The following is a 57,240-nucleotide window of genomic DNA, read 5'->3' on the forward strand; positions in this document are numbered from 1 at the left end:
CGAACCGATGGTAAATCAGGGAAGCAGTAAAATAAAAACCAAAAAAGACGGCTGGACAGTGGTCACCCGGGATAAAAAACTCTCGGCCCAGTGGGAACACACGGTCGCTGTGACCAATGACGGTTTTGAAGTTTTAACACTTCGTAAAGATGAAATCATTCCAGAAAACATGGTTTGACTCCGGTGATTACTCAGCAAAAAAAAGCTTTCACGCATCTTCAACTGTGTGCTTGATTCCCGTATCCAGCCTGGCATCTTTTACAGGGGACGTCCGCTTATCGCTCACAGCGGACCTTCTGCTCCGTTAGTTTGGTCGCTTTGTGCCAGGAGCGGACGTTGCAAATATCACGGTTTTAATCGATGGGGAGCAGATCAACGATGAACAATAACCCTGAATCAGCTCATTTTAACGGCAAATATATATCCGTGAGTAATTCATGTTCTGCTACCTCATGCACAAAGTTGTGGTAATGAAAGAAAAGCGGGAAGTCGCGAAGTTCCTCTCCGCTCTCTGGCAACCAGTCACGATACAGAGACTTAGCCAACCCGGTTAACGCATCATGCGATCCCTGATGACGTAACACCGCACAGCGACCAGCCGGAATGTCACTATTTATCACCCCGAAGCGATTGTCTTCAATAATGGGTGACGTGACGGTTCCGCAAATATGGAACTCAAATTCATCCGGCGGCGTTAAGGTTGGATCGTGTGGTGCAATACCGTATGTCTGGCTACTGGCAACCGGTGAAAAACCCGTGGTTTTTCGCCATTCAATAAAGCGAGCCGCCGTTTCGTTTATTCGCTCCGGTTGTCCATAATGTGTCAGCATTGCGACTGACGTCGCGGGGAAAGTAATGATCCTGACCTGGCTTTGCATGGTTTGTCTCCTGGCTTTGTAAGGTTCGGATATGCGCTTATGCCAATCCACCCAGGGGGGCTGCTGGCGGAATTGCGTCGGTGATAGACCGAACATTTGTCTGAAAGCACGGCTAAATGATTCAGAATGCTGGAAACCGGCGTCGTACGCGATATCAGTGATTTTCTCTAACGGATTAAAAGCCAGTCGATAAGATGCGCGTTTTAAGCGCATCATCTGGATGTAACGGCCAGGTGGCATCCCACAATAACTACAAAACTGACGATGGAAATGAAATGGCGAGAAGTGAGCCACTTCACTCAGTTTTTCCAGTAATAAAGCGTCATCGAGATGGTGGTCAATATAATCAAAGACCTGTTTAAAGCGTCTGGCGTAACTATCAGTTTTATTATCACACATGACTTCCTCCGTGCTGCTTAATATGCTCGAAGGCGATTCAGTTTGCCTGACCGATCTTGCTCAATGACGTACAAAGGAGAGCATTTCCAGGTGGCTATCTTTCGAACCTTTGACTTGCTCCCCATTGCTCAAGACTCTCGATGTCAATATGCATGCAGAACTTCCACTGTTCGCTCATTGCGGACCTTAGGGGACTTCAGGAAGTCCGCTCCATGCCGGGAGCTTACATTGTTGATATGGTAATCGCCGCGGATAATCTCAACCGCCTATGTGGTTACGTTCCATCGCTCTTAAAACCTTCTCTGCAGAATCAAATATATCCATTCTCTGCATATCATGCGGGTATTTGGTGTATTCATAACTTTCTAAGGCGAGATCCCATGTACTTTTCTTAAATTCACACTGATATAACTGCACTGTCTTGTTCAAAATCAATGCTTCTAATGTACTGTTATTTCTAATTATTTCATCAACCTTCTTGTTGTTTATCCCAATATAGATACCTGTTATTGATTTTAGATCAATTATTTTATCAATTAAAACCGTGCCTTGTTTTTGTAATGCGTCTGTCTTTTTTATTATTCTGATTTCTTCTTCATATTTCCAATGCAGTGATTTAGTAAGCAATAATTTACTAATTATATCAGTATTATAGATATTTTCTTGACTGATTTTTAGTTTGCTTTTCATTCGGCTCTCTAAATAAAAAATTTCACCTTTCGGAGCTGTAATCAGGCATTTTGCTTCATCATCAAATCCTGCTTTCTCAGTGTCGATTGCTACAACAAAGCCCTGATGCTTATCAGCATAATGTGACCACATCAATACGTTGAGTGGATTTTTAGAAAGGCATAAACAGGCAAGGTTTTGATTGATCTCATACCTCATAGTCAATGATTCAATTGATTCATCATCAAGTGCATATCCATAACTTTCGAACGGATCATTAAACTCACTGTGAGGGGTGAATTTTATAGAAATGTAGCCATCTTTGAAGAATCGATCTAATGATGCATTGTCTATGTATTTGTACAAAATCATAAAATACTCAGAATTATCTATAGGTGTTATCAGTGTACAGCCTTTCGACAGGGTAGGGGTAAGTATCCCGCTTAACCAGCAAGTGCATACCCTGGATCACCTAATAGCATAACTTTCAGGGTATGAAAGTCTATACCTCGCTCAAAACGGACCTTCCCACAACCCGCAACACCGCGCGTAAAACGCAATTCCCCTGATCCCTCCGCATCACACTACACTTATCCCTTAAAGCCAAACCTGACACAGGGAGTCATGTATGTCTGCGGAGAATTTATCCCAAATGGGTGCGGCAAAAGTGCAGCGCTTGGTGGATCAATATGGTCAGCAAGTCATAGATAAATGCCCTGTTAGCCCTGTGGAATACGCTTTCTACGAGCATGCGGCGGAAGAGCTCAACAGCAGGGGGATCAAAACGCCGACGCTGTTGTCTGCCGATCCACATCTACGCCGGTTAAGGCTGGAATATATCCCTGGAAAAGTGTCTCAGGATGAGGTGTCGGGGGATGACATATTGAAATGCCTTTCTCATCTTCATCGCACTCCACCGGACCCAACCTGGGTGTATCACCCTCATTCCTGGTCCGAGAAAGCGCTTGAAAAATCATTGGCGCTTTTGAAATTACCGGACCGCGCGGCCCACCAGATGTGCTGTTTTCAGCAAGCGGGCAGCATTTTGTTTCGGCAGAAATGTTTAATCTCAGGGGATACCAATGCCGGTAACTGGGGGAGGAGAGAAAACGGAGAGTGGGTTCTCTTTGACTGGGAAAGGTTTGGCACGGGCAGTCCGGCTATCGACCTCGCCCCGCTGATAAAGGGGATGGGCTCCAGGCAAAGCATTTTACAGCTTGCGGAGCGTTACAGCGTGCATTATCCGCATATGCCTGCCCGACACTTAGCGATGGAAATAACCCTTGCTAAAGCATGGATTGTGTCAGAGGTGGTGTCCCTGCTCTATGACCGGAACAAAACAGATTTTGAGCTGTACCTGAACTGGTACAGAGAAACGCTTCCCGGCTGGCTGGACGAGGCTATCTCAGTACTTTAACCCTTCGTCTGCATGGGTTTTTTATATTATTAAGGCCGAAATTCTGGCTCACAGACCAGCTGGATTTCGGCCCTTACGCACTGGCCTTAGTGTGCCGTGATATACGGCTCTTTCACGAACTCCGCCAGCAGCCAGACCATATCATGTAGCAGACCGGTCAGCTCTTTTGCCACGTTTGCAGGCAATGTTCCGCCCATTACCGCCTGCGTTAACGCCAGCGCATAGTCCACCTGGAGCGACGTATCCTGCCAGCAGTCCGGAACGCAGGAGACAATCTTCTCTCCTGCAATCAGCTGTTCGACCAGATAAGGCGGGAGGGCAGAATCACAACGCGCGCGAAGGCGTTTAAGGACTGCCAGCAAACGCGTGCACAGTGTTGCATGGGTGACCGCATCGTCGGTTTCTACCAGCACGCTTACATACGCGGTGCAGGCATCGGCCAGTTCGAAGAGATCTGCAGATTCAGGCAGTTGTAGATGAATCAGATGGTGAATAGCGCTTTCTTCAGAGAGCGCGTAAGACAGGGAAGGGATAGTAGCCATATGGCATCCTCTTTATGCAAAAATTATTAACCGCCCGGTGAGTTCCTACGCTCTTGGGGGGTAGCGCTGACGGAGGTAGGAATACCGTGCATAAAGAAAAACGGCCAGCCTTTCGGCTGCTCCGCCAGCGCCACCGTGATTTTAACGGTATATGCGCTGTCGCGACAAAAAAAATCGCTTTATGCCAACGGGTTCCTACGCCCGGTTGCGGATGTGCCGCAACGAAGGCACTTTACGGCCAGGAGGAGAGTAAGAAAAGCAGTAACCCTGAATTACACAAGGTTACTTGCAGGTTTGCGAGGCGGCTTCCAGAAAGGCCTTAGCGGGCGCAAGCAGCGCCGCGCCATTACCCTTCACTCAGCATCGCCAGAAACCGTTTCACCGTCCGCGAACGTTCAAAACGCCGCCAGCACAGCGCGATATCGGTATAAAGCTCCGGTGATGTCAGCGCGTGGTAGGTCACATTGGGGGGCGAAATGGCGGCCATCGACTTCGGCACCAGGGCGAACCCGCCGCCAGCGGACACCATGCTCAGGGAAGAGGAAAGTTGCGAAGACTGCAGCGTGTGCTGCACGTCAATTCCGGCCCGCTCGCAGCAGCCGTAAACGCGATCGTACAGCCCTGGCGCGACCTCCTGCGGGAACAAAACGACCGGCGTATCCCGAAGTTGCTCCAGCGCCAGCGATCCACACTTCGCCAGTGGATGGTCGCGATGCAGCGCCACAACCATCGGCTCACGGTCGAGAATTTTTAGCTCAAACGCTTTGCTGCTCTCACACGGCAGACGCACAAACGCGATATCCAGCTCACCCTCCGCCAGCATCGCCGTCAGCGAAGACATATTGGCTTCCACCTGGTGCACTCTCACCGCCATGTTCTGCAGCTGATACTGGCGAATAAGGGTGAAGATTTTGGGGTGAAAGGCGTCTGAACTGGTGATCCCAATCGACAGACTGCCGTTCAGCCCGCGGGCAATGCCCCGGGCTTTCTCCAGCGCGGCGTCGCTCAGCGCCAGGATCTTACAGGCGTCCTCATAGAAGGCTTCTCCCGCTTCAGTCAGCTCCACGCCTCGCGTCAGGCGTCTGAATAACGGCGTGCCCACTTCTTCCTCGAGCCGTTTAATCTGCTGACTCAGAGGAGGCTGTGAAATACCCAGCGCTTTGGCCGCTTTGGTGAAGTGTCGCTCACGTGCAACGGCGACAAAATACCGCAGATAACGAAGTTCCATATCAAAAACGTCTCAAACCAGCATGGATTCTATATTGGAACTCTATGCTGAATCGGGTCAACATTTATTTAACCTTTCTAAATAAAGTTGAAGAGGACGAGCATGATGGTGCATTCATCTGCATGCGACTGTGAGGCCAGTTTGTGCGAGACCCTGCGTGGGTTTTCTGCCCAGCATCCTGACAGCGTGATCTATCAGACATCGCTAATGAGCGCCCTGTTAAGCGGCGTGTACGAGGGGGATACCACTATCGCCGATCTGCTTGCGCACGGCGATTTTGGTCTGGGTACGTTCAACGAGCTGGATGGCGAAATGATTGCCTTCAGCAGCCAGGTGTATCAGCTGCGCGCCGACGGGAGTGCCCGTGCCGCGAAGCCGGAGCAAAAAACACCGTTTGCGGTGATGACCTGGTTCCAGCCGCAGTATCGCAAAACCTTCGATACGCCGGTCAGCCGTCAGCAGATCCACGACGTGATCGACCAGCAAATCCCCTCCGATAACCTGTTCTGTGCGTTACGCATCGACGGTAATTTCCGCCACGCCCACACCCGTACCGTTCCGCGTCAAAAGCCGCCATACCGTGCCATGACCGACGTGCTGGACGACCAGCCGGTGTTCCGCTTTAACCAGCGAGAAGGGGTACTGGTCGGGTTCCGCACGCCGCAGCATATGCAGGGCATTAACGTCGCGGGATATCACGAACATTTTATCACCGACGATCGTCAGGGCGGCGGGCATCTGCTCGACTACCAGCTGGAGAGCGGCGTGCTGACCTTCGGTGAAATTCACAAACTGATGATCGACCTGCCTGCCGACAGCGCATTTTTACAGGCCAACCTTCACCCCAGCAACCTTGATGCTGCAATCCGTTCCGTCGAAAACTAACAGGAGAACCACCGTGAACAGTGATAAACAGGCACGTCAGTGGGCGCATGGCGCCGATATGGTCGTAGGCCAGCTGGAAGCGCAGGGCGTGAAGCAGGTTTTCGGTATTCCGGGTGCAAAAATCGACAAAGTGTTTGATTCCTTGCTCGATTCCTCCATCGAAATCATTCCCGTGCGCCACGAAGCGAACGCGGCGTTTATGGCCGCAGCGGTAGGGCGCCTCACCGGCAAGGCCGGTGTTGCGCTGGTCACCTCCGGACCGGGCTGCTCGAACCTGATCACCGGGATTGCCACCGCCAACAGTGAGGGCGACCCGGTGGTCGCGCTGGGCGGTGCCGTGAAGCGGGCAGATAAAGCGAAGCTGGTGCATCAGAGCATGGACACAGTCGCCATGTTCAGCCCGGTGACGAAGTACGCCGTGGAGGTAAGTTCACCGGATGCGATTGCGGAAGTGGTCTCGAACGCGTTTCGCGCTGCCGAGCACGGCAGGCCTGGAGGCGCGTTCGTCAGCCTGCCGCAGGATATTGTCGACCAGCCCGCCACGGGCGCGATTTTGCCGGGCAGCAGTACTGCCAAAATGGGGCCGGCACCGGAGTCCGCCATTAACGATGTGGCGAAGCTTATCGAAAAAGCCAAGAATCCGGTCATTTTACTGGGCCTGATGGCCAGCCAGCCTGCCAACAGCGCCGCGCTGCGTAAGCTGCTGGAGAAAAGCCGCATCCCGGTCACCAGTACCTATCAGGCGGCCGGGGCGGTGAATCAGGAACATTTCACCCGCTTTGCCGGACGTGTCGGCCTCTTTAACAACCAGGCAGGCGACAGATTGCTGCATCTGGCGGATCTGATTATCTGCATCGGTTACAGCCCAGTGGAATACGAACCGTCCATGTGGAACAGCGGCGACGCCACGCTGGTGCATATCGATGTGCTGCCCGCCTATGAAGAACGCAATTATGTGCCTGACCTCGAGCTGGTGGGGGACATCGCCGAAACGCTGAACCTGCTCGCCAGCCGGATCGCCCACAAGCTGGAGCTCAGCCCGCGCGCGTCAGAAATCCTGGTCGATCGTCAGCATCAACGGGATCTGCTCGATCGCCGTGGCGCCTCGCTCAATCAGTTTGCCCTGCATCCGCTGCGCATCGTGCGGGCCATGCAGGACATCGTCAATAATGACGTTACGCTCACCGTTGATATGGGGAGCTTCCACATCTGGATCGCCCGCTATCTCTATAGCTTCCGCGCACGTCAGGTCATGATCTCTAACGGTCAGCAGACCATGGGCGTTGCACTGCCGTGGGCGATTGGTGCGTGGCTGGTCAATCCTGGACGCAAGGTGGTCTCGGTGTCCGGTGACGGCGGCTTCCTGCAGTCGAGCATGGAGCTGGAAACCGCCGTGCGTCTTAACGCCAATGTGCTGCACATCATCTGGGTAGACAACGCCTACAACATGGTGGCGATCCAGGAAGAGAAAAAATACCAGCGCCTTTCCGGCGTAGAGTTCGGCCCGGTCGATTTCAAAGTCTATGCCGATGCCTTCGGGGCGAAAGGCTTTGCCGTCGAGAGCGCGGATGCGCTGGAGCCTACGCTGCGTGCTGCAATGGATGTCGATGGCCCGGCCGTGGTCGCCATTCCCGTCGACTATAGCGATAACCCGCTGCTGATGGGCCAGCTCCATCTCAGCCAGATTTTGTGAATCAATATAAGGACAGAGAAATGCAAAAAGTTGCTCTCGTAACAGGCTCAGGCCAGGGGATTGGTAAAGCGATTGCGCTTCGCCTGGTGAAAGACGGCTTTGCCGTCGCCATCGCGGATTACAACGAAGAGACGGCAAAAGCCGTTGCCGATGAGATCACTCGCAATGGGGGGAAGGCCGTCGCCGTGAAGGTGGATGTCTCCAGCCGCGAGCAGGTGTTTGCAGCGGTGGAAAAAGCCCGCACTGCGCTGGGCGGTTTCAACGTGATCGTCAACAATGCCGGGGTCGCGCCTTCCACGCCAATTGAGTCGATCACCCCGGAAATTGTCGACAAAGTTTACAACATCAACGTGAAAGGGGTTATCTGGGGTATCCAGGCCGCCATTGACGCCTTCCGTAAAGAAGGGCACGGCGGCAAGATCATCAACGCCTGTTCCCAGGCAGGCCATACCGGGAACCCTGAACTGGCGGTCTACAGTTCCAGTAAGTTTGCGGTACGCGGGTTAACCCAGACGGCGGCACGTGACCTTGCGCCATTAGGGATCACCGTTAACGCTTACTGCCCGGGCATCGTCAAAACGCCGATGTGGGCGGAAATTGACCGCCAGGTCTCCGAAGCGGCGGGTAAACCGCTCGGCTACGGCACTGAAACGTTTGCCAAACGCATTACGCTTGGCAGATTGTCCGAACCCGAAGATGTGGCCGCCTGCGTCTCTTATCTCGCCGGGCCAGATTCCGACTACATGACCGGTCAGTCCCTGTTGATTGACGGTGGTATGGTGTTCAACTAAATACTAATAAGCTCTGACATGAGTTTTCCCCTGCCCCCGTGCAGGGGCTTTTTTTTGTCTCCTCAGCCATTGTGGATTACACTGCGCGCTGCAAAACTTTAGTCTTAGAGATCTGACAGGCGGTAACAGCGATGAACGGTACAATCACAACGTGGTTTAAAGATAAAGGCTTTGGATTTATCAAAGATGAAAACGGTGACAACCGCTATTTTCATGTGATTAAGGTCGCCAACCCTGATCTGATTAAGAAAGACGCAGCGGTGACCTTCGAGCCCACAACCAACAACAAAGGCCTTTCCGCCTATGCGGTGAAGGTGATCCCGGAAAGCAAACACCTCTATATCGCAGGCGAGCGCGTGAAGCTCACTTCGATCAAATCGTTTGTGGTGTTTAGCGAAGAAGAGCCAGCAGATACCGGTATCGATAAAGAGAACGCGGTACTGTCCGTGGGGCTGCTGATGAACAACATCAAACCCAAGTCTGACAAAAAACCGGGTGAAATGCGCACGGTGAAGAAGCTGGCTATCACCACCTTCCAGAATACGACGATGATCTTCACGGAAGATGAGATCGACATCGACGCTACGGTGAAGCTGCTGAAATAATGTTTTGTCGGGTAGGGCGACGTCTTACCCGGCGTACCGCTGTCATCCTGGCGTGCAAACGCCACTCCCTCCCGTTTTCCCCAGCAGGCAATACGCCGCGTCTCTTTTCGTCCGCTTTTTAACCTGCTATAACAAAACCCTTATCCTTCCGGGAGTCAACGCCGTGCCCGAGCTTAATCAACATGGTCAAACTGTTAACGATATCGTCCCCGACTGGAAATGCGCCCGTGCGTTAACCCGCACTCCGCTCGTCGGTCAGTATTGTCGTCTGGAGCCGCTGGATGCCGAACGCCACGCCGCGGATTTGTATGAGGCCTATGCGCTGGGGGACGACAGCGACTGGACGTGGCTTGTCAGCACCCAGCCCGTGAGCGTTGAAGACACCGCGGAATGGGTCCTTGGCAAAGTACTGGATGATGAACTGGTGCCGTACGCCGTCATCGATTTACGTACCGGGCAAGCGGTGGGGCTGGTGAGCTATATGGCAATAGAGCGCATGCAAGGGTCGGTGGAGATCGGCCACGTCACCTGGTCACGCAAGATGAAAGGCTCCCGCCTCGGCACGGAAACCGTATGGCTGTTGCTCAGGAATGCATTCGAGCATGGCTATCGTCGGCTGGAGTGGAAGTGCGATTCAATGAACACTGCCTCGCGTAATGCGGCGGAAAGGCTGGGGTTTGTCTGGGAAGGCCGGCTGCGTCAGAAGCTGGTGCGCAAAGGGCGCAACCGCGACAGCGACATGCTGTCAATCATTGATGGCGAATGGCCACAGCGGGATGCCGAACTCCGCGCCTGGCTGGCTGAAGCGAATTTTGACGGGGAAGGGCGGCAGCGTAAAAAGCTGGAGGCGTTTCGTCTGTAAAATATGCCCCTCACCCGTTGGGAGAGGGGCTGCTTTGCAAACTGCGTTACAGGCGAACCGGTGCACCGTTGGCGACATAATATGCCGCGGTACTCTTCGCCAGCGGCTCGCGCCCGCGAATGGCATCGGCAATTTTCTCGCCAATCATGATGGTGGTGGCGTTCAGGTTGCCGGTGATGATCTGCGGCATAATGGACGCATCCACCACGCGCAATCCTTCCAGCCCATGAACGCGACCTTCGCCGTCGACCACGGCCATTTCGTCATACCCCATCTTACAGGTGCCGCACGGGTGGAAGGCGGTTTCAGCGTGGTTACGCACAAACTCGTCCAGCTGTTCGTCGGTCTGGCACTCAATGCCCGGGCTGATTTCCCGTCCACGGTATTTATCCAGCGCCGGCTGGTGCATGATCTCACGGGTGATGCGGATCGCATCGCGAAACTCCTGCCAGTCCTGTTCGTGGGACATATAGTTGAACAGGATTGCCGGATGCTGATGCGGATCGCGTGATTTAATCCGTACATGCCCGCGGCTTGGTGAGCGCATGGAGCCAACGTGACACTGGAAACCGTGCTCTTTGACCGCGTTCGACCCGTTGTAGTTAATGGCGACCGGCAGGAAGTGGTACTGAATATTCGGCCATTCAAACTCTTCGCGGCTGCGGATAAACCCGCCCGCTTCGAAGTGGTTGCTCGCTCCCACGCCGGTGCCGCCAAACAGCCACTCCGCGCCAATCTTCGGCTGGTTCCACCACTGCAGGGCAGGGTAGAGAGAGACCGGCTCTTTGCACTCGTACTGCAGGTACATCTCTAAGTGATCCTGCAGGTTTTCACCCACACCCGGGAGGTCATGTACCAGCGGGATGTCAAACTGCTTCAGCAGTTCCGCGTTACCCACGCCGGAGCGCTGCAGGATCTGCGGAGAGGCAATCGCCCCGGCGCACAGCAGCACCTCTTTGCTGGCCGTCGCTTTTGACGGAATCGTGCTCTCGCCTTCCAGCCACTCGACGCCTGTCGCGCGTTTGCCGTCAAAAATAATGTGATCGGTCATGGCATGGGTGCGAATGGTCAGATTCGGGCGTGATTTCGCCTGATCCAGATAGCCGCGTGCGGTACTGGCGCGACGGCCCTGCGGCGTCACGGTTCTGTCCATCGGGCCGAAGCCTTCCTGCTGATAGCCGTTAAGATCGTCAGTACGCGGGTAGCCCGCCTGCACACCGGCTTCTACCATCGCTTCAAACAGCGGGTTTACGCCGGGTTTAGAGGTGGTCACGCTCACCGGGCCGTCGCCGCCGTGGTAGTCGTTTGGCCCCACGTCACGGGTCTCAGCCTTACGGTAGTAGGGCAGGCAGTTGAGATAGCTCCAGTGTTCCAGACCCGGCTCAGTTGCCCAGTTGTCCAGATCCATCGCGTTACCGCGGATGTAGCACATGCCGTTGATCAGGGATGAGCCGCCCAGCCCTTTGCCGCGACCGCACTCCATACGGCGGTTGTTCATGTGCGGCTCGGGCTCGGTTTCATACGCCCAGTTGTAACGCTTGCCCTGCAAGGGAAACGCCAGCGCGGCAGGCATCTGGGTGCGGAAGTCAAAACGGTAATCCGGGCCGCCCGCTTCTAGCAGCAGAACGGTGGTATTGGGATCTTCCGTCAGTCGTGTTGCCAGTACGTTGCCGGCAGAGCCGGCACCAATAATGATGTAGTCAAATTGCAAAAAAACCTCCCGGTTAAAATATGGACTGGAATTTACCCATCTCAACCTGGATGGACTTCACCTGGGTATAACTCTGGAGCGTCATTACGCCATTCTCGCGGCCAATGCCGGAGTGTTTGTAGCCACCAACCGGCATCTCTGCCGCGGATTCACCCCAGGTGTTGATCCAGCAGATACCCGCTTCAAGCTGGTGGATCGCGCTGTGCGCGCGGTTCAGGTCGGCAGTCACGATGCCCGCCGCCAGACCGTAATCGGTGTCGTTGGCGCGACGAATCACCTCTTCGTCGGTTTCGTACGTGAGGATGGACATCACCGGCCCGAAGATCTCTTCGCGCACGATGGTCATCTCATCGGTGCAGTCGGTGAACACGGTGGGAGCCACCCACGCGCCGTTGTCAAAGCCTTCGCCTTTCAGCACGTCGCCACCGCACAGTACACGCGCGCCTTCTTCTTTGCCTTTGGCGATATAGCGCAGCACGTTTTCGCGGTGCGGGAAGCTAACCAGTGGGCCAAAGTTGGTGCGTTCATCGAACAGATCGCCCGCGCGAATACGTGCCACGCGGTCAACAATTTTCTGCTCAAACGCTGCTTTGAATTTCGCCGGCACGAACACGCGGGTGCCGTTGGTGCATACCTGGCCGGAACTGAAGAAGTTGGCCATCATGGCGATGTCCGCCGCGAGATCCAGGTCGGCATCGTCGAAAATAACCAGCGGGGATTTCCCGCCCAACTCCATCGTCACCTCTTTCAGGGACGAGGCCGCCGAATTGGCCATCACTTTTTTGCCGCTGGCAACGCCGCCGGTGAAGGAGACTTTGGCGATGCCCGGGTGCTCGGTCAGGAACTGACCGGTTTCTGCGCCCACGCCCGGCAGAACGTTAAACACGCCGTCCGGCAGACCCGCTTCGGTGTAGATTTCGGCAAGCTTCAGGGCGGTGAGGGGCGTCACTTCGCTCGGTTTGAAGATCATCGCGTTACCTGCGGCCAGCGCTGGCGCGGATTTCCACAGGGCGATCTGGATCGGGTAGTTCCACGCGCCAATGCCCGCGACCACGCCCAGCGGTTCACGACGGGTGTAGACAAATGAGGTATCGCGCAGGGGGATCTGGCTGCCTTCCAGCGCCGGGATCAGCCCTGCGTAGTACTCCAGCACGTCCGCGCCGGTGACGATATCAACGGTGCTGGTTTCTGAGTACGCTTTGCCGGTGTCGAGGGTTTCCAGCTTCGCCAGCTCGTCGTTACGCTCACGAAGAATGTCTACCGCACGGCGCAGAATGCGCGAGCGCTCCATGGCGGTCATCGCCGCCCAGATTTTTTGCCCGCGCTGCGCGCTTTCTACGGCGCGATCGACATCCTCGCGTCCGGCGGCCTGAACGGTCGCCAGGACTTCACCGTTGGCCGGGTTGATGGTCTCGAAGGTGCGACCGCTGGTGGCCGATGTATAACCACCATTGATATAAAGCTGCTGTTCTGCCATTCGGGACATAAATTCTCCTCGGTTAATCGGTCGGTAAATGCTGGCTAATAAAGTGGCTGGTGAGCGACTGGGCCAGGGTTTTATCCAGCGGTTTGCCACTCAGCGCGGCGCGCAGCCACAGCCCGTCAATCAGCGCCGCGAGCCCGTAACCCGCCTCCTGCGCCTGTTCGCGCGGCAGCTCGCGGCGGAACTCATACACCAGGTTCGACAGCAGACGGCGGCTGCTCACCTGCTGCAGACGGTAGAGCATTGGCTGATGCATGCTGCTCGCCCAGAAGGCCAGCCAGGCTTTCATTGCCGCGCCGCTGATCTGGGTTTCATCAAAATTGCCGCCGACAATCGCCTGCAGACGCTGCTCTGCGCAGCCGTGCGGTAAGGCATGCAAGCGGTTCAATACCGCGTCGCGCAGCTGGCCGGTGATGTCGCGCATGGTCGCTTCCAGCAGGCCATTTTTGTCCTTGAAATAGTGACTGATGATCCCCGTGGAAACGCCCGCCCGACGGGCGATCTGCGCGATGGTCGCGTCATGCATTCCCACTTCATTTATTGCTTCCAGCGTGGCGTCGATAAGTTGCCTGCGCCGGATTGGCTGCATCCCCACTTTGGGCATTTTTGCCACTCCATTCATCAGCGTTGGTTAACCATTAAAGCGGTTTTTGATTGGACGTTCAATATAAAATGTGTCTTAATTGTTGCGGTTTTGGATTTCAATAGTTACAAAAACAGTGGGGATACTGGATGACAGATCTTTCGCAAGACAGAGAAAAGGACAAAATCAATCCGGTTGTTTTTTATACATCCGCAGGACTGATTTTGTTGTTTTCCCTGATGACGATCTTCTTTAGCGATTTTTCTGCCGAGTGGATTGGGCGCACCCTGAACTGGGTGTCGAAGACCTTCGGCTGGTACTACTTGCTGGCGGCGACGCTCTATATCGTCTTCGTCGTCTGCATCGCCTGCTCGCGCTTTGGCTCGGTAAAGCTCGGGCCGGAACAGTCAAAACCCGAGTTCAGCCTGCTGAGCTGGGCCGCGATGCTGTTTGCCGCGGGCATTGGTATTGACCTGATGTTCTTCTCCGTGGCGGAACCGGTCACGCAATATATGCAGCCACCGGAAGGGGCGGGGCAGACGATGGAGGCCGCGCGACAGGCAATGGTCTGGACATTGTTCCACTACGGCTTAACCGGCTGGTCGATGTATGCCCTGATGGGTATGGCGCTTGGATACTTTAGCTATCGTTATAATTTACCCCTCACGATCCGCTCCGCGCTCTATCCGATTTTCGGTAAAAAAATTAACGGACCGATTGGACACACCGTGGATATCGCGGCGGTGATTGGCACCATCTTTGGGATCGCCACCACGCTCGGTATCGGCGTGGTGCAGCTCAACTACGGTCTGAGCGTGCTGTTTGATATCCCGGATTCCATGGCGGCCAAAGCGGCGCTGATCGCGCTGTCGGTGATTATCGCCACCATTTCGGTTACCTCCGGCGTGGACAAGGGCATTCGCGTGCTTTCTGAGCTGAACGTCGCGCTGGCGCTGGGGCTGATCCTGTTCGTGCTGTTTATGGGCGATACGTCATTCCTGCTCAATGCGTTAGTACTGAACGTGGGTGATTACGTGAACCGCTTTATGGGTATGACGCTGAACAGCTTCGCCTTTGACCGCCCGGTCGAGTGGATGAACAACTGGACGCTGTTCTTCTGGGCGTGGTGGGTCGCGTGGTCGCCGTTTGTTGGCCTGTTCCTGGCGCGTATTTCGCGTGGACGCACCATTCGTCAGTTTGTGATGGGCACGCTGATTATCCCGTTCACCTTTACGCTGCTGTGGCTGTCGGTGTTCGGCAACAGCGCGCTGCACGAGATCATTCACGGCAATGCGACGTTTGCGCAGGAAGCGATGGTGCATCCGGAGCGGGGGTTCTACAGCCTGCTGGCACAGTATCCGGCGTTTACCTTTAGCGCCTCTGTTGCGACCATTACCGGCCTGCTGTTTTACGTCACCTCGGCGGATTCCGGCGCGCTGGTGCTGGGGAACTTCACCTCGAAGCTCAAGGACATCAACAGCGATGCTCCCAACTGGCTGCGCATCTTCTGGTCTGTCGCCATTGGCCTGCTGACCCTGGGCATGCTGATGACCAACGGTATTTCTGCCCTGCAGAACACCACGGTGATCATGGGTCTGCCGTTCAGTTTCGTGATCTTCTTCGTGATGGCCGGGCTGTATAAATCTCTCAAGGTGGAAGATTACCGCCGCGTCAGCGCCAGCCGCGACACCGCGCCACGCCCGATGGGTGCGCAGGACAGACTGAGCTGGAAAAAGCGGTTGTCACGCCTGATGAACTATCCGGGCACGCGCTACACCAAACAGATGATGGAAACGGTCTGCTTCCCGGCGATGGAAGAGGTGGCGCAGGAGCTGAAGCTGCGTGGTGCGTATGTTGAACTGAAAAACCTGCCGCCGGATGACGGTGAGACTCTGGGACACCTGGACCTGCTGGTGCATATGGGCGATGAACAAAACTTTGTCTACCAGATTTGGCCACAGCAGTATTCGGTGCCCGGGTTTACCTATCGCGCACGCAGTGGGAAATCAACGTATTACCGCCTTGAGACGTTCCTGCTGGAAGGGAGCCAGGGGAATGACCTGATGGATTACAGTAAGGAACAGGTAATTACGGACATACTGGATCAGTATGAGCGACACCTGAACTTTATTCACCTCCATCGCGAGGCGCCGGGGAATAGCGTGATGTTCCCGGATGTTTGAGCACTGAATTGAATAAAACCGCGGGGCCAGTTCTGGCCCCGTTCTACGACTGCTTATCCTTTACGACTCAGTAGCACTGCTATTTGCCCATTCTTTTTTTATATTTATCTGCCTTATCTGTTTTTATCAGTCTTTCCTTAAGCACAAATGCATTAATTCAAAAAGCGATTTACGATCATACTGCTGGTTTTTATAAGGAGATAAAAATGGCGATTCCAGCTTACTTGTGGCTTAAAGATGATGGCGGTGCGGATATTAACGGCTCTGTAGATATAATGAACCGAGAAGGTAGTATTGAAATCCTCAGTTTTTGGACATGGGTTACATATCCCTACTGATGGCAATACTGGGAAATTGACAGGTACACGTATTCATTCTCCATTAACCATTGAAAAAGAATTTGATTCTTCATCTCCCTATCTTTACCGCGCGGTAGCGACGGGACAAACGTTAAAATCGGCAGAAATAAAGTGGTATCGCATTAATGATGCAGGAATGGAGGTGGAATACTTTAACATGTTACTGGAAAGCGTAAAGGTTGTAGGTATTACGCCTGTAATGCATAACATAAAAAATCCATCGATGGAGAAGCATAATCATCTTGAATCAGTTGAGCTCCGCTACGAAAAAATTACGTGGAAATATTGTGACGGGAATATTCAATTTTCAGACGGCTGGAATATGAGGGTTACTGCGTGATAATCGCCAGATATGCTCTCAATGGTTTGCCGACATCTATACTTACCGTGGCGGGGATAGGGAATTTCCCAGCATTCTCAGGCCAGATGTATGGGCGCAATAATGTGACAATGTCCAGCCGAAAAGATATCGGTCCAATCCCTCCCGGGCGATATTTTATCGTCAATCGTCAAAGTGGAGGCAGACTAGGTGCTATAACAGATTTCGGATTAAAGAATTTCTATGGCACCGATCGTTCCGTTTGGTTTGCCTTGTATAAAGAAGATTGGCAAATAGACGATTCTGTTTTCGTTGAAGGTGTTAAGCGTGGCGCGTTTCGATTGCATCCTGTCGGCCCGCGCGGCTTGAGTGAAGGGTGCATAACCCTTTGTCAGCAGTCTGATTTCGACTATTTAAAAGAGGCGTTGATGAATACAACGATGATGCCTGTGCCATGTTCAAGTTTCAAAGCCTTCGGAACAATAACGGTGACCTGATGAGAATTTTCACCGGTTTTTTCCTGTTTTGCATACAAATTGTATTTTGGTTTTTTGTTTGCGGCCTGGTATGGGCAGCCTTTTTTCCACTGGACAACATTCAACGTCTGGCAAACGTGTTTAGTATTTACGGCATAGAGGGTGTGCATGATTTTGCTTCGATTCTTGCTCTGTCCGTCTCGGCCATCGGTGCCACTGGGATAACAGTCATTTGCATGAGGCTTTTATTCAGTAAGACGTAACACCCTGCCTTATCTACGCTGCACCTGGGGCAAGGATTGAAAAGACTGCAGTCTGGCGTATTGTTCAACGCCGTGATGATGACTTGCGCGAAGCGGCGGGAAAAGGCGGAAGCAGTGTGATCTGCGTGTTGCCGTCACGCAGCCAAAACAGCGTGAAGGCATCATCTTGCGAAAACCCCGCCAGCGGGCGGGTCAGCGCCAGCGTCAGGGTATTCTCGTCGAGCGCCGTGACGCGGGCACAATCAAAGCCCATCATCGCGTTAACCAGTGAAAACAGCGCCTTAAAGAGGCTCTCTTTGGCGCTAAACGTCAGCGTCAGCGCCTGCGCAAATGGCAGGCCGGTGTGGCGCAACAGCGTGTCCTCTGCGGGGCCAATAATCCCGTCTTTGATCTCCACAGCTTCGTCATCAGCGAGGATAATTTCCCCGTCGATACCCGTTAGCCCGTGCGGCGTTACAACGGCCAGCGCACGACTGGCCGTATGGCTGATGCTGCCCGTCATGCCGTCAGGCCACAGCGGCTCGCCGCTGCTGCCGATAGCCGGTATGGCCGTAGAGCCATATTCCTGCAGGGCGTGGGCGGCGGCGAGGCGTCCGGCCAGGTGTTCAGCTTTACGTTTGGGGGCAGCGTGAGCAAGCGCGTTGTGGTGAGGAAGCCAGAGGAGGTCGCCGTCGGTAAAGGTAGTGGGATCGAAGGTAATTTGATGGACCGTGGTTCCGGCAAGACGAAATGTGGAGTGGGTGGTGCGCATGTTTTCTCGTCCTGACGTTGAGGAATAGTGCGGCCTGATGCCTTCACCCCGATCCTCTCCTGCCGGGAGAGGAAGACATTCAGCCCCTCTCCCGGCAGGAGAGGGGAGACACAGCCTGTCTTAGAAGTGCGTGTTCACGCTCATAAACCAGGTTCGGCCCGGCTCATTATAGGTGTATGCACCCGCGCCGTACATATACGCACCGGTTGTGGCGTTGCCGGTGGTCTGGGCATTACCCGCGCGCCACTGGCGTTTATCAAAGACGTTATCCACGCCGCCGGTCAGGCTGACGTTTTTGGTCACGTCCCAGGTCGCACTCAGACCAACGATGCTGTACGGGCTGACTTCGTCTTTCTCAGACCCAGTCACCGGCTGGCCTTTGTAGTTGTACTTCTTCGGCTGCTGCTTGCCGTACCAGGTGAAGGTCGACTGCAGCGACACATCCTGATGTACCTGCCAGCTCAGGGTTGAGTTCAGCGTGTACTCCGGGATGATCGACAGACGGTCGCCGGTCTCCTTGTTCTTACTTTGCAGCATATAGGTGATGTTGTTGGTCCAGTTGATCGTGTCGCTGACCGGCACGTTCAGGGAGCCTTCCAGACCTTCAATCACCGCTTTAGGCACGTTTTCCCACTGGTAAATATCGGTGGTCACTTTACTGGTGGAGGTCTGGCCGACTGGCGCATACCCCGCTTCAATCTTGTTGCGGTAGTCGTTACGGAACCAGGTCACGCCCGCCAGCCAGCCGTCGTGTTTCCACTCCAGACCAATCTCTTTGTTAATGCTGGTTTCGGCTTTCAGGTCGTCGTTACCCATCATGTAGCAACCCACGCCGTCGGAGCTGGCGTAGCAGCCCTGGCCTTTGCTGTACAACAGATAGTTCGGGTTGGTCTGGTACAGGCTCGGCGCTTTATAGGCGCGAGCGATACCCATCTTCAGCGTAAAGTCGTCACCCAGGCCTTGCGACAGGTTCAGGGACGGGCTCCAGTTGTTACCGACGATCGTATGGTGATCGAAGCGCAGCGCCGGGGTCAGCATGGTGCTGTCCGTCAGCTCCATGTTGTTTTCAGCGAACAGGGAGAAGATCTCCGCCGAGGTATACGGGCTACGATCGTTGCTGAGCCCCGGAATGGTCCCGCCCTGCTGGGTTTGCGAGAAGGAGGTCGAGTCCTTCATGCGCTGCTGGTTCCACTCGGTGCCCAGCGTCAGGTTCTGGTTGACGAGGAAATCAATCGGCAGGTTGATTTCGCTGTGCAGCATCACATCAGCCAGGTCGGTGTCGGTGAATTTATTGCTGTTGAACAATCCTTCCGTACCGCCTGCCAGGCCTTCGCCGAGACGCGAATTGCGGGTGTGCTCGTACTGCGCCCAGTTGCTGGTGGTAATCCCATTATCCCAGCCGCCATTCCAGGTCACCGCAAAGTTCTGGCGATAGATACGGTTAGTCTCTTTACCGTAGTTTTTCTTCACCAGACCGCTGGAGCTGTTGTCGTTGTTGGTGTTCTGGGTATCACCCGCGTAGAGGTTGTTCTGGCGGCTGTAACCCGCTTCAAACTCCAGGGACTGCATGGGCGCGAAGTCCCAGCGGACCACGCCGTTAATGTCTTTGTTCTCGACACCTTCACGGCCTGCAGGCAGGGTGTCGGCATAGGTACCGGTACGATCGGACTGGTGGCCCTGGTTGATGTCCCACGCATCGGCCTGGGTTTTGTCCAGGTTACCAAACATGCGGAAGCTGAAGTCGCCGCCCAGCGGGCCGCTCAGGCTGAAGTTGGTGCGCTTAGTGGAACCCTCATCCTTATGTTCTGGAGCATTCAGATAGGTGTTCCAGGAGCCATGCCACTGGTTGTCGAATTTTTTGGTGATGATGTTCACCACGCCGCCTGCCGCACCGTTACCATAGCGAGCTGCGGCCGGGCCACGAATGACCTCAATGCGTTCAATCATCTCTGGCGGTACCCAGCCGGTGTCACCGCGGGTATCGCGCTCGCCGCGCCAGCCCAGACGGATGGAGTTGCGGCTGGTGACCGGCTTGCCGTCGATCAGGATCAGGGTGTTTTCCGGACCCATACCACGAATATCAATCTGACGGTTATTGCCGCGCTGTCCGCTGGTGGAGTTCCCGGTCAGGTTAACGCCAGGCATGGTGCGAATGATTTCGGCCACGTCACGTGCGGGCGGGTTTTTACGGATTTCATCGGCGGTGATGGTCGATACCCCTGGTGCCTGCAGGTTCTGCTCTGCGGCGGTGATCACCATGGTGTCTTCGTGCTGCGCGTCGGCGGTGTTGTCGTCTGCCAGCGCTGGCATCGCAACGCCGTAAATCCCTAAGTTGACCAGCAAGGCCAGGGAGTGAATCTTCTTATTCATTGTACGTCCTGCTTTTCGCGCCGCATCCCCGGGCTCCATTCCCGAAAGGGAGAGGAGGCGGCATGGTGTCACCCGCAGTTTGCGTAAGCAGCCCCGTCCTCGAGCGCACACAACGCGTGGCATGGTTGTTTTATGAGCGCGCTTCCCACAGCGCGGCCACTACGCTATTGCAAATGCAAATAGTTATCAATAATATTATCAATAAAATTTGTCCTGAAACAAAAAAGACTGATAAACATGAGGTTATACGGGTGACGGGGTTAAAAACGGGAAGTGAAGCCTGGTGGCAGTCGAAAAATGGACCCGAATGGACCCGCGAGAATGGGCACTATCGCGTCACTTTCTGGTGGCGTGACCCGGCAGGAACGCAAAAAACCTCGCCGCTAAAACGCGTCTGGCTCTACATCACCGGCGTGACCGATCACCATCAAAATGCCCGTCCGCAATCCCTCGAGCGTATTCCTGATACTGACGTCTGGCAGTGGCAGGGTGCGTTCACCCCGCAATGGCGTGGCAGCTACTGTTTTATCCCTTCAGTGAACGAAGATGATTTTGCCGACGCGGTCTTCCACGGCGAGCAACCCGATCGTTTGGCGCTGCGTGAAGGCTGGCGAAAGTTGCTCCCCGCGGCAATGGCCGATCCGTTAAATCCGCAAAGCTGGCGCGGCGGACGCGGGCATCCCGTCTCGGCGCTCGAAATGCCCGAGGCCCCGGTTCAGCCCGGCTGGAACACGCCCGCAACGCCCGGCAACGCGCCCGTCTGCTTTGAATGGGAAAGCGTGCGTCTGAATAACCGCCGCCGGGTGTGGGTTTTCACCACCGGTGAAGACAGCCCGGAGCGGCCGCTTGCCGTACTGCTCGACGGCCAGTTCTGGGCCGAAAGCATGCCCGTGTGGTCTCCGCTAACCGCGCTGACAAACGCGGGCAAACTGCCGCCTGCCGTCTACGTCTTAATCGATGTGATCGACATGGCGCATCGCAATCACGAGTTACCCTGCAACCCGGATTTCTGGCAGGCGGTGCAGGAGGAACTTCTCCCGCGGGTGAACAGCCGCACTCCGTTCAGCGACCGCGCCGACCGAACGGTAGTCGCGGGTCAAAGCTTTGGCGGCCTCTCTTCACTTTATGCCGGGCTTAACTGGCCCGAGCGCTTTGGCTGCGTATTAAGCCAGTCCGGCTCCTACTGGTGGCCGCACCGTGGCGGTCACCAGGACGGGTTGCTCATCGAACAACTTAAAGCGGGCGACCTCACCGCGCGCGGGCTGCGTATCGTTCTTGAAGCCGGGCGCAATGAGCCGCTCATCTTCCGCGCGAATCAGGCGATCTACGCCGAACTGCACCCGCAGCAACCGGTTATCTGGCGTCAGGTTGACGGCGGACACGACGCGCTTTGCTGGCGCGGTGGGCTGACGCAGGGGCTGATGACCCTCTGGCAGCCGCTTATTCACTAACGGAGTCTGTATGGAATTCAGCAACCCTTTCGATAATCCGCAGGGTCAGTTTGCGATTTTGCGTAACGACCAGGGACAGTACAGTCTGTGGCCGCAGCAGTGCCAGCTGCCGGCGGGCTGGCGCGTGGTCTGTGAAGCGCAGTCTCAGGAAGCCTGTCAGCAGTGGCTCGCCGACCACTGGCAAACCCTGCAACCGTCTTATTTTGCGGGAGAGAAAGCATGAACCGTCTTCCCCTTGTCGCCGCCCAGCCGGGTATCTGGATGGCGGAGCAGCTTTCCTCCCTGCCAAACGCCTGGAGCGTGGCGCACTACACCGAGCTGAAGGGCAATATTGACGCACCGCTGCTGGCAAAAGCCATTGTTGAAGGGATGCGGCAGGCCGACACCCTGCGCATGCGTTTTGTGCAAGAGAATGGCGAGGTGTGGCAGTGGGTGGATGACGCTATGTCACTGCCTGAACCGTCCGTGGTTCGCGCCGAATCCCATGACGCGGCGATGGCCCTGATGGAGGCGGATTTAAACCAGAACCTGCGCGTGGACAGCGGTCAGCCGCTGGCGTTCCATCAGCTGATTCAGGTAGGCGAAGGGCACTGGTACTGGTATCAGCGATATCATCATCTGGTGGTGGATGGCTTCAGTTTTCCGGCGATTACCCGCCAGATCGCAGCCATTTATCGCGCATGGCAAAACGGCGAGCCCACGCCCGCGTCGCCGTTTACCCCTTTCGCCGAGGTGGTGGAGGAGTACCAGCGCTATCGCGATAGCGAAGCGTATCAGCGCGACGGGGCGTTCTGGGCGGAGCAGCGTAAGCAGCTTCCTTCCCCGGTCTCGCTGTCGTCGGCACCGCTGCCGGGCCGTGCGGCGACCACCGATATTCTGCGTCTGAAGGTGACGGCTGACCGCCGCGCCTTTACCCGGCTTGCTCAGGCGGCGGGGCCGGTTCAGCGTACCGATCTGGCGCTTGCGCTGGTGGCGCTGTGGATCGGGCGTCTGACCGGACGGCTGGACTACGCCGCCGGGTTTATCTTTATGCGCCGAATGGGGTCGGTGGCCTTAACGGCAACCGGTCCGGTGCTGAACGTGCTGCCGCTGGCGGTGAACATCGCCCCGCACGAAAGCCTGCCTGCGCTGGCGCATCGTCTGGCAAATCAGCTGAAAAAAATGCGTCGACATCAGCGTTATGACGCCGAGCAGATCGTGCGCGACAGCGGACGTGCCGCGGGCGATGACGCGCTGTTTGGCCCGGTTCTGAACGTCAAGGTGTTTGATTATCAGCTGGATATGGATGGCGTGGACGTCATCACCCATACGCTGGCCACTGGCCCGGTCAATGACCTTGAACTGGCGCTGTTCCCGGACGAGCAGGGCGGCCTGAGTATTGAAATCCTTGCCAATAAGCAGCGCTACGATGAAGCGACGCTAACTCGCCACGTTGCACGCCTGAACGCCATGCTGATGCAGTTTGCTGCTAACCCGGATTTGCGCTGCGGCGAAGCAGAAATCGTCTCAGAGCAGGAATACCAGCAGCTGGCGCGTATCAATGATACCGGGCTGGCGCTACCGTCAACCACGCTGGCTCAGCTGGTGGCAGACCAGGCGGGCAAAACGCCGGATGCCCCCGCGCTTGCTGATGCGCACATCGAACTGAATTACCGCCAGATGCGCGAGCAGGTGGTGGCTCTTGCGACATTACTGCGGGAACGCGGCGTTAAGCCTGGCGACAGCGTGGCGGTAGCCCTGCCGCGCTCGGTGTTTCTTACCCTGGCGCTGCACGGCATCGTGGAGGCGGGCGCCGCGTGGTTGCCGCTGGATACCGGTTACCCGGACGATCGTCTGCGCATGATGCTGGAGGACGCGAAACCGTCCCTGCTGATCGCCTCTGACGATCAGCTTTCGCGCTTTAGCGATCTGCCGGTCCCTGTATTTAGTTACAACACACTATTACCCCCAGCGGGCAGTGAACCGCTGCGGCTGGCAAAGCCGGCGCACACGGCGTACATCATCTTTACCTCAGGCTCAACGGGGCGGCCAAAAGGCGTGATGGTAGGGCATACCGCCATCGTTAATCGCCTGATGTGGATGCAGGATCACTATCCGCTGGACGCGCATGACGTGGTGGCGCAGAAGACGCCGTGCAGTTTTGACGTCTCGGTCTGGGAGTTCTGGTGGCCCTTTATCGCCGGCGCGAAGCTGGTGATGGCCGAGCCGGACGCGCACCGCGATCCGCAGGCGATGCAGAACTTCTTCGCGCATTATGGCGTGACCACGACACACTTTGTGCCGTCGATGCTGGCGGCGTTCGTTGCCTCGCTGACGCCGGAAAATGCCGACTGCTGTCAGACACTGAAGCAGGTGTTCTGCAGCGGGGAAGCGCTGCCGACAGAACTGTGTCGGGAGTGGGAGCACCTTACTCATGTCCCGTTGCATAACCTTTATGGTCCAACGGAAGCGGCGGTGGACGTGAGCTGGTATCCGGCGTCGGGTCCGGAACTGGCGGCGGTGGCGGGCAACAGCGTGCCGATTGGCTTCCCGGTGTGGAATACGGGGCTGCGCATTCTGGATGCGATGATGCGTCCGGTGCCGTTCGGCGTGGCCGGTGACCTCTATCTTACCGGGATCCAGCTTGCGCAGGGGTATCTCGGTCGTCCGGACCTGACCGCCAGCCGCTTCATTGCCGATCCCTTTGCACCTGGCGAGCGGATGTACCGCACCGGGGACGTGGCGCGCTGGCTGGATAACGGCGCGGTGGAATATCTGGGCCGCAGTGACGATCAGCTGAAAATTCGTGGTCAGCGTATCGAGCTCGGCGAAATCGATCGTGCGATGCTTTCGCTGCCTGACGTGGCGCAGGCCGTAGCGCACGCGTGCGTGTTTAATCAGGCGGCGGCAACCGGGGGCGATGCCCGACAGCTGGTAGGGTATGTCGTCTCCGGGTCCGGCTTGCCGCTGGACCGCGATGCGCTGCTGCACTCGCTTAAAGCTCAATTGCCGCCCCATATGGTGCCGGTGGTGCTGCTGCAAATCAGCGCGCTGCCGCTCTCTGCCAACGGAAAGCTTGACCGCAAGGCGCTTCCGTTGCCGGAATTGACCCGCAAGACGTCCGGGCGGGCGCCAGAAACAGACGCTGAAGTGGCCGTCGCGCAGGCATTTTCTGCCCTGCTCGGCTGTGAGGTGAACGACATCGAGGCCGATTTCTTCGCCCTCGGCGGTCATTCCCTGCTGGCGATGCGCCTGGCCGCGCAGCTCAGCCGTACGTTTGCCCGCAGGGTCACGCCGGGACAGATTATGGTGGCCTCGACGGTCAGCATGCTCAGCGCGCTGCTGGATTCATCGATGAATGACGAGCAGGCGCAGCGTCTGGGCTACGAGACCCTTCTGCCGCTGCGTGAAAGCAACGGTCCGACGCTGTTCTGTTTCCATCCGGCATCCGGCTTTGCCTGGCAGTTTAGCGTGCTGGCGCGCTATCTCAGCCCGCGCTGGTCAATCACCGGCATTCAGTCGCCGCGTCCGGAAGGGCCGATGCAGCAGTGCGCTACGCTGGACGAGGTGATCGAACAGCATCTGCAGACGCTGCGCGCGCAACAGCCGCAGGGGCCGTATTATCTGTTCGGCTACTCGCTTGGCGGCACGCTGGCGCAGGGCATTGCGGCCCGTCTGCGCGAGCAGGGGGATGCGGTGGCGTTTCTCGGCTTGCTGGATACCTGGCCGCCAGAAACCCAGAACTGGGCAGAGAAAGAGGCCCATGGTCTCGATCCGGACGTACTGGCAGAAATTGAACGCGAGCGTCAGGCGTTTATCGCCGCGCAGCAGGGGCAAGGCTCTGGCGAGCTCTTTAACGCCATCGAAGGGAATTACGCCGATGCCGTCCGCCTGCTGACAACGGCGCACAGTTCACGGTTCGACGGTAAAGCGACGTTGTTTGTTGCCGGGCGCACGCAAACGCTGGATCCGCAGCAGGCCTGGGCGCCGTGGGTGGGGGAACTGGAGGTCTACAGCCAGGATTGCGCCCACGTGGATATCATTTCACCGCAGGCGTTTGAGACGATAGGACCGGTGCTGAAGGCGATATTGGGGTAGCGGTTTCCCCTACTCTCACCCTCTCTTCCAGGAGAGGGTGAGGGCATCAGACTGCACGCTTGCCCAACGGCACCACCAGCGGCGTACCGGCCACGGGATCGTCGATAATCATGCAGCGCATGCCGTAGATCTGCGCGATCAGATCCGGCGTCACAATCTCTTTTGGCGCACCCTGCGCCACAATTTCGCCGTCGCGCAACGCAATCAAATGTGTGGCATAGCGGCATGCCTGATTTAAATCATGCAGCACGGCCGCCAGCGTATAGCCCTGCGTGCGGTTCAGCTCGCTCAACAACTCCAGCAGATCGATCTGATGGCTGATATCCAGCCACGTGGTAGGCTCGTCCAGCAGCATGATGGCGGTTTCCTGCGCCAGCACCATCGCAATCCACGCCCGCTGGCGCTGCCCGCCGGAGAGCGTATCCACGCTTTGCCGGGCAAGATCGGTAATGCCCGTCGCCTGCATCGCCCGCTTCACCGCCTCATCATCCTCTTTACGCCAGCGAGTAAACAGCGGCTGATGCGGATAGCGCCCGCGTGAGACCAGTTCCTGCACCGTGATATCCCCAGGCGTGGTGGCGTTTTGCGCCAGCAGGCCGATACGGCGCGCCACCTCTTTGCTGGCAAAGCGCTGGATCTGCTCGCCGTCGAGATACACGCAGCCCTCAACCGGCGTCATCAGGCGGCTGAGGGTGCGCAGCAGGGTCGATTTACCGCAGCCGTTCGGGCCGATAATCGCCGTAAAATGGCCGTCCGGGATAGCCACCGTCAGGTCACGGGCAATGATTTTTTTGCCATAGCCGAGGGTTAAGTGTTCGCCGCGCAAGCGGGTTGTGCTGTTTGTCATTTCTTGCGTGACTCCTGAACTAACAAGACGATGAGGTAAATCCCGCCGAGGCTGACGGTCACGACGCCTACCGGAAGTTGATAAGGCATAAATAACCGCTGGGCGCAGAGGTCAGCGGCCAGCAGTAACGCTGCGCCACACAGCGCCGCCTGGGTTAATCCCCAGCGCGCTGTGCCGCTGATGCGCCGGGCAATGTGCGGTGCAACCAGCGCGATAAACGAGATCGGCCCGGCGATGGCGGTGGCGGCAGCGGTCAGTAACACTGCCACCAGCATCAGCATCAGGCGCGAGCGCTCAACGCCCACACCCAGCGCGCAGGCGCTGTCATCACCCATCTCCAGCAGGCGCATCCGGCGTACCAGCAACACCGCGCCAAGAAACATCACCAGGATCAGCGGGGCAGCGGGCCAGGTTTTGCCCCACGTCAGGCCATTGAGTGAACCGGCATACCACAGACCGGCAGAGAGCGCGGTGTCGAGCGAAGCCTGCAGCAATAGCCAGGTGTTGAAAGCCATTAACATGGCGCGAATGCCGATACCGATAATGATCAGGCGGAAGGTGTCGATACCGTTGCGCCAGGCCAGCGCCCAGATAATGAGCGCGGTGACTATCCCGCCGGTCATCGCGGTGAACGTGATGGCCGTCAGGTGCTGACCAAACAGCACCATCGCCACCAGCACGCCGCTCCAGGCGCCGGTGTTCAGCCCCATTACGTCCGGGCTGCCAAGCGGGTTGCGCATCAACGACTGAAAAATGGCACCGCTGACGCCGAGCGCCGCGCCCACCAGAATCGCCATCGCCACGCGCGGCAGTCGCCACTCGGTGACCACCAGGGTGACATTGCGCGGCGCACTGCCAAGCAGCGCGTTAAAAACCTGCGCGAAATCGAGCGTGACCGTGCCGCTGCGCAGGCTCCAGACCGCCAGCATCAGAATGACGACGGCCAGTAACGACACGCTGGTGACTAAACGTCGGGACGGGGCCATCATGCGCCACCTCCGCGTTTACGTCGCACGAGGAAGATCAGCACCGGTGCACCGATAAACGCGCTTACCACCGAGACGCGCAGTTCACCAGGCACCAGCAGGCGACCCACAACATCCGCGAACAGCAGCAGGGCAGGGGTAGCAAGCAGCGTGACCGGCAGCGACCAGCGGTGATCGGCACCCACCAGCCAGCGTGCCATGTGGGGCATCATCAGGCCGATAAAAGCAATGGGGCCGACTACCGCAGTTGCGCTGCCGCACAGTACGGTGATCGCGACAAGACCCGTTAGCTGCGTGCGCGCCACGCGGTTGCCGAGCGCGGTTGCGGTGTCGCTCCCGAGGCTCAGGCTGTTGAGCGCCCGGCTTAAACACAGCGCGACGGCGGCGGCGATGACGACCGGGATCACCACCACTTTTAAGGTTGCCAGGGTGCGGATATCCAGCGAACCGGCCTGCCAGAAGCGCAGCTGGTCGTAAACATCCGGGTTAAGCAGGGCGATGCCGTTGGATAACCCTTCCAGCACGGCGGCAAGCGCCACGCCCGCCAGCGTCAGGCGTACCGGACTCAGCTGTCCGCCACCCTGGCTACCGGTAAACGCCACCACCAGCGACGCCGCCAGCGCGCCGCAGAAGGCCATCACCAGTTGTTCAGACGGAGAGGTAAAACCGAAGAGCGCCGCGCCAAGCACAATCGCAAAGCTGGCACCGCTGTTTACCCCAAGAATACCGGGGTCGGCCAGCGGGTTACGGGTGAGCGTTTGCATTAAGGCACCGGCAAGACCCAGCGCACCCCCGGCCAGCAGTCCGGCAAGGGTACGGGGAAGGCGGGCATCGAGCACGATGGTGCAGTCGGCGCTCTGACAGCTGCCAGTGAGCGCATCGACAATAACGGACGCGGGCAGCGGCTTCGCGCCGACCAGCAAACTGAGTGCAATCGCAAGGATTAACAGTAGCAATAACACGGGCACGGCAACGGCGCGCACCGCGGAAGAGGAAAACGACATAGCAACATCCATGATTTGATAATGATAGTGATTATCGTTATCTATCTTATTTGGCTATGTTAGCATGTGCGCCAATGGAATTGGTAGAAATACACTCAAGGCCTTGTCATGAATCAAAAATCCTGGCTGCTCAACCTCAGCCTGCTGAAGACGCACCCCGCATACCGCGCTGTCTTTATCGCCCGTTTTATCTCCATCCTCTCCCTCGGCCTGCTTGGCGTTGCCGTGCCGGTGCAGATCCAGTCCATGACCCACTCCAGCTGGCTGGTGGGGCTTTCGGTCACCTTAACCGGTGGGGCGATGTTTATCGGCCTGATGGTGGGCGGCGTGCTGGCGGACCGGTATGAGCGTAAAAAACTGATCCTGCTGGCACGCGGCACGTGCGGCGTAGGCTTTATCGGGCTGTGTCTGAACGCCATGCTGCCGGAGCCGTCACTGATTGCCATTTACGCCCTCGGTCTGTGGGACGGTTTTTTTGCGTCACTCGGCGTCACGGCGCTGCTGGCAGCCACGCCCGCGCTGGTCGGGCGCGAAAACCTGATGCAGGCGGGGGCAATCACCATGCTGACCGTGCGCCTTGGGTCGGTAATTTCACCGATGGTCGGTGGCCTGCTGCTGGCGACCGGCAACGTGGCGTGGAACTACGGGCTGGCGGCGGCGGGCACCTTTATCACTACGCTCACGCTCCTGCGTTTGCCGCGCCTGCCGCCTCCGCCACAGCCGCGCGAACATCCGCTGACATCACTGATGGCCGCGATCCGTTTTCTGTTCAGTAATCCGTTGATAGGTGGTATTGCGCTGCTCGGCGGTCTGCTGACGATGGCCAGCGCCGTACGCGTGCTTTACCCGGCGCTGGCGGGCGTGTGGCAGATGAGCGCGTCGGAAATCGGCGTGCTGTACGCGGCTATTCCGCTCGGCGCGGCATGCGGCGCGCTGACCAGCGGTAACCTGGCGCAGAGTGCGCGTCCCGGGCTGATCATGCTGCTGGCTACCCTGGCGTCGTTTATTGCGATTGGTTTCTTCAGCCTGATGCCGGTATGGGCGCTGGGCGTAATGTGCCTGGTGATTTTTGGCTGGCTAAGCGCCATCAGTTCATTGCTGCAGTACACCCTGATCCAGACCCAGACGCCGGAAGGGATGCTGGGGCGTATCAACGGTCTGTGGACCGCGCAGAACGTGACGGGCGATGCCATTGGCGCGGCTATCCTCGGCGGGCTGGGGGCGATAATGACCCCGGTGGCTTCAGCGAGCAGCAGCGGCTTTGTCCTGGCTATGCTGGGAGTGATATTGCTGGTGGTCCTGGTTGAGCTGCGTCGGTTCAGGCAGGAGGTTGTGTTGAACGACAGTGCGGCCTGACGCGTTCACACCGGCCCTCTCACCAAGAGGGCCGGGTTAGCCTCTTACCTGAACAGTGCGTCTAAACGCTGCAGTACCCGCATTGCACTGTAATAATCCAGGCGGAACGTCTCTGTTCCCAGTGCCCAGACGCGCTTGTTCTGCACGGCAGGAAGGTGCGCCAGCAGCGGATTGGCGTAAATCGCATCCACATCTTTCTGATCACCGGCAAACAGGAACAGCCCTTCGCCGTTCAGCCCGGTTGCCAGATTTTCCCCGCCTAACTGAATAATATCGTGACGCTGACCCTGGCTTTTGGAGGTGTGCAATCCGGCAGGCAGTTCAGCCAGCGTAAAGCCCAACTGCTGTAATAACTGGCCCTGAGCGGATTCCGTCGTCCACAGGTTTGCCGAGTGTGCGGCGGCGGTGTAGACGATGGCGTTCACCGGCTGCGGCGGTAATGTCATCTGCTGTTTCACCTGGGCAAGCTGCTTATCAAACGCGGCGATGCGCTCGGCGGCCTGTTTTTCCTGACCCGTGATTGTGCCGAGCTGTTTTAGCAGCGCCTGCCAGCTTTTGTCGTCGTAGTTAATAACAAGCGTCGGCGCGATAGCTGAAAGCTGGTCATACAACGCCAGCGCCGAATCCCCGCCGGTGGCACTGATCAAAATCAGGTCCGGCATCTGGGCGGCCACCGCTTCGGCGCTCGGCTCGCCAATGTACAGACGCGCAAGCTGACGCTGTTTCGCAATATCGCCCCACTGGCGCAGGAATCCCTGCGCATCCGCCACGCGATTGTTGGGCGTGGTGGCGCCGCTGGCAATGACCGGCGCGTCAATCGCCAGCAGGGAGCCGGTCAGGGTCACGCTGGTGGAGACGATGCGCGTCGGTTTGTGCTCAAGCGTATGCACGCCGCGGCTGTCTGTCACCTGACGCGGCCAGTCGGCGGCAAGCGCTGAGGTAAGTCCTAAAACAAAAAGTCCGATGAAAAGCAGGGGATTACGGCAGACGGCAAGACATTTCACAACGTGGCATCCTGTTTCTGTTGAAGTTAATGCTTCTCATTTTCATGTCTGCGACGACGGGATGCAAGCGTTACCCGAAGAAGATGTTTGCTCTGCGGTTGACAGCGACGCGATGTGAGATTAGGTTAGCGAGCGTAAATATAAATGATAATCATTATTACTGCCTTTATCATTTTAGGAGGATGAAATGGATACGTCCCTGGCTGAGGAAGTTCAGCACACCGCCAGCACGCTGCAATCAGACAGCTTTTTCTTTATGTCGCCTTACCGCAGTTTTACCACGTCCGGCTGTTTTTCCCGCTTCTCTGAATCCGCCGTCGGGGGTGACGATCCGGCAGGACAGTTTCAGCAGAAATTAGCCCAGGCTTTCCGCAACGCAAAAGCCAGCGGCATTGCCCATCCTGTGATGGTGGGTGCCATTCCGTTTGATACCCGCAAGCCGTCGTCGCTGTTTATTCCGCAACGCTGGCAGACCTTTTCTCGCCCGGCGCGTCAGCAGTCCGCCCGCTATGTTGCTGGCTCACAGGCGCTGAAGGTGGAAAAACGCACCGAGATCCCACCGCAGCCGGTATTTGAAGAGATGGTCGCCCGCGCGGCTGCCCTCACCGCCACGCCGCAGGTGAACAAAGTGGTGCTGTCGCGCCTGATTGATATCGTTACCGACAAACCGATTGATAGCGGTGCGCTCATGGAGCGGCTGATCGCCCAGAACCCGGCCAGCTACAACTTCCACGTACCGCTGGAAGACGGTGGCGTGCTGCTCGGCGCAAGCCCGGAACTGCTGCTGCGTAAAGAAGGGGCGCATTTTAGCTCTCTGCCGCTGGCAGGCTCCGCGCGTCGTCAGCCGGATGACGTGCTGGATCGCGAGGCGGGCAACAAGCTGCTGGCGTCCGAAAAAGATCGTCACGAGCATGACCTGGTGACCCAGGCGATGAAAGCCATTCTCAAACCGCGCAGCCATCACCTCAGCATGCCGTCCTCCCCACAGTTGATCACCACCCCCACGCTCTGGCATCTGGCCACGCCGGTGGAAGGTGAGGCGCGTGAAAACGAAAACGCGCTGACGCTGGCCTGCCTACTGCACCCGACGCCAGCCCTGAGCGGTTTCCCGCATCAGGCTGCTAAGGCGTTGATCGCCGGGCTGGAGCCGTTCGATCGCGAGCTGTTCGGCGGCATCGTCGGCTGGTGTGACAGTGAAGGCAATGGCGAATGGGTGGTCACCATCCGCTGCGCACGTCTGCAGCAGAATACCGTTCGCCTGTTTGCCGGCGCGGGCATTGTCCCGGCCTCTTCACCCGTGGGCGAGTGGCGTGAAACCGGCGTAAAACTCTCCACCATGCTCAATGTTTTTGGTTTGCACTAAGGAACACTCATGACCCTTCCCTTTACCCGTTGGCCCGAGGATTTTGCCCGGCGCTACCGTGAAAAAGGCTACTGGCAGGATCTGCCGCTGACCCACATCCTGACGGATCAGGCGAATAACGATGCGGTGGCGATCGTCGACGGTGACCGTCGCATAACGTACCGCGAGTTTAACCAGGCCGTGAATAACCTGGCATCGCGGCTGCAGGCGTTGGGGCTCCATCGCGGTGAAACGGCGCTGGTGCAGCTTGGCAACGTGTGCGAGTTTTACATGACCTTTTTCGCCCTGCTGCAGGTGGGCGTGGCGCCGGTCAATGCGCTCTTTAGCCATCAGCGCTCGGAGCTGAACGCCTACGCCGCGCAGATCAAACCTGCACTGCTGATAGCCGATCGCGAGCACGCCCTGTTTGCGGGGGATGACTTCCTCAATACTTTTGTCGATGAGCACCGTTCGGTGCGCGTCGTGCTGCTGCGCGGCGACAAGGGTGAACATGCGCTGGACGCGGCGATTGCGCATCCGGCAGAAAATTTCATTCCGAACCCGACCCCTGCCGACGAAGTGGCGTTCTTCCAGCTCTCGGGCGGGAGTACCGGCACGCCGAAGCTGATCCCGCGTACGCATAACGACTATGACTACAGCATCCGTCGCAGCAATGCGATCTGCGGGATTACCGCGGACACGCGTTATCTGAATGCGCTGCCAGCGGCCCATAACTACGCCATGAGCTCGCCCGGCTCGTTAGGCGTCTTTACGGCGGGGGGCTGCGTGGTGCTGGCAAACGATCCGAGCGCCACAATCTGCTTCCCGCTGATAGAAAAACATCAGATCACGGTTACCTCGCTGGTGCCCCCGGCGGTCAGCCTGTGGCTGCAGGCGATTGCCGACGGTGCAGGGAATGCCCCGCTCTCATCGCTGACGCTGCTGCAGGTCGGTGGGGCGCGCCTGTCCGCGACGCTCGCGGCGCGTATTCCGGCAGAAATTGGCTGCCAGCTGCAGCAGGTGTTTGGTATGGCGGAAGGGCTGGTGAACTACACCGCGCTCGATGATACGCCGGAACGCATTATCAATACGCAGGGGCGCCCGATGTGCCCGGATGACGAAGTGTGGGTGGCGGACGAGCACGGTAATCCGCTCCCGCGCGGTGAAGTCGGGCGCCTGATGACCCGCGGGCCGTATACCTTCCGCGGCTATTTCAACAGTCCGGAGCACAACGCCAGCGCCTTTGATGCGGACGGCTTTTACTGCTCCGGGGATCTGATCGCCATTGACGAACAGGGCTACATCACCGTTCAGGGACGGGAGAAAGATCAGATCAACCGTGGCGGCGAAAAGATTGCCGCAGAAGAGATTGAAAACCTGCTGCTGCGCCACGACGCGGTGATCCACGCGGCCCTGGTGAGCATGGAGGACAGCCTGCTGGGTGAAAAGAGCTGCGCGTATCTGGTGGTGAAAGAGCCACTGCGTGCGGTGGAGGTGCGCCGCTTCCTGCGTGAGCAGGGCGTTGCAGAATTTAAACTGCCGGACCGCGTGGAGAGCGTTGATGCGCTTCCGTTAACGCCCGTCGGCAAAGTCGATAAGAAACAGTTGCGCCTGTGGCTAGCTGAACGCGCCCGGGGCTAAGGAACAGAGTATGGCCATTCCACAATTAACCGCTTATGCGCTGCCGACGGCCGCAGACCTGCCAGATAACAAAGTGAACTGGGCGTTTGAGCCAGAACGTGCCGCGCTGTTGATCCATGATATGCAGGAGTATTTCCTGAACTTCTGGGGCGAAAACAGCCCGATGATGGCCCAGGTGGTCGCGAATATCGCCAGACTTCGCGATTACTGCAAGCAACACAATATTCCGGTTTACTACACCGCTCAGCCGAAAGCGCAGAGCGATGAAGACCGCGCCTTGCTGAACGATATGTGGGGACCGGGGCTGACCCGCTCACCAGAGCAGCAGCGCATTGTGTCTCAGCTGACGCCGGATGAAGCCGATACGGTACTGGTGAAGTGGCGCTACAGCGCGTTCCACCGCTCGCCGCTGGAGTTGATGCTGAAAGAGACGGGGCGCAACCAGCTGCTGATCACCGGGGTTTACGCCCATATTGGCTGCATGACGACCGCTACAGACGCCTTTATGCGGGATATCAAACCGTTCTTTATCGCCGATGCGCTGGCCGATTTTACCCGCGATGAGCACCTGATGTCCCTGAACTACGTCGCAGGGCGCGTCGGCCGGGTGGTTATGACGGACGACCTGCTGCCGTCCATTCCGGCCACGAAAGCGGCGCTGCGTGACATCATCCTGCCGCTGCTGGATGAATCAGATGAGCCGATGGATGACGAAAACCTGATCGACTACGGCCTGGACTCGGTGCGCATGATGGCGCTGGCCGCCCGCTGGCGCAAAGTGCACGGCGATATCGACTTCGTGATGCTGGCGAAAAATCCCACCCTCGACGCCTGGTGGGCGCTGCTCTCCCGCGAGGTGAAGTGATGGCCGGGTTCGATTTTACCGGCAAAACCGTCTGGGTAACGGGCGCGGGTAAGGGCATCGGTTACGCGACGGCACGGGCGTTTGTTGAAGCGGGCGCGCAGGTCACCGGATTCGACCTGGCCTTCCCGCAGGAAGCGTATCCCTTTGCCACCGAAACGCTGGACATCGCGGATGCCGCACAGGTCCGCGAGGTGTGCGGGCGCGCGCTGGCGAGGCTTGAGCGTCTGGACGTGCTGGTGAACGCGGCGGGAATTCTGCGTATGGGCGCGACCGACCAGATTGCGCAGGAGGACTGGCAGCAGACCTTTGCGGTTAATGTCGGCGGGGCATTTAACCTGTTCCAGCAGACGATGGGCCAGTTCCGTCGCCAGCAAAGCGGGGCGATTGTCACCGTGGCGTCTGACGCGGCCCACACGCCGCGTATCGGCATGAGCGCCTACGGTGCGTCGAAAGCGGCGCTAAAAAGCCTGGCGCTGACCGTCGGGCTTGAGCTGGCGGGCAGTGGCGTGCGCTGTAATCTGGTGTCGCCCGGGTCAACGGATACCGATATGCAGCGCACTCTGTGGAAAAGCAACGATGCTGAGCAGCAGCGTATTCGCGGCTTTGGCGAGCAGTTCAAGCTCGGTATTCCGCTGGGCAAAATCGCCCGTCCGCAGGAAATTGCCAGCACGGTGCTGTTCCTCGCCTCCGATGCTGCCAGCCATATCACGTTGCAGGATATCGTGGTGGACGGCGGCTCCACGCTGGGGGCGTAGATGATCTGGAAACGTCACTTATCGCGTGAAGAAATGAACGCCACCAGTCTGAACTCCATGGTGGCGCATCTGGGCATCGTCTATACCCGCATCGGTGACGATACGCTTGAGGCCGAAATGCCCGTGGATGCGCGTACCCATCAGCCGTTCGGTCTGCTGCACGGCGGGGCGTCGGCGGCGCTGGCGGAAACGCTGGGGTCGATGGCCGGGTTTCTGATGACCCGCGACGGACAAAGCGTGGTGGGAACGGAACTGAACGCAACGCACCATCGCGCGGTATCGCATGGGAAGGTGCGCGGAGTGTGTCAGCCGTTGCATCTTGGGCGAACCAGCCAGAGCTGGGAGATTGTGGTGTTCGACGAGCAGGGACGGCGGTGCTGTACCTGCCGGTTGAGTACCCAAATTTTGGGCTAGCGTTGCACGGTCAACATCCCTCTCCCCGCTGGGGAGAGGGATAAGGCTTACAGCATCGAAATCACCCGCTTCAACAAGCGTATTCTCGGCGCAATCGACGCTTTATCCAGCCACTCCGCCGGGCTGTGGAACCCGGCACCGATCGGCCCCAGCCCGTCCAGGGTCGGAATGCCCAGCGCGGCGGTGTGGTTGGCATCACTGCCACCACCGACCGCCTGCCAGGTAATGGCTATTCCTTCCGCCTGACCTGCCGCTTCAACCTGCTGCATCAGCGCCTGCGTGGCTTTACTCGCTGCCATCGCCGGTTTGTGGTTCACGCGCGTCAGCGAGGTCGTGACGCCCTCTAAAAAGCCTTTTTCACACAATGCCTCCAGCGCCTGGTTCACCCGGCTGTACTCATCGTTTTCCCAGAAACGCACGTCCAGCTCGGCAACGGCTTTATCGGCCACCACGTTTGCCGCGCTGCCGCCGTGGATCACGCCGACGTTGAGCGTGGTGCCACGTTCCTGGTCGGTCAGGGCATTAATGGCAATAATGCTGTTTGCCAGGGCGGTTATCGCCGAGCGGCCTTTCTCCGGTTCGTTACCCGCGTGTGCCGCCACGCCGCTGAACGTCAGGTGATAGCCCGCCATCCCTTTGCGAGCTTTCACCAGCGAACCGTCGGCGCGCGCGGCTTCGCATACCAGCACGCAGCGGGCGCGTTTTGCCAGTTCGCCAATCCATTCGTGTGAATAGACGGAGCCGGTCTCCTCGTCGGGATTCATGGCGATCGCAATGGCCAGACGATCGTGGTCGGCTGCGTCCAGATCACGCATCGCCCACAAGATATTCAGCAGGCCGCTCTTCATATCCGATACGCCAGGGCCATAAAGACGGGTGGCGTCCTCGCTCAGCGGACGCTCGGCGACGGTGCCGGGGGCAAATACCGTATCAAGATGGCCGACCAGCAGAACGTCGAACTGTGCCGCCTGTGGCTTATTACTGACGAATACGCCCGGGCCGACCTTGTCGCCCAGATTGACCCGTTCGGTGTGCCAGCCTTCGCGTTGCCAGAGCGTTTCAATAATGCCAGCCACGGTTTCGACGCCTTCGACAGTTCGGGTGCCGCAGTCCACGTTCACCAGGGTTTTCAGCTCTTCAATATAATGGTCAAGGTTCATATTAACGTCCTGTTCAGAGAATAATGCGCATCAGCAGCATGGCTAAGAAGGCGTTGATGACCGAAATGGCAATCATCAGCGGAATACGTTTGGCGCGGGTGCCGATCACACCCAGAATGCGGCCGAGATACTGCACCTGTGAGCCCATCAGATAGATAGCAGGTGCCAGAATCGCCAGGTGCTCGCCGGTAATAATGCCTTTATCAAACAGGCCGATCGCCACGCCGATCCCACCGCCCATCGACATCCAGCCGCCAATCAGCACGGCAGCCGCTTCACCCGGCAGGCCAAACAGGCCCATCAGCGGGGAGAAGATCATCCCCAGCCCTTTCAGTGCCCCGGTAATTTCCAGCGCCTTGATGATGATAAAAGCCATGACCACGTTGGGCAGGGTGCTGCCGGTGGCAATACTCCAGCCCTTGCGTGCGCCTTCGACAAACACATCGGTAATCACGGGATGAGATTGTGGGGCACTCATACGGTCTCTCCTTGTGTCGGTTGTTGTTCAGGGGCATCTTTGCCGATGACGGTCAGGATCAGGCGCAGCAGATTCGCGCCGACAATCTTCATGATGAACATCACGGCGATGCAGGCACCAATGGAGGTTGGCACCGCGGCCGTCCCGTCAACGGCGACCAGGGTAAAGAGGATGGCACCAGAGGAGAAAAAGTTGGTGATCATCGCCCCGGCGGAGAACTGGAACATGGCGAAAACGTCTTTCTCTTTTTCGCTAATCTGCCCTTCATCGGACAGGTTGCGGGTGAGGGATGCACCCACATCGGTGCTCTGCAGGCTGCCAATCAACGCCAGCCCGGTGGTGCCCGGAATACCCAGCAGCGGGCGCAGCAGCGGCGTTAACAGCTTACGGGCTGCACGCAGCGCACCATAGTGCTCCAGCACGTTGATCATCCCGAGCGCAAACATCACGGCCGGAATTAAACCGAGCGCAAAGAGAAACCCGTCCATTGCGCCACTGCCGCCGGTACCGCGAAAGGCGCTGGTGGCGGTAGTCAGGGTGCCGTCTTCAAGGCTGGCCTTGCTGACCACCTTGCCAAACGCACCGTTGAGGGTGGTGAAATCAAACACGCCGTACCACTCTTTTCCGCCCAGCAGGCCAGAGAAGAAAACGGCTGCGAATGCCAGCGCAACGTACGCGCCGGGCCCGACCTTGAGATCCTGAGGTACTGAACTGTTCATATCCTTTTCCTTGTATGCACGCGATTGCGCAGGGTCATTCTGGCGAGGTTTTGAGCAAAAAAAATGATACAAATCATTTCGTAAGGCGGTGTCGGGACGAAAAAGGCAAAAGTGTGACCCGTGGCGGCAGGGGTGTTTCAGCGGAAGGTGATCGGCTTAACAATGTGGTGTAAATGTCTGGTTTGACCACGCATTATTGCGTTTCAAAGTTGTTAAATTTTGAGCGTTGTTCTAGAAACAAAATGTAACATCTCACTGTTTCACAACAACGGACAACAACTATGAACAACTCAGGGAAATACCTTACGTGGGCAGGGCTCTCCGTTGTGGGAGCATTTGCCCTGGGCTATATCGCCCTCAACCGGGGGGAACAGATCAACGCGTTGTGGATCGTTGTCGCCTCGGTCTGTATTTATCTGATCGCGTACCGTTTTTATGGCCGCTATATCGCGAAGACGGTGTTAGGGGTCGACGGCACGCGCATGACGCCTGCGGTTCGTCATAACGACGGTCTGGACTATGTGCCTACCGACAAGAAAGTGCTGTTCGGTCACCATTTTGCGGCGATTGCCGGCGCGGGCCCGCTGGTGGGGCCGGTCCTGGCGGCGCAGATGGGTTACCTGCCGGGGATGATCTGGATCCTCGCGGGCGTCGTACTGGCCGGTGCGGTGCAGGACTTTATGGTGCTGTTCGTCTCCACCCGCCGCGACGGACGTTCGCTCGGTGAGCTGGTGAAAGAGGAGATGGGAGCCACGGCCGGGGTGATCGCCCTGATCGCGACTTTTATGATCATGGTGATCATCCTCGCGGTGCTGGCGATGATCGTGGTGAAAGCGCTGACCCACAGTCCGTGGGGAACCTATACCGTGGCCTTTACCATTCCGCTGGCGCTGTTTATGGGGATCTACATTCGCTACCTGCGTCCGGGACGCATTGGTGAAGTGTCGGTCATCGGCCTGGTCTTTCTGGTGTTTGCCATTATCTCCGGCGGCTGGGTGGCTGAGAGCCCGACGTGGGCGCCGTTCTTCGATTTCACCGGCGTGCAGCTGACGTGGATGCTGGTAGGGTACGGATTTGTGGCAGCGGTGCTGCCGGTGTGGCTGCTGCTGGCCCCGCGCGATTACCTCTCTACCTTCCTGAAAATTGGCACGATTGTGGGGCTGGCAATCGGCATTTTAATTATGCGCCCAACGCTGACCATGCCTGCGCTGACCAAATTTATTGATGGCACCGGCCCGGTCTGGACCGGCAACCTGTTCCCGTTCCTGTTTATCACCATCGCCTGTGGCGCGGTGTCTGGCTTCCACGCGCTGATTGCCTCCGGTACCACGCCGAAAATGCTCGCCAATGAGAATCAGGCCTGCCTGATTGGCTACGGCGGCATGCTGATGGAATCGTTCGTGGCGATAATGGCGCTGGTCTCGGCCTGTATTATTGACCCGGGCGTTTACTTCGCGATGAACAGCCCAATGGCGCTGCTGGCACCGGCCGGCACCGTTGACGTGGTGGCCTCTGCCGCGCAGGTGGTAAGCGGCTGGGGCTTTGCCATTACCCCAGACACGTTGACCCATATCGCCAGTGAAGTGGGCGAGCAGTCAATTATTTCCCGTGCGGGGGGCGCGCCAACGCTGGCGGTGGGCATGGCGTATATTCTGCACGGCGCGCTGGGCGGGCTGATGGACGTGTCGTTCTGGTATCACTTCGCCATTCTGTTTGAAGCGCTGTTTATTCTGACGGCGGTGGATGCAGGAACGCGTGCGGCACGCTTTATGCTGCAGGATCTGCTGGGGGTGATCTCACCGAACCTGAAACGTACCGATTCATTACCGGCGAACCTGCTTGCAACGGCGCTGTGCGTACTGGCGTGGGGATATTTCCTCCATCAGGGCGTCGTCGATCCGCTGGGAGGGATTAACACCCTGTGGCCGCTGTTTGGTATTGCCAACCAGATGCTGGCGGGCATGGCGCTGATGCTCTGTGCGGTAGTGCTGTTCAAGATGAAGCGTCAGCGTTATGCGTGGGTGGCGTTACTGCCGACCGCATGGCTGCTGATTTGTACCCTGACGGCAGGCTGGCAGAAAGCCTTCAGCCCGGACAACAAGGTGGGCTTCCTAGCTATCGCCAACAAGTTCCAGGCGATGATCGACAGCGGTAAGATCCCGGCGCAATATACGGAATCACAGCTGTCGCAGCTGGTGTTTAACAACCGTCTGGACGCCGGACTGACCATCTTCTTTATGGTGGTGGTTGTGGTGCTGGCGTTGTATTCTCTGAAGACTGCACTGGCGGCGCTGAAAGAAGACAAGCCGACGGCAAAAGAGACACCGTATGAGCCAATGCCTGAGAACCTGGAAGAGATTGTGACCCAGGCGAAAGGGGCGCATTAATCGCTCAACCTTACCCTCTCCCCGCCGGGGAGAGGGGATAAAAGACGAGATATCCACTATGTTCGACACCCTCTCCAAAGCAGGAAAATACCTGGGCCAGGCCGCCAAAATGATGATCGGCGTTCCGGATTACGACAACTACGTCGAGCATATGCGCGTCAACCACCCTGACCAGACGCCAATGACCTATGAAGCTTTCTTCCGCGACCGCCAGGACGCCCGCTACGGCGGCAAGGGCGGCGCGAAGTGCTGTTAACCCTCTTTCGGTAAACAAAGGCTAATCTGCTTTTGTTTACATTCAACATGCGATCAGGCGTTTAACCCGCCATCGACATCCAGTCCCGTGCCGGATATTTGTCCGGCGGCAGGACTCGCCAGGAAGGTGACCGCGGCGGCGATGTCTTCCGGCTGGCCGTAATGTCCCACCGCAATCATCTGGCGCTGAGATTCAGCCTGTTCTCCATCCTCCGGGTTCATATCGCTGTTTGTCGGGCCAGGATGCACAAGGTTCACGGTAATGCCGCGCGGGCCGAGATCGCGAGCCAGACCCCGGGTAAGGGAGTTGAGCGCAGATTTGGTCATCGAATAGACGGCAATACCGGGCATCGCCACACGGTTTGCCAGACAACTGCCGATGTTGATAATGCGCCCGCCGTCAGACATATGCACCAGCGCTTCCTGAATGGCGATCACCACGCCCCGGATATTGACGTTAATCAGGGCGTCAATATCCGCCAGCGTCATGGACTCCAGCGGACCGCCGCGTGCGATCCCGGCGTTGTTGACCAGAATATCCAGCCCGCCCAGGGAGCGCGCCGCATGGGTAACCGCATCCTGAATGGCCTGTGCGCTGGCGCTGTCGGCCTGGATCGCCTCGCTGTGGCGCCCAAGCGCCTTTATCTCTTCGGTGACCGCCTGGGCTTTGTCGGCGGATTTTTCATACGTAATAACCACATCGGCACCGGCGCGTGCCAGTGAAAGTGCGATGGCACGACCCAACCCACGGCTGGCGCCAGTAACCAGCGCCTTCTTACCTGTTAAATCGATCTGCATGATGACCTCGTTGCGAGAGTGATGAGAATCATCATTAGGTATAGTCGGTCGGAACGATTAACGGCTGAAGGATTCCACTTTCTCAAACGCGGCGCGCAGAACCGCAGGGGTGAGCGCGACCGGCAAATAGTGGATAGATTCCACCGGGCGCAGCGTATGGGCAATGACCTTGTCCAGCTCGTCGCGGTTGTTGATATCCACCTCCAGTTCGCGAAGCGTGGTGGGCAGGGTAAAGCGCTGATAGGCCGCCACCAGCTCGGCCAGCACGTCATCCTGGCCGAGCAGCGCACTTTGCACCAGGATGCCGTAGGCCACTTTGGTACCGTGCAGGTATTTTTCCGTTTGCGGCAAAACGGTTAAACCGTTGTGCACCGCATGCGCGGCCGCCACGCGGGTATAGCGCTCGCCCAGACCGCCCACCATTCCGCCCCCGGCAATAATGGCATCCACAACGTCCCTGAACGCCTGCGTCGCTTCGCCACGCTGCTGGTCGGCCAGCGCCTCTTCGCTACGGGAAAGCAGCACGTCGCGGATCGCCAGCGCGCCGTTGATCCCCAGACGTACGGTCAGAGGCAGGTTTTCGGGTTGTGGGGCCAGGACCACCGCTTCATACCACTTCGCCAGCGTATCGCCGATGCCTGCCAGCAGGTACTCCGCTGGGGCATTGAGGATAATGTGCGGTTCCACCAGCACCAGGAAGTTAGCATCGTCGAACACCTCAAACTGCAGCGCCTGACCGGCATCGTTATACCAGACGGAGAGCGGCGTCCAGGCGGCGCAGGTGGCGGCGATGGTGGGAATAGCCACCACCGGCACGCCGAGACGGCGCGCCACCGCTTTGGCGGTATCAAGCAGTGCGCCACCGCCGACACCAATCACCACGCTGGCGTTATTGCCAGACGCCGTCACCAGATCGGTGACGTCACGTTCGCTGCAGTGCCCTTTAAAGCGCAGATGTTTCGCCCCCGGCGCGTGAAAGCTTTCCGGCAGGAAAGGGCGCGCGCCTTCAATGGCGCGTTCGCCATAAATCCACACCGCGCGGGAGAGCTGTTCCGGCGTAAAGAAATCATTCAGGTGCGCAAGGCTTCCCGGATGCGAGAAATAGTTCGCCGGGCCCGGCACGACGCGGATATCGGTGTTGCTCATGTGTTGTCCTTTTTTTTAGCAAGCGCTAACCCGATGTTATGTCTGGACATCCGGATGGCTAATAATATTTCGCTTTATCTTATGCCTTTTCCGTCGTTGTCAGTCAACCGGAGCTGTGAAAAATTCGATAAATCACAATATGAAAGAAGGATTTAACGCGGATGGTTTCCAGTCGCCTTGAGATGCGCGGTATCAGCCTGGCCTTTTCCGGCTTTCAGGCGTTGTCGCGCGTGGATTTGACGTTAATGGGCGGCTCCGTGCATGCGCTGACCGGCGCAAACGGCGCGGGGAAATCGACGCTGATGGCAGTGCTGTGCGGCACTTACGATCGCTACGAAGGTGAGATCTGCATTAATAACCAGCCGGTGACGATCCGCGAGCCGCTTGATGCCAAACGGCTGGGTATCCACCTGGTGCAGCAGGAAGTGGACGTCGCGCTGATACCAGGGCTGAGCATTGCCGAAAACATCATGCTCGATCAGCTCGCACAGCCGGGGCATCGCTATCGCTGGCGCGCAATCCGCCAGCAGGCGAAACAGGCGCTGGCGCAGCTGGGTATCGCTCTGGATGTGCGACGCATCGTCGACACCTGCACGCTGGCAGAAAAGCAGCAGATTTTGCTGGCGCGGGCGCTCTCACACCACTGCCGTTTTCTGATTCTGGATGAACCGACCGCGCCGCTGGATAGCCATGAAAGCGAACGGCTTTTCGCCGTAGTGAGACGTCTGCAAAAGCAGGGGATTGGCGTGGTGTTTATCTCTCACCGTATTCACGAACTGAACGCTATTTGCGACACCTTAACCGTGCTGCGCGACGGCAAGCTGATTGAATCCGGCCCGATGGCGAACCTCAGTGGTGATGAAATCGTTGAGAAGATGCTTGGTCATGAGCTTAACGATATCTATCCGCCGGCCCGTCCTGCGCACAGTGACGAGACATTACTGCGCGTGGAAGGGCTGCACGATGACGCGCTGTTGAAAGATATCTCCCTGCACCTGCGAAAAGGCGAAATTCTGGGCATTGCCGGGCTGGCGGGAGCGGGCAAAACGGAACTCTGCAAGGCGCTGTTTGGGGCCAGCAAAAGCCGTGTAGCGCGCGGTGAGCTAAATCATCAGCCCTGGCAGCCGCGCGATCCGGCGGATTCGGTATTGCGCGGTCTGGCGCTGGTACCGGAGGAGCGGCGCAAAGAGGGCATTTTTATTGATGAACCGGTGAGCATGAACCTGGCGGTCACCGCGGATAACAGCTTCTCGCGCTGGAGCCTGTTCGGCCACCGTCAGGCGTGGCGCTGGGCGGAAGAGGTGATTGTCCGCGTCGGCGTACGTGCGCGTGGGCCGGGGCAGGTGCTGCGTCGTCTGTCGGGGGGCAACCAGCAGAAGATTGCCATCGGCAAGTGGCTGCGCAACGACGCCAGCGTGTTGATTTTCGATGAGCCGACCAAAGGCGTCGATGTCAAAGCGAAAACCGATCTGTTCCAGTTAATTGACGGCCTGGCGCGCGAGGGCAAAGGGGTGATTTACGCCTCCGGTGAGTTCGCTGAACTGGTGGGGCTGTGCGATCGCATTTGCGTGCTGTGGGACGGACGTATCGTGGCGGAAATCGCCGGGGCTGAGGCCCACGAAGAGACACTACTTTATTATTCAACCGGAGGAACGGCGTCGTGAGCAAGGCCCTTTCAGTAACGGCGGCGGCGTCTGGCCGTCAGCAAATTTTTGATTTTCTCTACAAGTGGGGCATGTTGCTGACCGTGGTGGCGCTGGTGGCCATCTTTGGCCTGGCGTCGGACAACTTCCTCGATCCGAACAACATTATCAATATCCTGCGCTCAATTGCCATCGTGACGGTGATTGCTATCGGGGTGTCAATTTCGCTGACCATCGGCGGGTTTGACCTGTCGGTTGGTTCAACGGCATCGCTGGCTAACGCGCTGGTGGTGTCACTGTTCGTCTGGTACGGCTTCGGCACCACCGAATCGATACTGATTACCCTGGCGCTCTGTACCCTGGTTGGCCTGTTTAACGCGTTTCTGATTGTCATCCTGCGGATCCCGGACATGCTTGCCACGCTTGCCAGCCTGTTTGTTATCCAGGGCGTGGCGATGACCTACAGCTACGGCGGGTCAATTACCGAAAACATGGTGCTGCCGAGCGGCGACATGGCTGAGGGGACCATTCCGGCGGCGTTCAGCCTGCTGGGACAGGTGCCGACTATCGTGATCATCATGCTGGTGGTGACGATCCTCGCACAGCTGGGGCTGTCACTGACCACCCACGGACGACGCATGTATGCCATCGGCGGTAATCCGGAGGCGGCACGTCTCTCCGGTATTCGCACCACGCGCTACAAGGTGGCGGCCTACGTGATTGCCTCTCTGCTCGCCGGATTAGGCGGCATTTTACTGGCCTCGCGGATTGGCTCGTCACAGGTGAATGCGGGCGGCGGCTATCTGATGGATGCGGTTGCGGCGGCGTGGATTGGCTTCTCGCTTGCCGGGTCTGGAAAACCGAACGCGCTGGGTACGCTCGTCGGGGCAGTCATTCTTGGCGTGCTGTCGAACGGTCTGGTGATGCTTTCCGTACCCTATTACGCGATGGACATTATAAAAGGGCTGGTGCTCGCCGTGGCGCTGGCGATTACCTACATACAAAAACGCTAACGATTGATCACAACACAACGGGAAAACAGAATGAAAAAAATCACCCTCTCTCTGGTGGCATTAGGGTTACTGACGTCGCTGCCAGGCCTTGCGGCAACCCCCGCACCGCTTCCGCCCGCCATTGCAAATCATGACGGCCCCATCCGCATTGCGGTGATCCGTAACCTCGGCTCTGACGACAACACCACGCAGTTTGTCGCCGGTGCCATTCAGGAAGGCAAAAAGCTCGGCTTTAAGGTCAGCACCTTTTTGAGCAATGGCGACGACGCTAAATTCCAGGACTTCGTTAATCAGGCGATCAGCCAGAAATATGACGGGATTATCCTCTCTCAGGGGCGCGACCCCTATGCGACCGCGCTGGTGAAAAAAGCCGTCGATGCCGGCATTAAAGTGTCGGTGTTTGATACCGCCGTTCAGGGCGACATTCCCGGGGTGACCGTGACCCAGCAGGATGATGCTTCCCTGACCCATCTCTCTTTCGGCCAGCTGGCGAAAGATTTCAACGGTAAAGCCAACATCGTGAAGCTGTGGGTTGCCGGTTTCCCGCCGATGGAACGTCGTCAGGCAGCCTATAAAGCGCTGCAGAAGCAGTATCCGGACATTAAAGAGCTGGAGTCTATCGGTGCCGTTTCGTCTGACGTGCAGGGAGATACCGCGAATAAAGTGGGCGCTATTCTGGCGAAATACCCGAAAGGCAAAATTGACGCCATCTGGGGAACCTGGGATGCCTTCAGCCAGGGGGCCTACAAAGCTCTGAAAGAGAACGGCCGCACCGAAATCAAACTCTACAGCATCGATATCTCAAACCAGGATCTTCAGCTGATGCGCGAGCCAGGTAGCCCATGGAAAGTGAGCGTGGCGGTGGATCCGAAGCTGATTGGTGCAACCAACGTACGTCTGATTGCCAACAAGATTGCCGGTGAAACCACACCCGCCACGTATGATTTCAAAGCGGCGGCGATCCCGCAGGCGCTGCTGACCGCACAGCCAGGCGCGGTGAACGTGGCGTCGCTGGGGAAAATCATTCCAGGCTGGGGTCAGACCGAAGATTTTATCGCCCCGTGGTTTGCGACGCTTGAAGCGAAACATCAATGAGTGTGCTTCCCACGCCTGAATACAGCCGCAATATGCGGCTGATTGGCCATAGCGACCAGGGCGGTCGCCCGGACGGCGTGCAGCTGATGGTGCATCGCGGTTTCGCGTACATCGGGCATATGGTCTCGCAGGGCTTTTCCATTGTGGACGTGCGCGACCCTAAACATCCCAAACCGGCAGGCTATATGCCCGCGCCGCCCGGCACCTGGAACGTTCATCTCCAGGCGCACGACGATCTCCTGCTGGTCATTAATGCGCGAGACTTGTTCGCGGATGCCCGTTTCGCTGACGAAAAGGTCTACTACACCCGTCAGGTAGGGGAAACCGTACGCGACGTGCAGGACAAAGGCTGGAGCGCCGGGTTGCGGGTGTTTGATATCTCCACCCCTGACAAACCGCGTGAAATCGGCTTTTTATCCCTGAGCGGCATCGGCATTCACCGTATCTGGTACGTCGGCGGGCGCTGGGCGTATGTTTCGGCGCTGATCGACGGCTTTACCGACTATATTTTCCTGACGATCGATCTGGCCGACCCGCAAAAGCCTGAGGTGGCCGGGCGCTGGTGGCTGCCGGGGATGAACCAGGCCGACGGTGAGCAACCCAATTGGCCGGAAGGTAAACGCTACGCGCTGCACCACGCGATTATTGCCGGGGATACCGCTTACGGGAGCTGGCGCGACGGGGGACTGACGCTGCTGGACGTGAAGGATCGCACGCAGCCGAAGCTGATTAGCCATCGCAACTGGAGCCCGCCGTTTGGAGGTGGCACGCACACCGCGCTGCCATTGCCGGATCGTGACCTGCTGGTGGTGCTGGATGAAGCGGTACTGGATAACCAGGAGGACGGTGAGAAGTTCATCTGGCTGTTTGATATTCGCGAGCCGTCGAACCCGGTAAGTATTTCCACATTCCCGCAGCCGCAGGAGCGGGATTATGTGGCGAAAGGGGCGCATTTTGGTCCACACAACCTGCACGAGAACCGGCCGGGAAGCTTTGTCAGCTCTACGCTGATTTTTGCGACCTGGCAGAATGCGGGCGTGCGCGCGTTTGATATTTCCAATCCTTACCGTCCGGTTGAAACCGGTGCGCTGGTGCCGGCGGCGCCTGAGAGGATGATGGATACGCGGCCGAATCGACCGCAGGTGATCCAGTCATGCGATGTGTTTGTCGATGCGCAGGGCATTATCTACAGCACGGATTATAACGGTGGATTGTCGGTGATTGAGTATCTGGGGTAACGGCGCGCTGGTGTCTTTCTGACGGCCCTCTTCATCGGGAGAGGGCCGAGGCGTTTAACTGTACTGACGCACCCGCGCCACCAGATCTTCAGCGGTGTCGATACGGTCGGCAATCACAATCAGCGCCTTGCCAAGCGTAATCGCGTGGCGCAGGCATTCGTGGCGCATTGCTTCATCCTGAATGGTCTCGATATCCGCCACGTGCGACAGACCGACACTGCGGCGAATCAGCTCCGTGCCGCAGAATCCGATCGCGTCTTTCCACACCTTTTTCAGGAATTCAGAGGCGTAGCCCGGGGCAGCAAGTGCCGCATCGCGCGTTTTCTCACTGGCCAGGATCTGGAAGCGCTCCGCGAAGGTGTTCCACAGCGTCTGAATGTCGGTCAGACGCTGTTCACGGGCCGCGGCGGCATCGCGAATACCCAGATGCCCCGGCAGGCCGCAGAAATTGAGCAGCAGGTTGCCGATGGCGGTGCCGACGTCAAAACCGATGGGGCCGAAGTAGCCGAACTCTGCGTCGATGGCTTTCAGACTGCCGTCTGCAACGAAAATCGAGCCGCTGTGAATATCGCCATGCAGCAGGGCTTCAGCGTGTGAGAAGAAGCGGTGCTTCAGCGAGGCCACGGCAATTTTTAACTGAGCGTCATCGCGCAGGGCGGCAACGTCTTTTTCCAGTTCAGCAGGGTAGTTGTTACGTTCGTGGACCTGGTACGGATCGTTGAAGAACAGATCTTCGGTGATCTCGCACATCTCCGGATTAAGGAATTTCGCGACCTGCGCTTTCTTTTCATGCGGGTGCAGGTAAAAGTCGCTGGTATGGAACAGCGTGTGCGCGAGGTATTCACCCAACTGACGCGCCGCCTGCGGGTAGTAGGTATTTTTGATCAGCTCCCCGCGCCAGATGGCATGGCTGGAGAGATCTTCCATCACCATCACCGCCAGTTCAGGGTCGAAGTGGTGGATTTTCACCGTGTGCTGCGGGCTGTGCTGGTAGTGTTCGACCAGCGTTTGCGCCTCCAGGCGGGCGCGATCCAGGGTCAGTGGCCAGGATTCGCCGACGCAGCGCACATACGGCAGCGCCTGCTTAACAACGATGCGGCTCACGCCCTCGGTATCGAAAATTTTGAACACCAGATTGAGGTTACCGTCGCCCACTTCCTGCGCCTCCACCAGCGATGAGGGGTCATCAAGGCCGCCGAACTGCTTTGCATACTCCACGGCATCCTGGGCGGTAAAGGTACGGTATTGCGACATTGCCTGTTCCTCACTGGTTTTGCTAATAAAGACATTTAGACGTCTATACATCTGGATTTCATCCTGACACAATGTGCTACAACAACGCAACAGGGAATTAACGACATGCAGACATTACAGACGACCAGCCTGCGAGTGGCGGAGAATCAGTTATTTATTCTCGATCAGCAGGCGCTTCCTCAGGAGAAACGCTGGCTTGACGCCTCGACGGTAGAGGCGCTGGTCGGCCATATTCACGCCCTGCGCGTACGCGGGGCACCGCTGATTGGTCTCTCTGCAAGCCTGCTGCTGGCCCTTCTGGCGGAAAACGGCAAAAGCCGTGATGAACTGGCTGTGGCCCTGGAGACCCTGCGGGCATCCCGCCCGACGGCGGTGAACCTGATGAACAACCTCGACCGCATGAAGCTGGCTCTCTGGCAGGAGGATTTTGTGCCTGCGCTGGTGGCGGAAGCGCTGCGTCTGATTGATGAAGACAAGCAGCTGTGCGAGGCCATCGCGAACGCCGGCAGTACGCTGGTGAAACCCGGCAGCCGTCTGTTGACCCACTGCAATACCGGCGGGCTGGCGACGGCAGGGGTTGGCACGGCGCTCGGCGTGATTGCCCGCGCGCATCAGGAAGGACGCGTCAGCTCTGTCTGGGTGGATGAAACCCGCCCCCTGTTGCAGGGTGGAAGACTGACGGCATGGGAGCTCGGCGAGCTGGGCGTGCCGTACCAGCTGATCGCCGATTCCATGGCCGCCAGCCTGATGGCAAAAGGGCTGGTTGACGCAGTGTGGGTGGGCGCAGACCGTATTGCGGCTAACGGCGACGTGGCGAATAAAATTGGCACCTATTCTCTGGCGGTTCTGGCAACGTTCCACGGTATTCCGTTCTATGTCGCCGCCCCGCATACCACGCTTGACCCGGCGTGCCCGAACGGTGAGGCAATTCCCATTGAACAACGTGCGGCCAGCGAAGTGACGGGCGTGGCCGGGAGCTTTGGCGCGGTGCAGTGGGCTCCTGAAAACGCGCAGGTCTACAACCCGGCCTTTGACGTCACGCCAGCGGCATTGATAAGCGGTTGGGTGCTGGATACGGGCATCGTCACGCCGGAAGAGGTGGCAAAAGGGAAATTCGCCTGAGGACGACTATCCTTTAAGGGGTTCCCTTTAGGAGGACAGTCACGTGACGCTTGATCCTGATACAGACTTAAAACTGGAACGCGTGGTGGATGCCCCGCGCGATCTGCTGTGGCTTTGCTGGACGACACCCGAGCACATCAAAAACTTCTTCATTCCGGTTCCGCACAAAGTGACCGAGTGTGATCTTGACCTGCGCGTTGGCGGGCGGTTTAACACGGTGTTTGAGGTAGACGGGCAACGGATGGATAACCGGGGTGTGTTTCTCGAAATCGATCCCGGCAGGAAGCTGGTCTTTACCGACGGTTACACGGAAGGCTGGAAGCCCGCAGAAAAGCCGTTTATGACGGCCATTCTACTGCTGGATGATGTGGGGGAGGGCAAAACGCGTTATACCGCCATTGCTCGCCACCCAACGGCGGAAATCCGCGAGCAGCATGAACAGATGGGCTTCCACGAAGGGTGGGGCATTGTGCTGGACCAGCTGGTGGCGTATACGAAGGGATTGAAAAACTGACGTTTTTTCGCCCCCTCTCCCTGGAGGGAGAGGGGAAAAATCATGCCAGACGCGGATACGCATCCGCAATCGCATCGCCGGTGAACTGCGCAATCCACCCCTCGGGGTTATCAAAAATACGAATGGCGGTAAAGTTCGGCTCTGAGCCCATATCAAACCAGTGCGGCGTTCCGGCGGGCACGGAAATCAGGTCGTTTTTCTCACACAATACCTGACACACCTCGTCGCCAATGTGCAGGCAAAACAGCCCCGCACCCTCAACAAAGAAACGCACTTCATCTTCCCCGTGGGTATGCTCGTTCAGGAACTTAGCGCGCAGCGCCTCTTTTTGAGGGTTGTCGGCACGCAGGCTGATGACATCCCAGCTCTGATAACCTTTCTCTGCCACTAACGTGTCGATCGCATGCTGATAAGCCGCGATAACCGCATCGGGGGCAGGATCGCGGCCTAAGTCGCGGTCTGCGGCCCAGCGTTCAAAACGAACCCCTCTGGCGTTGAGCTGTTGGGCGATGTCGGCAGCGTCGGTGCTGTGCCAGCGAGGTTGACTGGGGTCTTTATCGGAATAAATGGTCAATGCGCTCATGAAGGGATCTGCTCCGGGTTAATCTCGTCGAACTGGTGTACCTGATGGTGATGGCTTGCACCGTCATCATCGCCGCGAATCAGCTGCAGGGTGCGAAAACCTGCCTGCTCAGCGGCGTCCAGCTCCTGATGTATATCCGACAGGAACAGGATCTGCGACGGGGGAATACCCGTTTGTGCCGCAATGTTCTGGTAAGACTGGACGTCGCGCTTGGCACCGATGTGGGTATCAAAATAGCCGCTGAACAGATGAGTAATATCACCTTCGTCGCTGTAGCCAAATAACAGTTTCTGCGCCGCGACGGAGCCTGAGGAATAAACATAGAGATCAATACCCTGCGCTTTCCATTTTTCCAGCGCAGGCAGTACGTCCGGGTAGAGGTGGCCGGTAAAATCGCCGTTAACGTAGCCGTCGTGCCAGATGATCCCCTGTAGCGCCTTCAACGCGGTTGACTTGCGGTCTTCATCCATAAACGTAAAAAGTATGTCGATAAGGTCGCTTACGCTGGCGTGCGGGTGGTTAATTTCATCACGCAGGTTGTCCAGAATCGATTTGACCGGCTCGGCGTACTGCTGCGCGGACACAAAGGCCGCCAGACGCTCACGCGCGTAGGGGAACAAAACATCATGGACAAAACGGATATCGCTGGTGGTCCCTTCAATATCCGTCACAATCGCGCGAATCATACTCTCTCCCAGTGTCGTAAACGCATTTCGCATTCAAATAAGAATTCCAGTCCTTCCAGATGACGGCGGGCCTCGGCCACATCGCGTCCCCAGCAGGTTAAGCCATGACCGCGCAGAAGAAAACCATAATTAAACGGGTGCGCCTGAGCGTATTCGGCAATGCGCACGGCGAGTGCGTCGATATCCTGGTCGTTATCAAACACCGGGATGGCGACCGTATCCAGATGCGTGCTCTGCCCGGAGAGGGATTTTTGCATCTCAAAGCCGGTGATCTTCAGTTCGGGCTCTTTGACCCGCCGCGACAAGACCGTGGCATTGACGGTATGGACGTGCAGAACCGCGTTGGCTTCGGGAAACAGACGATAGATGAGCGTGTGAAGCCCGGTTTCAGCCGACGGCGTGCGGCCAGACGGTGCACGGTTGGTCGCAATCTCCACCTGCAGAAAATCGTCGGTGGTCAGGCTGCCTTTATCTTTACCGGATTCACTGAGCCAGCACAGATGCGCATCCTGACGCACGGACATGTTGCCGCCGGTCGCGGGGGCCCAGCCTTTGGCGCCGATCCAGCGGCAGGCGTCGACCAGGTGTGTGAGTTGCAGGTTGTCGGTCATCTTCCTTTTTCCCTCTCGGTCAGGAATATTCATATTGTTTAGACGTCTAAGCGTCTTGATTGCCAAAGACTAACATCGTGTTATAGTGTCAGCAACATAAGTATTACATGTAGGCACAACACAATGAGCAATAAAGCATTGATTCCTCAGAGTAAACTTCCAAGTCTTGGCACCACCATCTTTACGCAAATGAGCGCACTGGCCCAGCAGCACAACGCCATTAATCTCTCGCAAGGGTTCCCTGATTTTGATGGCCCGCGTTATTTGCAGGAACGTCTGGCGTACCACGTTGCGCAGGGGGCGAACCAGTATGCACCGATGACGGGCGTGCAGGCTCTGCGGGACGCCATTGCAGACAAAACGGCTGAGCTGTATGGCTATAAGCCAGACGCTACCAGCGACATCACGGTGACGGCAGGGGCGACCGAAGCGTTGTATGCCGCAATTACCGCGCTGGTGCGCACGGGTGATGAGGTGATCTGCTTTGACCCGAGTTATGACAGCTACGCGCCGGCGGTTGAACTCTCCGGCGGCGTGGTGAAACGTATCGCGCTACAGCCACCGCATTTCCGTCCGGACTGGCAGGCGTTTGCTGCCTTGCTGAGCGACAAAACCCGTCTGGTTATTATCAATACTCCGCACAACCCGTCGGCGACCACATGGCAGAAAGCCGATTTCGCAAAGCTTTGGCAGGCGATTGCCGGGCGTGAAATTTACGTGCTGAGCGATGAAGTGTATGAGCACATCTGTTTTGCGCAGGAAGGGCATGCCAGCGTGCTGGCCCATCCGCAGCTTCGCGAGCGTGCCGTGGCGGTATCGTCATTTGGTAAAACCTATCACATGACCGGCTGGAAGGTGGGGTACTGCGTGGCTCCTGCGGCCATCAGCGCTGAGTTGCGTAAAGTGCATCAGTACCTGACGTTTGCCGTAAACACGCCAGCCCAGCTGGCCCTGGCTGATATGCTGCGCGCCGAACCGGAGCACTACCGCGACCTGCCGGCATTCTACCGTCAGCGTCGGGATCTGTTTGTGAATGCGCTAAGCCAGAGCCGTCTGGAGATTTTACCCTGCGAAGGGACCTACTTCCTGCTGGCGGACTACAGCGCGATTTCGGATCGGGATGACGTGAGTTTTTGCCAGTGGCTGACAAAAGAGGTGGGCGTTGCTGCCATTCCGCTGTCCGTATTTTGCGCCGACCCGTTCCCGCATAAGCTGATCCGGCTCTGTTTTGCGAAACAGGAATCGACGCTTCTCGCGGCGGCGGAGCGGCTGAATACACTCTGAGCGTGTCATCCCTCTCGCGTTAGAATAACGGCGGTCTGCCCATAATAAGTGAGAGGAATATCAGTCAAAATAACGCGAAAGCGCGTTATAAAATATAAGTCAGGATTATGTATTAACAAAGAGAACGGGCTGTGAGCGACACAGCCCGTCGCTGTTATTTTTCTGTTACTTCGTTAATAAATTTCGCGAATGCCGTACTGTTCAATGCCGAACGATTATAAATCATAAAAATGTCAAGCGAGGGAAGGGTGAACGGTGCAGTGATTTTTTTGAGTCTTAGCACTTCACTGTATTTATCAAATAAAATTTCGGGTACGTAACCAATTAAATGAGAGGCACTTATCATCGAAATAATAGTAAATACAGAGTCACAGCGAAAACCGATTGTCTTTTCCGCATGCACTTTTTCTGCCATCGATTGATAGGTTTTAACGCCCGGCTCATCACTGAGGAATATCGTAAACTTCTCTTCCTGAAGCTCTTCCATGGTGGCCACCTCTTTCATCCGCGGATGATCCTGGCTGCAGACCAGCAGGACGGAATAAGATGCATATGGCACACAAATCATTGAACGGTTGCTAACCGGGGCCATTGAGAAAATTAAGTCTGCCTTACGGTATGCCAGCAGATCTTCTGCGGAGTCAGCAGAGAGCAGCATGTCATGCAGTTCAATCTCGTAATTGTGCTCTCGCATCAATAATTTAAGCGGGCCCAGCAGGTTTTCTGTGGTCAGGATTTGCGGGCTGTACACCACAAAATTCTTTTTTAGCGTTGAGCCATGCATGATGTTAATCGTCTGCTCAAGCTGGTTGAGGTTTTGCTCAAGATGATGGTGCAGGTTCACGCCTACCGTGGTGGGCGTAATCCCTTTCCCGGAACGAATGAACAGGGGATCGTTGAGCTGATTACGCAACCTTTGCAGCGACTGGCTGACCGCCGAGGGCGTAATATAGAGCGTTTCTGCTGCCTTGCTGATGCTTAAGTGCTGATAAATACACTCGAAAATTACCAGCAGATTAAGATCAAATTTTTTTAGATCGTAGAGATTAGCCATGTTTCATCCTGAGTGGACTGCGTTGCGTTAACACATCACTGATAACTATAGAAGGAAGTTAATCATTTACCATCCATGCAATTAACTTACTTAATTAGAGTTGTATGTTGACTTAATATATCACGATGGCAGATTTATAAAATAGAGCTTCAATGAATATTAAGATATTTTTATCTCTAAAACTGCGAGGGTGTTTGCATTAAAATAGTCTCAATTATATATAGACAAATAATTATCATTCATTTTTATTAATCCTCGCCGGCGCGTCTTACGTTCTGCGCGATAAACCGTGTTCGATGAAACCTATCACAGCCATAGATACGATTGGCGCTCATGTGCATTGCCCTCGCGCTGTGCGGGTGTTGTAATCAAGGCGCTGTTACGGCCTTGATATGAGGTATGTAGAGCGCAACGCAACGCCAGCAATTGCTGGCACTGAAAGTTCCTGTGGAAAGTTCAGGTATCAGGGCCGCCCACCAGGGCGGCCTTTTTACTTTTGGCTTTTCGTTAATTCAGTTCATCACGTTGTCTTGTTCGGGTTGTTAGGTATGGCTGATTGATTTGATAAAGCAAACGCATTAGCCCACCCGGCGAAAGTTGGTTACCTTACATCTCAACGAAAACACGGAGGAAGTACAGATGTCTTTGATTAATACCAAAATTAAACCTTTCAAAAACCAGGCGTTCAAAAACGGTGAATTCATCGAAGTGACCGAGAAAGATACCGAAGGCCGCTGGAGCGTCTTCTTCTTCTATCCGGCAGACTTCACCTTCGTTTGCCCGACCGAACTGGGTGACGTTGCAGACCATTACGACGAACTGCAGAAGCTGGGCGTAGACGTTTACTCTGTTTCTACCGACACCCACTTCACCCACAAAGCATGGCACAGCAGCTCTGAAACCATCGCGAAAATCAAATACGCGATGATCGGCGACCCGACTGGCGCCCTGACCCGTAACTTCGACAACATGCGTGAAGATGAAGGCCTGGCTGACCGTGCTACCTTCGTTGTTGACCCGCAGGGCATTATCCAGGCAATCGAAGTTACCGCTGAAGGTATCGGCCGTGATGCTTCTGACCTGCTGCGTAAAGTGAAAGCGGCGCAGTACGTTGCTTCTCACCCAGGTGAAGTTTGCCCGGCGAAATGGAAAGAAGGCGAAGCGACTCTGGCACCGTCTTTAGACCTGGTTGGCAAAATCTAAGTTTCCCGCAGTCTTTCGCGCAGAGCATCGCCTGCTCTGACGCGACAGGCTCCGGAAATGACAGTCGTAATGGGCGCGCCCGCGCCCATTTTATTCCAGCACCATGATGCAAGTTGCATTCAGGCCGCCCGAATAAGGCAGCTTGCATGATGACGTTTTTAGAGAGGGAAGAATAATGCTCGACACCAATATGAAAACCCAGCTCAAGGCCTACCTTGAGAAACTGACCAAACCTGTTGAGCTGATTGCCACGCTGGACGACAGCGCTAAATCGGCAGAGATCAAGGAACTGCTGGCAGATATCGCCGAACTGTCACCGAACGTGACCTTCAAAGAAGATAACGGTCTGGCGGTGCGCAAGCCCTCCTTCCTGATCACCAATCCGGGTTCTGACCAGGGGCCGCGTTTTGCCGGTTCTCCACTGGGCCACGAATTCACCTCGCTGGTGCTGGCACTGCTGTGGACCGGTGGTCATCCGTCAAAAGAGGCGCAGGCGCTGCTCGAGCAGATCCGCGATATTGACGGCGATTTTGAGTTTGAAACCTATTACTCGCTCTCCTGCCATAACTGCCCGGACGTGGTGCAGGCGCTGAACCTGATGTCGGTGCTGAACCCGCGCATTAAGCACACGGCGATTGACGGCGGTACGTTCCAGAACGAAATCACCGACCGTAACGTCATGGGCGTTCCGGCGGTCTTTATGAACGGTCAGGAGTTTGGCCAGGGCCGTATGACGCTGACCGAAATCGTTGCCAAAGTGGACACGGGTGCCGAAAAACGTGCGGCAG

At 57.2% G+C, this 57,240-nt stretch carries 53 protein-coding genes and 2 pseudogenes (2 of these 55 only partly in view); 31 read left to right on the plus strand and 24 right to left on the minus strand.

From position 1 onward, the window contains the following. Positions 1-178 carry the end of a type I methionyl aminopeptidase gene (gene map, locus L462_RS21625; protein WP_032677644.1) on the plus strand. It extends 611 nt beyond the left edge of the window, so the window shows 178 of its 789 coding nt (coding positions 612-789); its start codon lies beyond the left edge, outside the window; the stop codon is at positions 176-178. Between the two features lie 223 nt (positions 179-401). On the opposite strand, the gene L462_RS21620 is transcribed toward map, so the two are convergent. Continuing rightward, the gene (locus L462_RS21620) at positions 402-1,277 is read right to left on the minus strand and encodes an AraC family transcriptional regulator (RefSeq protein WP_020885047.1); all 876 of its coding nucleotides are present in this window, start codon (positions 1,275-1,277) and stop codon (positions 402-404) included. Positions 1,278-1,535: 258 nt separating this feature from the next. Next, complete coding sequence (locus L462_RS21615; protein ID WP_032677645.1) at positions 1,536-2,318, minus strand: DUF2971 domain-containing protein; 783 nt, start codon at positions 2,316-2,318, stop codon at positions 1,536-1,538. A 256-nt stretch (positions 2,319-2,574) separates the two neighbouring features. Between L462_RS21615 and L462_RS21610 the strand changes: the two genes are divergently transcribed. Continuing rightward, complete coding sequence (locus L462_RS21610; RefSeq protein ID WP_032677646.1) at positions 2,575-3,363, plus strand: phosphotransferase family protein; 789 nt, start codon at positions 2,575-2,577, stop codon at positions 3,361-3,363. Between the two features lie 86 nt (positions 3,364-3,449). On the opposite strand, the gene L462_RS21605 is transcribed toward L462_RS21610, so the two are convergent. The 3 genes and pseudogenes from L462_RS21605 to L462_RS21600 form a co-directional block, all read right to left on the minus strand. Continuing rightward, entirely contained in the window at positions 3,450-3,905 is a 456-nt protein-coding gene (locus L462_RS21605; RefSeq protein ID WP_032677647.1) for a hypothetical protein, read from the minus strand. A gap of 26 nt (positions 3,906-3,931) precedes the next feature. Then, positions 3,932-4,066: pseudogene (locus L462_RS24090) on the minus strand (ash family protein); the annotation flags it as partial. A gap of 185 nt (positions 4,067-4,251) precedes the next feature. Further along, a complete protein-coding gene (locus L462_RS21600) occupies positions 4,252-5,133 on the minus strand; it encodes a LysR family transcriptional regulator (protein WP_014169049.1) in 882 nt (293 codons plus the stop codon). Positions 5,134-5,238: 105 nt separating this feature from the next. On the opposite strand from L462_RS21600, the gene budA reads away from it, so the two are divergent. The 5 genes from budA (at position 5,239) to L462_RS21575 (ending at position 9,969) form a co-directional block, all read left to right on the plus strand. After that, the gene (gene budA, locus L462_RS21595; protein WP_155964469.1) at positions 5,239-6,018 is read left to right on the plus strand and encodes an acetolactate decarboxylase; all 780 of its coding nucleotides are present in this window, start codon (positions 5,239-5,241) and stop codon (positions 6,016-6,018) included. Then, positions 5,990-7,711 carry an acetolactate synthase AlsS gene (alsS, locus tag L462_RS21590; RefSeq protein WP_106503817.1) on the plus strand — a complete coding sequence of 574 codons (1,722 nt, stop codon included), beginning with the start codon at positions 5,990-5,992 and terminating at the stop codon, positions 7,709-7,711. The genes budA and alsS overlap by 29 nt, the downstream gene beginning before the upstream one ends. 20 nt (positions 7,712-7,731) lie before the next feature. Continuing rightward, positions 7,732-8,502 carry a (S)-acetoin forming diacetyl reductase gene (locus L462_RS21585; RefSeq protein WP_032677650.1) on the plus strand — a complete coding sequence of 257 codons (771 nt, stop codon included), beginning with the start codon at positions 7,732-7,734 and terminating at the stop codon, positions 8,500-8,502. 131 nt (positions 8,503-8,633) lie between these two features. Continuing rightward, positions 8,634-9,107 carry a cold-shock protein gene (locus tag L462_RS21580; RefSeq protein ID WP_014169053.1) on the plus strand — a complete coding sequence of 158 codons (474 nt, stop codon included), beginning with the start codon at positions 8,634-8,636 and terminating at the stop codon, positions 9,105-9,107. Positions 9,108-9,270: 163 nt separating this feature from the next. Beyond that, the gene (locus tag L462_RS21575; RefSeq protein ID WP_014169054.1) at positions 9,271-9,969 is read left to right on the plus strand and encodes a GNAT family N-acetyltransferase; all 699 of its coding nucleotides are present in this window, start codon (positions 9,271-9,273) and stop codon (positions 9,967-9,969) included. A 46-nt stretch (positions 9,970-10,015) separates the two neighbouring features. On the opposite strand, the gene betA is transcribed toward L462_RS21575, so the two are convergent. Genes betA through betI form a run of 3 tightly spaced genes read right to left on the minus strand, consistent with a single transcriptional unit; the run spans position 10,016 to position 13,767 of the window. Next, on the minus strand, positions 10,016-11,680 hold the full coding sequence (gene betA / locus L462_RS21570; protein ID WP_020885039.1) for a choline dehydrogenase: 1,665 nt from the start codon (positions 11,678-11,680) through the stop codon (positions 10,016-10,018). A gap of 13 nt (positions 11,681-11,693) precedes the next feature. Continuing rightward, positions 11,694-13,166, minus strand: coding sequence for a betaine-aldehyde dehydrogenase (gene betB / locus L462_RS21565; RefSeq protein WP_032677651.1), 1,473 nt, complete (start codon positions 13,164-13,166; stop codon positions 11,694-11,696). A gap of 13 nt (positions 13,167-13,179) precedes the next feature. Further along, complete coding sequence (gene betI / locus L462_RS21560) at positions 13,180-13,767, minus strand: transcriptional regulator BetI (RefSeq protein ID WP_032677652.1); 588 nt, start codon at positions 13,765-13,767, stop codon at positions 13,180-13,182. A 128-nt stretch (positions 13,768-13,895) separates the two neighbouring features. Between betI and betT the strand changes: the two genes are divergently transcribed. The 4 genes and pseudogenes from betT to L462_RS21545 all read left to right on the plus strand — a co-directional run bounded on the left by betT (position 13,896) and on the right by L462_RS21545 (position 17,346). Beyond that, positions 13,896-15,929: a choline BCCT transporter BetT gene (gene betT, locus L462_RS21555; RefSeq protein ID WP_014169058.1), complete on the plus strand. Its 2,034-nt coding sequence runs from the start codon at positions 13,896-13,898 to the stop codon at positions 15,927-15,929. A gap of 206 nt (positions 15,930-16,135) precedes the next feature. Next, positions 16,136-16,628 (plus strand): annotated as a pseudogene (locus L462_RS0123285) (Hcp family type VI secretion system effector). Continuing rightward, the gene (locus tag L462_RS21550; protein ID WP_032677653.1) at positions 16,625-17,104 is read left to right on the plus strand and encodes a DUF2778 domain-containing protein; all 480 of its coding nucleotides are present in this window, start codon (positions 16,625-16,627) and stop codon (positions 17,102-17,104) included. Before L462_RS0123285 ends, L462_RS21550 begins: the two are co-directional and overlap by 4 nt. Continuing rightward, the gene (locus tag L462_RS21545; protein ID WP_032677654.1) at positions 17,104-17,346 is read left to right on the plus strand and encodes a hypothetical protein; all 243 of its coding nucleotides are present in this window, start codon (positions 17,104-17,106) and stop codon (positions 17,344-17,346) included. The genes L462_RS21550 and L462_RS21545 overlap by 1 nt, the downstream gene beginning before the upstream one ends. Positions 17,347-17,410: 64 nt before the next feature. Here the strand turns inward: L462_RS21545 and entD are convergent, their stop codons facing one another. Together entD and L462_RS21535 are read right to left on the minus strand one after the other, a co-directional pair. Continuing rightward, positions 17,411-18,097: an enterobactin synthase subunit EntD gene (gene entD, locus L462_RS21540; protein WP_032677655.1), complete on the minus strand. Its 687-nt coding sequence runs from the start codon at positions 18,095-18,097 to the stop codon at positions 17,411-17,413. A 120-nt stretch (positions 18,098-18,217) separates the two neighbouring features. After that, on the minus strand, positions 18,218-20,467 hold the full coding sequence (locus L462_RS21535) for a TonB-dependent siderophore receptor (protein WP_032677656.1): 2,250 nt from the start codon (positions 20,465-20,467) through the stop codon (positions 18,218-18,220). Positions 20,468-20,718: 251 nt separating this feature from the next. Here L462_RS21535 and fes point away from each other — a divergent pair, with 251 nt between their 5' ends. The 3 genes from fes to entF are packed head-to-tail and all read left to right on the plus strand — an operon-like array spanning position 20,719 to position 25,995. Further along, positions 20,719-21,918, plus strand: a complete 1,200-nt coding sequence (gene fes / locus L462_RS21530) for an enterochelin esterase (RefSeq protein WP_032677657.1) — start codon at positions 20,719-20,721, stop codon at positions 21,916-21,918. 10 nt (positions 21,919-21,928) lie between these two features. After that, the gene (locus L462_RS21525; protein ID WP_014169063.1) at positions 21,929-22,141 is read left to right on the plus strand and encodes an MbtH family protein; all 213 of its coding nucleotides are present in this window, start codon (positions 21,929-21,931) and stop codon (positions 22,139-22,141) included. Then, a complete protein-coding gene (gene entF, locus L462_RS21520) occupies positions 22,138-25,995 on the plus strand; it encodes an enterobactin non-ribosomal peptide synthetase EntF (RefSeq protein WP_032677658.1) in 3,858 nt (1,285 codons plus the stop codon). Before L462_RS21525 ends, entF begins: the two co-directional genes overlap by 4 nt. Positions 25,996-26,041: 46 nt before the next feature. Here the strand turns inward: entF and fepC are convergent, their stop codons facing one another. Genes fepC through fepD form a run of 3 tightly spaced genes read right to left on the minus strand, consistent with a single transcriptional unit; the run spans position 26,042 to position 28,832 of the window. Next, complete coding sequence (fepC, locus tag L462_RS21515) at positions 26,042-26,842, minus strand: iron-enterobactin ABC transporter ATP-binding protein (protein WP_014169065.1); 801 nt, start codon at positions 26,840-26,842, stop codon at positions 26,042-26,044. Beyond that, positions 26,839-27,828 (minus strand): iron-enterobactin ABC transporter permease, encoded by a 990-nt coding sequence (gene fepG, locus L462_RS21510; RefSeq protein ID WP_155964471.1) that lies wholly within the window; start codon positions 27,826-27,828, stop codon positions 26,839-26,841. Before fepG ends, fepC begins: the two co-directional genes overlap by 4 nt. Beyond that, entirely contained in the window at positions 27,828-28,832 is a 1,005-nt protein-coding gene (fepD, locus tag L462_RS21505; RefSeq protein WP_032677660.1) for a Fe(3+)-siderophore ABC transporter permease, read from the minus strand. Before fepD ends, fepG begins: the two co-directional genes overlap by 1 nt. A 108-nt stretch (positions 28,833-28,940) precedes the next feature. On the opposite strand from fepD, the gene entS reads away from it, so the two are divergent. Next, positions 28,941-30,188 carry an enterobactin transporter EntS gene (gene entS, locus L462_RS21500; protein ID WP_014169068.1) on the plus strand — a complete coding sequence of 416 codons (1,248 nt, stop codon included), beginning with the start codon at positions 28,941-28,943 and terminating at the stop codon, positions 30,186-30,188. 44 nt (positions 30,189-30,232) lie between these two features. Here entS and fepB read toward each other — a convergent pair whose 3' ends face one another. Beyond that, positions 30,233-31,192 carry a Fe2+-enterobactin ABC transporter substrate-binding protein gene (gene fepB, locus L462_RS21495; protein ID WP_032677662.1) on the minus strand — a complete coding sequence of 320 codons (960 nt, stop codon included), beginning with the start codon at positions 31,190-31,192 and terminating at the stop codon, positions 30,233-30,235. A gap of 187 nt (positions 31,193-31,379) precedes the next feature. On the opposite strand from fepB, the gene entC reads away from it, so the two are divergent. Genes entC through entH form a run of 5 tightly spaced genes read left to right on the plus strand, consistent with a single transcriptional unit; the run spans position 31,380 to position 36,209 of the window. Next, on the plus strand, positions 31,380-32,555 hold the full coding sequence (gene entC / locus L462_RS21490) for an isochorismate synthase EntC (protein WP_014169070.1): 1,176 nt from the start codon (positions 31,380-31,382) through the stop codon (positions 32,553-32,555). 9 nt (positions 32,556-32,564) lie between these two features. Beyond that, the gene (entE, locus tag L462_RS21485; protein WP_032677663.1) at positions 32,565-34,175 is read left to right on the plus strand and encodes a (2,3-dihydroxybenzoyl)adenylate synthase EntE; all 1,611 of its coding nucleotides are present in this window, start codon (positions 32,565-32,567) and stop codon (positions 34,173-34,175) included. Positions 34,176-34,185: 10 nt separating this feature from the next. Continuing rightward, the gene (locus L462_RS21480; protein ID WP_032677664.1) at positions 34,186-35,040 is read left to right on the plus strand and encodes an isochorismatase; all 855 of its coding nucleotides are present in this window, start codon (positions 34,186-34,188) and stop codon (positions 35,038-35,040) included. After that, the gene (gene entA, locus L462_RS21475) at positions 35,040-35,795 is read left to right on the plus strand and encodes a 2,3-dihydro-2,3-dihydroxybenzoate dehydrogenase EntA (RefSeq protein ID WP_032677665.1); all 756 of its coding nucleotides are present in this window, start codon (positions 35,040-35,042) and stop codon (positions 35,793-35,795) included. Before L462_RS21480 ends, entA begins: the two co-directional genes overlap by 1 nt. Beyond that, positions 35,796-36,209 (plus strand): proofreading thioesterase EntH, encoded by a 414-nt coding sequence (gene entH / locus L462_RS21470; protein ID WP_014169074.1) that lies wholly within the window; start codon positions 35,796-35,798, stop codon positions 36,207-36,209. It abuts the gene before it with no gap. A 47-nt stretch (positions 36,210-36,256) separates the two neighbouring features. On the opposite strand, the gene L462_RS21465 is transcribed toward entH, so the two are convergent. Genes L462_RS21465 through L462_RS21455 form a run of 3 tightly spaced genes read right to left on the minus strand, consistent with a single transcriptional unit; the run spans position 36,257 to position 38,566 of the window. Then, on the minus strand, positions 36,257-37,369 hold the full coding sequence (locus tag L462_RS21465; RefSeq protein WP_032677666.1) for a M20 family metallopeptidase: 1,113 nt from the start codon (positions 37,367-37,369) through the stop codon (positions 36,257-36,259). Positions 37,370-37,382: 13 nt separating this feature from the next. Continuing rightward, positions 37,383-37,847: a YjiG family protein gene (locus L462_RS21460; RefSeq protein WP_014169076.1), complete on the minus strand. Its 465-nt coding sequence runs from the start codon at positions 37,845-37,847 to the stop codon at positions 37,383-37,385. Continuing rightward, positions 37,844-38,566: a nucleoside recognition domain-containing protein gene (locus L462_RS21455; RefSeq protein ID WP_020885022.1), complete on the minus strand. Its 723-nt coding sequence runs from the start codon at positions 38,564-38,566 to the stop codon at positions 37,844-37,846. Before L462_RS21455 ends, L462_RS21460 begins: the two co-directional genes overlap by 4 nt. Before the next feature lie 281 nt (positions 38,567-38,847). On the opposite strand from L462_RS21455, the gene cstA reads away from it, so the two are divergent. Next, on the plus strand, positions 38,848-40,953 hold the full coding sequence (cstA, locus tag L462_RS21450; RefSeq protein ID WP_014169078.1) for a pyruvate/proton symporter CstA: 2,106 nt from the start codon (positions 38,848-38,850) through the stop codon (positions 40,951-40,953). 58 nt (positions 40,954-41,011) lie between these two features. After that, the gene (locus L462_RS21445) at positions 41,012-41,209 is read left to right on the plus strand and encodes a YbdD/YjiX family protein (RefSeq protein WP_014169079.1); all 198 of its coding nucleotides are present in this window, start codon (positions 41,012-41,014) and stop codon (positions 41,207-41,209) included. Positions 41,210-41,262: 53 nt separating this feature from the next. On the opposite strand, the gene L462_RS21440 is transcribed toward L462_RS21445, so the two are convergent. After that, entirely contained in the window at positions 41,263-42,006 is a 744-nt protein-coding gene (locus tag L462_RS21440) for an SDR family NAD(P)-dependent oxidoreductase (RefSeq protein ID WP_014169080.1), read from the minus strand. A 57-nt stretch (positions 42,007-42,063) separates the two neighbouring features. After that, positions 42,064-43,152, minus strand: coding sequence for an oxidoreductase (locus L462_RS21435; protein ID WP_032677667.1), 1,089 nt, complete (start codon positions 43,150-43,152; stop codon positions 42,064-42,066). Positions 43,153-43,313: 161 nt separating this feature from the next. Here L462_RS21435 and L462_RS21430 point away from each other — a divergent pair, with 161 nt between their 5' ends. The 4 genes from L462_RS21430 to L462_RS21415 are packed head-to-tail and all read left to right on the plus strand — an operon-like array spanning position 43,314 to position 48,141. Then, positions 43,314-44,816, plus strand: coding sequence for a sugar ABC transporter ATP-binding protein (locus L462_RS21430; RefSeq protein WP_032677668.1), 1,503 nt, complete (start codon positions 43,314-43,316; stop codon positions 44,814-44,816). Continuing rightward, a complete protein-coding gene (locus tag L462_RS21425) occupies positions 44,813-45,808 on the plus strand; it encodes an ABC transporter permease (RefSeq protein WP_025204689.1) in 996 nt (331 codons plus the stop codon). Before L462_RS21430 ends, L462_RS21425 begins: the two co-directional genes overlap by 4 nt. A gap of 30 nt (positions 45,809-45,838) precedes the next feature. Continuing rightward, complete coding sequence (locus L462_RS21420) at positions 45,839-46,903, plus strand: sugar ABC transporter substrate-binding protein (protein WP_020885017.1); 1,065 nt, start codon at positions 45,839-45,841, stop codon at positions 46,901-46,903. After that, positions 46,900-48,141 (plus strand): LVIVD repeat-containing protein, encoded by a 1,242-nt coding sequence (locus L462_RS21415; RefSeq protein ID WP_014169085.1) that lies wholly within the window; start codon positions 46,900-46,902, stop codon positions 48,139-48,141. Before L462_RS21420 ends, L462_RS21415 begins: the two co-directional genes overlap by 4 nt. Positions 48,142-48,195: 54 nt before the next feature. On the opposite strand, the gene mtnK is transcribed toward L462_RS21415, so the two are convergent. Next, positions 48,196-49,395 carry an S-methyl-5-thioribose kinase gene (gene mtnK / locus L462_RS21410; RefSeq protein ID WP_020885015.1) on the minus strand — a complete coding sequence of 400 codons (1,200 nt, stop codon included), beginning with the start codon at positions 49,393-49,395 and terminating at the stop codon, positions 48,196-48,198. A 105-nt stretch (positions 49,396-49,500) separates the two neighbouring features. On the opposite strand from mtnK, the gene mtnA reads away from it, so the two are divergent. Both mtnA and L462_RS21400 read left to right on the plus strand, forming a co-directional pair. Beyond that, positions 49,501-50,517 (plus strand): S-methyl-5-thioribose-1-phosphate isomerase, encoded by a 1,017-nt coding sequence (gene mtnA / locus L462_RS21405; protein ID WP_025204686.1) that lies wholly within the window; start codon positions 49,501-49,503, stop codon positions 50,515-50,517. 43 nt (positions 50,518-50,560) lie between these two features. Beyond that, positions 50,561-51,031 carry an SRPBCC family protein gene (locus L462_RS21400; protein ID WP_032677669.1) on the plus strand — a complete coding sequence of 157 codons (471 nt, stop codon included), beginning with the start codon at positions 50,561-50,563 and terminating at the stop codon, positions 51,029-51,031. A gap of 40 nt (positions 51,032-51,071) precedes the next feature. Here the strand turns inward: L462_RS21400 and L462_RS21395 are convergent, their stop codons facing one another. The 3 genes from L462_RS21395 to L462_RS21385 are packed head-to-tail and all read right to left on the minus strand — an operon-like array spanning position 51,072 to position 52,911. Next, a complete protein-coding gene (locus L462_RS21395; protein ID WP_014169089.1) occupies positions 51,072-51,614 on the minus strand; it encodes a 1,2-dihydroxy-3-keto-5-methylthiopentene dioxygenase in 543 nt (180 codons plus the stop codon). Next, on the minus strand, positions 51,611-52,300 hold the full coding sequence (gene mtnC / locus L462_RS21390) for an acireductone synthase (RefSeq protein WP_032677670.1): 690 nt from the start codon (positions 52,298-52,300) through the stop codon (positions 51,611-51,613). The genes L462_RS21395 and mtnC overlap by 4 nt, the downstream gene beginning before the upstream one ends. Further along, positions 52,297-52,911 (minus strand): methylthioribulose 1-phosphate dehydratase, encoded by a 615-nt coding sequence (locus L462_RS21385; protein ID WP_032677671.1) that lies wholly within the window; start codon positions 52,909-52,911, stop codon positions 52,297-52,299. The genes mtnC and L462_RS21385 overlap by 4 nt, the downstream gene beginning before the upstream one ends. A 123-nt stretch (positions 52,912-53,034) precedes the next feature. On the opposite strand from L462_RS21385, the gene L462_RS21380 reads away from it, so the two are divergent. Then, positions 53,035-54,195: a pyridoxal phosphate-dependent aminotransferase gene (locus L462_RS21380; RefSeq protein WP_032677672.1), complete on the plus strand. Its 1,161-nt coding sequence runs from the start codon at positions 53,035-53,037 to the stop codon at positions 54,193-54,195. Between the two features lie 154 nt (positions 54,196-54,349). Here the strand turns inward: L462_RS21380 and L462_RS21375 are convergent, their stop codons facing one another. Then, positions 54,350-55,249 carry a DNA-binding transcriptional repressor CitR gene (locus L462_RS21375; RefSeq protein WP_032677673.1) on the minus strand — a complete coding sequence of 300 codons (900 nt, stop codon included), beginning with the start codon at positions 55,247-55,249 and terminating at the stop codon, positions 54,350-54,352. A gap of 639 nt (positions 55,250-55,888) precedes the next feature. On the opposite strand from L462_RS21375, the gene ahpC reads away from it, so the two are divergent. Continuing rightward, on the plus strand, positions 55,889-56,452 hold the full coding sequence (gene ahpC, locus L462_RS21370) for an alkyl hydroperoxide reductase subunit C (protein ID WP_008501015.1): 564 nt from the start codon (positions 55,889-55,891) through the stop codon (positions 56,450-56,452). Positions 56,453-56,627: 175 nt separating this feature from the next. Continuing rightward, positions 56,628-57,240, plus strand: partial view of an alkyl hydroperoxide reductase subunit F gene (gene ahpF, locus L462_RS21365; protein WP_032677674.1) — the 5' portion only. The gene runs 953 nt beyond the window's last position; only the first 613 of its 1,566 coding nucleotides appear in the window; its start codon is at positions 56,628-56,630; the stop codon falls past the right edge of the window.

This window comes from Enterobacter sp. BIDMC 26, assembly GCF_000534435.1.
Classification (GTDB): Bacteria; Pseudomonadota; Gammaproteobacteria; order Enterobacterales; family Enterobacteriaceae; genus Enterobacter; species Enterobacter ludwigii.

Bases quoted from the DNA above. Each gene is read 5' to 3' on its own strand.
- L462_RS21585 (WP_032677650.1), top strand. From the start codon at position 7,732: ATGCAAAAAGTTGCTCTCGTAACAGGCTCAGGCCAGGGGATTGGTAAA.
- L462_RS21615 (WP_032677645.1), bottom strand. From the start codon at position 2,318: ATGATTTTGTACAAATACATAGACAATGCATCATTAGATCGATTCTTC.
- alsS (WP_106503817.1), top strand. From the start codon at position 5,990: ATGCTGCAATCCGTTCCGTCGAAAACTAACAGGAGAACCACCGTGAAC.
- entD (WP_032677655.1), bottom strand. From the start codon at position 18,097: ATGCGCACCACCCACTCCACATTTCGTCTTGCCGGAACCACGGTCCAT.
- fepD (WP_032677660.1), bottom strand. From the start codon at position 28,832: ATGTCGTTTTCCTCTTCCGCGGTGCGCGCCGTTGCCGTGCCCGTGTTA.
- L462_RS21545 (WP_032677654.1), top strand. From the start codon at position 17,104: ATGAGAATTTTCACCGGTTTTTTCCTGTTTTGCATACAAATTGTATTT.
- L462_RS21580 (WP_014169053.1), top strand. From the start codon at position 8,634: ATGAACGGTACAATCACAACGTGGTTTAAAGATAAAGGCTTTGGATTT.
- entH (WP_014169074.1), top strand. From the start codon at position 35,796: ATGATCTGGAAACGTCACTTATCGCGTGAAGAAATGAACGCCACCAGT.
- L462_RS21535 (WP_032677656.1), bottom strand. From the start codon at position 20,467: ATGAATAAGAAGATTCACTCCCTGGCCTTGCTGGTCAACTTAGGGATT.
- L462_RS21385 (WP_032677671.1), bottom strand. From the start codon at position 52,911: ATGACCGACAACCTGCAACTCACACACCTGGTCGACGCCTGCCGCTGG.
- L462_RS21415 (WP_014169085.1), top strand. From the start codon at position 46,900: ATGAGTGTGCTTCCCACGCCTGAATACAGCCGCAATATGCGGCTGATT.
- L462_RS21610 (WP_032677646.1), top strand. From the start codon at position 2,575: ATGTCTGCGGAGAATTTATCCCAAATGGGTGCGGCAAAAGTGCAGCGC.
- betI (WP_032677652.1), bottom strand. From the start codon at position 13,767: ATGCCCAAAGTGGGGATGCAGCCAATCCGGCGCAGGCAACTTATCGAC.
- L462_RS21620 (WP_020885047.1), bottom strand. From the start codon at position 1,277: ATGTGTGATAATAAAACTGATAGTTACGCCAGACGCTTTAAACAGGTC.
- L462_RS21480 (WP_032677664.1), top strand. From the start codon at position 34,186: ATGGCCATTCCACAATTAACCGCTTATGCGCTGCCGACGGCCGCAGAC.
- mtnA (WP_025204686.1), top strand. From the start codon at position 49,501: ATGCAGACATTACAGACGACCAGCCTGCGAGTGGCGGAGAATCAGTTA.
- L462_RS21460 (WP_014169076.1), bottom strand. From the start codon at position 37,847: ATGAGTGCCCCACAATCTCATCCCGTGATTACCGATGTGTTTGTCGAA.
- L462_RS21395 (WP_014169089.1), bottom strand. From the start codon at position 51,614: ATGAGCGCATTGACCATTTATTCCGATAAAGACCCCAGTCAACCTCGC.
- L462_RS21465 (WP_032677666.1), bottom strand. From the start codon at position 37,369: ATGAACCTTGACCATTATATTGAAGAGCTGAAAACCCTGGTGAACGTG.
- ahpC (WP_008501015.1), top strand. From the start codon at position 55,889: ATGTCTTTGATTAATACCAAAATTAAACCTTTCAAAAACCAGGCGTTC.
- betT (WP_014169058.1), top strand. From the start codon at position 13,896: ATGACAGATCTTTCGCAAGACAGAGAAAAGGACAAAATCAATCCGGTT.
- L462_RS21525 (WP_014169063.1), top strand. From the start codon at position 21,929: ATGGAATTCAGCAACCCTTTCGATAATCCGCAGGGTCAGTTTGCGATT.
- L462_RS21420 (WP_020885017.1), top strand. From the start codon at position 45,839: ATGAAAAAAATCACCCTCTCTCTGGTGGCATTAGGGTTACTGACGTCG.
- fepC (WP_014169065.1), bottom strand. From the start codon at position 26,842: ATGACAAACAGCACAACCCGCTTGCGCGGCGAACACTTAACCCTCGGC.
- cstA (WP_014169078.1), top strand. From the start codon at position 38,848: ATGAACAACTCAGGGAAATACCTTACGTGGGCAGGGCTCTCCGTTGTG.
- L462_RS21375 (WP_032677673.1), bottom strand. From the start codon at position 55,249: ATGGCTAATCTCTACGATCTAAAAAAATTTGATCTTAATCTGCTGGTA.
- budA (WP_155964469.1), top strand. From the start codon at position 5,239: ATGGTGCATTCATCTGCATGCGACTGTGAGGCCAGTTTGTGCGAGACC.
- L462_RS21455 (WP_020885022.1), bottom strand. From the start codon at position 38,566: ATGAACAGTTCAGTACCTCAGGATCTCAAGGTCGGGCCCGGCGCGTAC.
- L462_RS21600 (WP_014169049.1), bottom strand. From the start codon at position 5,133: ATGGAACTTCGTTATCTGCGGTATTTTGTCGCCGTTGCACGTGAGCGA.
- betB (WP_032677651.1), bottom strand. From the start codon at position 13,166: ATGTCCCGAATGGCAGAACAGCAGCTTTATATCAATGGTGGTTATACA.
- mtnC (WP_032677670.1), bottom strand. From the start codon at position 52,300: ATGATTCGCGCGATTGTGACGGATATTGAAGGGACCACCAGCGATATC.
- L462_RS21380 (WP_032677672.1), top strand. From the start codon at position 53,035: ATGAGCAATAAAGCATTGATTCCTCAGAGTAAACTTCCAAGTCTTGGC.
- fepG (WP_155964471.1), bottom strand. From the start codon at position 27,828: ATGGCCCCGTCCCGACGTTTAGTCACCAGCGTGTCGTTACTGGCCGTC.
- L462_RS21435 (WP_032677667.1), bottom strand. From the start codon at position 43,152: ATGAGCAACACCGATATCCGCGTCGTGCCGGGCCCGGCGAACTATTTC.
- entA (WP_032677665.1), top strand. From the start codon at position 35,040: ATGGCCGGGTTCGATTTTACCGGCAAAACCGTCTGGGTAACGGGCGCG.
- L462_RS21440 (WP_014169080.1), bottom strand. From the start codon at position 42,006: ATGCAGATCGATTTAACAGGTAAGAAGGCGCTGGTTACTGGCGCCAGC.
- entS (WP_014169068.1), top strand. From the start codon at position 28,941: ATGAATCAAAAATCCTGGCTGCTCAACCTCAGCCTGCTGAAGACGCAC.
- L462_RS21430 (WP_032677668.1), top strand. From the start codon at position 43,314: ATGGTTTCCAGTCGCCTTGAGATGCGCGGTATCAGCCTGGCCTTTTCC.
- mtnK (WP_020885015.1), bottom strand. From the start codon at position 49,395: ATGTCGCAATACCGTACCTTTACCGCCCAGGATGCCGTGGAGTATGCA.
- entC (WP_014169070.1), top strand. From the start codon at position 31,380: ATGGATACGTCCCTGGCTGAGGAAGTTCAGCACACCGCCAGCACGCTG.
- entE (WP_032677663.1), top strand. From the start codon at position 32,565: ATGACCCTTCCCTTTACCCGTTGGCCCGAGGATTTTGCCCGGCGCTAC.
- L462_RS21445 (WP_014169079.1), top strand. From the start codon at position 41,012: ATGTTCGACACCCTCTCCAAAGCAGGAAAATACCTGGGCCAGGCCGCC.
- L462_RS21605 (WP_032677647.1), bottom strand. From the start codon at position 3,905: ATGGCTACTATCCCTTCCCTGTCTTACGCGCTCTCTGAAGAAAGCGCT.
- entF (WP_032677658.1), top strand. From the start codon at position 22,138: ATGAACCGTCTTCCCCTTGTCGCCGCCCAGCCGGGTATCTGGATGGCG.